Genomic DNA, 57671 nt, shown 5'->3' on the forward strand with positions numbered 1-57671 from the left:
CGCTTCATGTCGACCTCACGGTCACCTGGGATACCGATCGCCAGCAGTTCGGTCTCGCCGTCGGGCCTGCGCAGCTTGACCACGACATTCTTGAGTGTGTCCGCCGCGGTGAAGCCCCGGTCCGGGAACGTCTCCTGCGCCCAGGCGACAAGCGTGTCGATGGTCGGGGTATTGCCTGTGTCGTACACGGTGGCCGCGGGCAGACCCTCGATCGGCAGCGCGGGCGGCGCCGGGGTGACGACGGCCTCCACGTTGGCCGCATAACCCGACTCCGGGCTGCGGACGTAGGTGTCCTCGCCGACTTCACTCTCGGCCAGGAACTCCTCTGATGCCGAACCGCCCATGGCACCGGAGGTGGCGGCAACGATCACGTACTTGACCTGAAGACGGCGGAAGATCTCCTGGTAGGCCTCGCGGTGGGCGTCGTAGGACGCCTTGGCACCGTCCAGACTCAGATCGAACGAGTAGGAGTCCTTCATGATGAACTCGCGTCCACGCAAGATGCCGGCCCGGGGACGCTCTTCGTCGCGGTACTTGGTCTGGATCTGATAGATCGTCAGTGGCAGATCTTTGTAGGACGAGTACTCCCCCTTGACCAACTGGGCGAACAACTCTTCGTGGGTGGGTCCGAGCAACATGTCGGCACCCTTGCGGTCCTTGAGCCGGAACAGCGCGTCGCCGTATTCGGTCCACCGTCCGGTGGTCTCGTAGGGCTCGCGCGGCAGCAGCGCAGGCAGCGAGATCTCCTGCCCGCCGATGTTGTCCATCTCCTCACGGACGACGGCCTCGACCCGGCGCAGCACCTTCAGTCCCAGTGGCAGCCAGCTGTAAACGCCGGGGGCGACACGGCGGACATATCCGGCGCGGACCAGCAGCCGATGGCTGGGCACCTCGGCGTCGGCAGGATCGTCGCGCAGAGTGCGCAGGAAAAGGTTCGACATGCGTGTGATCACGTCAGACACCATATCGCTGCGCCCACATCGGGCTGCATCCTGTGACCGGACCATGCCCCAGTCCGCCGAGTCGACCGGGCCGGGGCGGTGGCCGGGGTGGACCGATACGGTCTATCACTGTGTTGATCGTGCTGCCCCCCTCCGAGACCAAGGCCACCGGTGGCCGTGGCGCTCCCCTCGACCTCGACCTCCTCTCGCTGCCCACCCTGACGCCGCTGCGCCGCAAGATCGCCGACGCGCTGGTCACCACGGCCGGTGACCCGGTGGCCAGTCAGAAGGCGCTGGGGCTGGGCGTATCCCAGCTCGACGAGATCGAGCGCAACGCCCAGTTGTGGTCGAGTCCGACCTGTCCGGCGATCGAGCGGTACACGGGCGTGCTGTTCGACGCCCTCGATTACAAGTCGCTGACGCGGTCCGCGAAAGCCAAGGCCGCAGATCGGCTGGCGATCGGTTCGGCGTTGTTCGGCGTGGTACGCGCCACCGATCCGATTCCCGCATATCGGTTGTCGGCCGGATCGAAGCTGCCCGGATTCGGAACCCTCGCGGCCAACTGGAAGCCGGCGCTCACCGATGCACTCGTCGGGCTGGACGAGGATCTGATCATCGACCTACGGTCAGGTGGCTATCAGCAACTGGGTCCGGTCCCCGACGCCATCACCGTCACCGTGCTGACCGAGTCGTCCAACGGCACCAGGACGGTGGTCAGCCACTTCAACAAGCATCACAAGGGTGTGCTGACGCGATCGTTGCTCGGCTCACGCAAGCAGGTACGCGACGTCGACTCGCTGGCTGCGGTTGCCGTCGCGGGCGGTCAGCGTGCCGAGATCGGCTCGGACCGTGAACTGATCATCCTCACGGACTGAGCGCGTTCGACCTGCGCTCAGGCCGACCACTCGTCGGGATCGACCGAGGTGTTGGCGACCTCTTGGGCCGCCTGCCCCTCGGCCACGTCCTCCGGTGTGAAGCGCATGAACAGGACGACGATTCCGGCGGCCACCGCGATCAGCGCGCAGCAGACGAACGCAAGTCCGTAGCCGCTTGCCAACGCATCGAGTTGGCTCGCATCCATCTCGTCGACCGGCCCTGTGGTCCCACCTTCGGAGAGGGTGCGGCTGGTCACCATCGCGCCGACCGCAACCAACGCGACCGCGCCACCGAGGTTCTGTGCCACCTGCGCCAGAGCGGTCAACGGGCCGATCTCGTTGGGGCCGACTCCGGCCACCACCGACAGGGTGAGCGGGATGACCGCCATGCCGACGCCTGCACCGATCACCACGACCGGCACAAAGATGTGAGGGAAGTACGCCGGGGCCTCGCGCGCGATGCTCGCGGCGTACGCGCAGCCGGCAACCACCACCAGACCACCGAAGAGAACCAGCCAGCGTGGCTGGTATCGGAGCGCGAGTTTGGAGGCGATGGCCGCCGCGGTACCGAGCCCGAAGGCAAACGGCACCACTGCCATACCGCTCTGGATCGGCGAATACTTCAGGATTCCCTGCAGGTACAGCGAGATGAACACCGCCATGCACATGATGATGGCGCCGGCCAGCAGGATCGCCACCAGCGCCGCCACCCGGCTGCTGTTGGCGAACAATGAGAACGGCAGGATCGGATTCTCGGCACGGCGCTCGACGAATACGAACGCGACGAGTGAGGCCAGTCCGACGATCAGAGGGATCACCACGACCGGACGCAGCCAGCCGCCCGGCCCTTCGTTCACCGCCAGCACGACCAGCGTGCAGCCCAGCGTCGCCAGGACCGCACCCTTCACATCGAGGGACATCCGCTCGCCCTGCGATTCGCGCAGACACACAACGGCTCCGAGTACGACCAGCAGGCCGATGGGCACATTGATCAGGAACACCAGGCGCCATGAGAGCTCGGTGAGCACTCCGCCTGCGATCAACCCGGCAACCGATCCGATGCCGGTCATCGCCGCATACACGGCAAATGCCTGGTTACGTGGCTTGCCGGGCGCAAACGTGGTCGCCACCAGCGCCATCGCGGTCGGTGCGGCCACCGCCGCCGACGCACCTTGCAGGGCGCGTCCGATGATCAGGCTGATCGGATCCCAGGCCAGACCACACAGCAATGAGGTGACCGTGAACGCGGCAACACCGGCGACGAACATACGTTTGCGGCCGAAGGTGTCGCCGAGGCGTCCACCGAGCAACATGAGCCCACCGAAGGCCAGCACGTACGCGGTGATGATCCACGCACCGCCGCTGTCGGACAGACCGAGCGCGTTCTGGATCCTGGGGAGCGCCAGCGCCGCGACCGTGCCATCGAGCACGACCAGCAGCTGCATTCCGCCCAGCACGGCGATCTGCGGGCCCCACACACGGGTCTGGCCGACGTCAGAGGCCACAGCTGGTGATGAGGTCATGGGGATCGAGGCTACCGGTGCCGGACTCCCGCTTCACAATCATGGTTGTAACGATCGCACGGTGGATCTACGTGTCACAGCGCCACATCAAAACCGGCAACCGGGCCGATCACCACGATGGCGGGTGGCCGGACCTGTGCGTTCTTGGCGTCCACCGCGGCCTCGCCGAGCGTCGTCCGGACTACCCGCTGGCTGCTCAGGGTGGCGTTTTCGATGATGGCCACCGGGATTGTCGCCTCCCGGCCGCCGTTCATCAGTGCGTCGGCGAAGATGTCGAGACGTTCGACCGCCATCATCAGGACGATGGTGCCCCGCATCTGTGCCAGTGCCGGCCAGTTGACCAGGGAATCGGGGTGATCGGGCGGGATGTGCCCGGAAACGATCACGACCTCGTGGGTCACGCCCCGGTGGGTCACCGGGATGCCTGCCGCCGATGGTCCGGCGATGGCACTGGTGATCCCGGGGACCACGGTGACCGGGACGCCCGCGGCAACGCACGCCTCGAGTTCTTCGAAGCCGCGCCCGTAGACATACGGATCGCCACCCTTGAAACGGACCACGAACTTTCCGGCCTTGGCGCGCTCGATGAGGACGTCGTTGATGGCCTCCTGCTTCATCGCCCGGCCGTAGGGCACCTTCGCGGCATCGATGATCTCGACGTGCGGTCCCAGTTCGGCCAGCAGGGCCGGTGGCGCGAGCCGGTCGGCGACAACAACGTCGGCGGCGGCAAGCAGACGTCGTCCCCGCACGGTGATCAGATCCGGGTCGCCGGGTCCTCCACCGACCAGCGCCACACCGGCCGGCTGCCGTTCCTGAGCGGCTGCTTCGAGCCCGGCCGCGCCGAGCTCTCCGCCACCGAGCGCCTGACCGATGGCAGTCCGCACGGCAGCGGAGCGACGGTGATCACCAGCTGCCAGGACGCCGACCGTCAGATTGTCGTGACGCAGCGAGGCGGGCGTGACGGCGGTGCCGTGGCGGGCGTCGTCGGCGCGGACGCAGAAGATCCGGCGCTGCTCGGCCTCGGCGACCACGGCGGCATTGACGTCCGGGTCGTCGGTACAGGCCAGGGCGTACCACGCGCCGTCGAGGTCACCGGATTCATAAGGACGGGCGTGCAGGGTGATGCCGGGAAACGACTCCACCGTTGGCGTCGCCTCCGGCGTGATCACGTGGATGTCGGCGCCGCTGTCGGCAAGTGTGCCGAGCCTGCGCTGCACCACCGAGCCGCCGCCGATGATCACCACCCGCCTGCCAACAAGATTCAGCCCGACGAGGTAGTGGTCGTGGCCCATCTCGGGTGTCGATTCGGTCATGCGTAGACCGTACTGTGGGCCGCCGGCGGGAATTGAGTGGACACCGACCACGCAGTGTCAGAGAGGCAGTTCCCCGGTCTCCCGGATCCGGGCCCATACGTCGGCGGAGGGTATCCCCTGCCGATGTGCGGCCGATGCGATCATCCGGGCCAGCATGCGCGAGGCAAGGTATTCGGTTTCGGTACTGTCCGCGGAATCCGCACGGATCTGGTTCCACCAGCTGATGTTCCCGCACTGCGCAGCCTCTGCCATCGCGATCACCGCGTCGAACGGCACCTTCCGTTGTCCGACGTCCTCGATCGTCACGACGCTGCCAGTTCATCGCGAGCGAGCATGCGCATACGCGATCGTTCGAATCGATCGACTTTGCCCTGCAGGTCTTCGAGGAATACGGCCAACTCGTCGCGGGTGCGTTCACCTTCGGGACCGAAATCGGTGCGCTCGAAGATGTTCCATTTGCGCAGGACCGGTTCGACAACCTCGTGCAGATGCTGCGGGAGATCGTAGATCCCGGCCTTGGCGATCAGCACGGCGTTACGCCGGAACCCCGGCATCGAGGCGCCCGGCATCTGGAACATGGACAGGACCAGGGCAATCGCCTTGATGGTCTGGTCGGGAGTCAGGTCGAGCGCGCCGGCAACGATGTTGCGATAGAACAGCATGTGCAGGTTCTCGTCCGCGGCAACCCGCGCGAGCATCCGGTCGGCGATCGGGTCGCCACACGCCTTACCGGTGTTGCGGTGCGACACGCGCGTCGCGAGTTCCTGAAAGGTGACGTAAGCCACCGCAAACAGCATGTCCGAGGACCGGTCTCGATTCCCGTCATCGGCGGGCATCGGGTTGAAACCCTGGGTCATGTGGATCATCCGGGCCTCTTCCAGCGCCACCGGGTCGACACCACGGGTGACGACCAGGTAGTCACGCATGACCACACTGTGCTTGTTCTCTTCCGCGGTCCACCGGCCCACCCAATAACCCCAGGCGTCGTCAAGGGTGAAGTTCTGCGCGATCACCCGGTGATAGGACGGCAGGTTGTCCTCGGTCAGCAGGTTGGTGAACATCGCGGCCTTGGCTGTCTCATCCAACTGGGACTGACTCGGATCCCAGTCGATTCCACCGAGTGCGGCAAAGTTCCGCCCCAGATCCCATGGCACGAAGTCGTGCGGGTGCCACTCCTTCGACATCGCCAGATGCCGGTTGACCTCTCCTTCGCAGACGGGCAACAGCTCGCGCAGCAGATCCGACCCGGACATCGTTTTCATGCGTCCGAGTCTGCCTCCGGACAACCTGTCCGCGCGTGGGTCGAAAGTCCCTGTTCGCCGGGGCGATCGCCTCGTTTTGTGGTGCGGTACTTTGAAATCCATGACGGCGAAAATCAGGGCATTTCTGGTCGATGATCACGAACTGGTACGCCGCGGACTCCGGGACCTCCTCGGCACGGCAGAGGACATCGAAGTGGTCGGTGAGGCCTCAAGTGTCAGTGAGGCATTGGTTGCGATCACCGCCGCGGTACCCGACGTGGCCATCCTCGATGTCCGGCTACCCGACGGCAACGGCGTCGAGTTGTGTCGCGAGATCCGCAGTGCCACACCGTCGGTGCAATGCTTGATGCTCACCTCGTACGCCGACGATGAGGCGTTGCTCGCGGCCGTGATGGCCGGCGCCGCCGGGTTCGTTCTCAAGCAGATCCTGGGGCACAACCTGGTGGCCGCGGTGCGCACGGTCGGCACCGGCGGATCACTGCTCGATGCCGGGAGTACCGCGGCGTTGATGGCCAAGCTGCGGGCCGACGGCAACGGCGTCGATCCACTTGCCGAGTTGACCGGTCAGGAACGTGAGGTCTTTGCGCTCGTCGGAGAAGGGATGACCAACCGTCAGATCGCTGCGAAGATGTTTCTCGCCGAAAAGACCATCAAGAACTACGTGTCCCGGATCCTTGCCAAACTCGATCTGCAGCGGCGCACGCAGGTTGCTGTGATGGCCACCAAACTGAAAGAAAAGAACGAGCGCGGCCGTCAGCCCTAGCGGACCTACAGCGGCACGGTCCAGGTGATGGTGGTCCCGCCGCCTGCAGTGTCGGAGATGGCGAACGTGCCATCGTTCTGCTCGGCCCGTCGCGCGAGATTGTTCAATCCGCTGTGCGCCGCGGTCGCACCGATTCCTGTTCCGTTGTCTGTGATCGAAATACTCAACACTTCGTCCGCGGAGACGAGGACGTCGATTCGATCTGCCTTCGAATGCCGAAGCGCATTGGAAATACCTTCGCGTAGAACAGCTTCGATATGCCCGTCGAGCCGCGACGGGACCAGTGTGTCGACGGGTCCGGCAAAGCGCACCGACGGTGAGATCGGCGCATGGGCCGACAACTCGGTGACGATGTCCAGTGCCCGACGTCGCAGGGTGGCCGAATCCTGGGCGCTCTCCCCCGAGGTGTTGAGGTCGAAGATCGACGTACGAATCTGCTCGACGGTCCGGTCCAGATCGACGATCGCCTGACTGAGCTGACCGTCATCACCGATCCGAGACGAGAACGACTGCAACGACATCCCGATCGCAAACAACCGCTGGATCACGTGATCGTGGAGGTCCCTGGCGATCCGGTGACGATCAGTGAGCATGTGCATCTCACGTGTCACCGCCTGCTGCAGCTCGTAAGCCAGCGCCATCGACGCGATGTCGGCGGTGGCGATCAGACCCGACTCCTCCTCCTCTGCCCAGACGGGACGCTCGGTGTGCGTCAGCATCATCACGCCGAATCGCCCGCCGGCGCGCAACAGCGGCACCATGCTCACCCACGCCGCCCCGCCGCGCACCAACGGTGCCGGGACATCGCTTGCCGAGGCGACCTCGATACCCGAGAACTGACCCAGCTCGAAAGCGCCCACTCGCGGTAATTCACCGGTGTGCGCCAGCACATTGGCCCGATTGTCATCGGTTCCGAGGATGAAAACATCTGTGGCCCCGGCCAAGTCCGCGAGGTCCACGGCCAGCGCGGTGAGCGTGTCCTCCAGCGCGGCCCCCACCAGCGGTCCGGATCCCCGGCGCGCGAGCATCCGCATCCAGCGCTCCCGCGTGCGTGCACTCTCGAACAGCCGGGCGTTGTCGATCGCGACACCGGCCGCCGCCGACAGCACGCGTACCGCCACCTCGTCGGCTTCGTTGAAACCCCCGCCGGTTACTTTCTCGGTGAGGTAAATGCTGCCGAACACCGCGCCGCGGACGATGATCGGCGCCCCGAGGAATGTGGCCATCGGCGGATGGTTGGCCGGGAATCCCACCGCGCTCGGGTGCGCACCCAGCTCGTCGATACGCAGCACCTGCGGATGGTTGATCAGCAGGCCCAGCACACCACGGCCCACCGGTAGATGGCCCATCGTCGCCCGCACCCGAGGTTCGATACCCGTGTGAACAAAAGCCGAGAGCTGTCCGTCATCACCGCGCACACCGAGCGCGCCGTACCGGGCATCGAGTGCATCCACGGCAACGTTGATGATCCGCTGCAGGGTGGCGTCGAGATCCAGGCCGCTGCCGACCGCCAGCACCGCTTCGAGCAGCTCCCGCATGACCACCGGACTGTCGCTGAGCTCGGACATGTCGATCCCGGCCAACAGGCCCGCCGTCAGATCCAGCTCCGCTGATCCACCACTCATCGTCGCTCCCCGGTCATCGTCGCTCCCCGGTCATCGTTGCTCGGCAGGGGCTCGGCGCGCGGCAGCCACCAGACGCGACACCGCCTCTGGATTTCCCGCCGGATGTGTGTGCAGGTAGGACGCGTGAACCTGGGCACCCGGCCGCGCCGACGTCCAGCCTTCCCGCTCGGCCACCCCGTCCCGGCGCCAGCCCCAGGCCGTGGGCACCGAATCATCCACTGCTGTAACCGTCGTGCGATGGAACTCGTGCCCCCGAACCCTCGTGCCCGCGGAGAACAACATGGAATCGGTGATGGCCACCGCATCGCGATAGCCCAAGGTAAGTCTCTTGCCGAACGTGCCCCGTAGCGGCAGCACTCCGGCCATCGCGTGGTTGTCCAGACTCTGCGACAGATACAGCAGGCCTGCGCACTCGGCATGGATCGGGACACCCGAACCGGCCGCCGCACGCAGCGCGGTGAGCAGCGGTCTGTTCGACGCCAACGCGGCGGCATGTTCTTCGGGGAATCCACCTCCGATCACCACTGCCGTACACCCGTCCGGGAGGAGGTCGACCACCGGGTCGAAGGTGACCACATCGGCACCAGCGGCCCGGAGCAGTTCGCTGTGTTCGGCATAGCCGAATGTGAAAGCCGCACCGGCGGCAACCGCGATCACCGGCCGCGGGCCCTGCTGTTCCGGTGTTCTGACCTCATCATCGGCAGACCAGATCGGACCGGAGCGACCTGCCGGTCCGATGTCGGCCGCCGCCACCAGCGCCGGCACATCCACTGCGCCGCCGACCAATTCGGTCATCGCATCGATGGCGGCAATTGCTTCGGGACCGCGTTCGGCGGCCGGGATGAGTCCGAGGTGACGCGAGGGCACCGCCATTTCCGGGTTGCGCGGCACCGCGCCGAAAACCTGAAGTCCGGCGCGGTCGCAGGCCTGCCGCAGTACGTATTCGTGTCGCGGTGATCCCACCCGGTTGAGGATCACGCCACGGATGTCTATGCCCGGGTCGAAGCTGACGAACCCGTGCAGGATCGCCGCCAGGGACTGGCTGTGCCCGGATGCGTCCACGACCAGGACCACCGGTGCCCCCAGGAGGTTGGCCACCTGCGCAGTCGATCCGGGAGCGATCGCCGGCATGTGATCTTCGGTGATCCGACCGTCGAACAGGCCCATCACCCCTTCGATCACCGCGATGTCACATCCGGCCGAACCCGATCGGTACAGCGGACCGATCCGTTCCTCCCCGACCAGAACCGGATCGAGGTTGCGCCCCGGCCGACCGGCGGCGATGCCGTGGTAACCGGGATCGATATAGTCCGGCCCCACCTTGAACGGTGCGACCTGATGGCCTGCCCGCGCCAGAGCACCGATCAAACCCGTTGTGATCGTGGTCTTTCCACTCCCCGATGACGGGGCCGCGATGACCATCGCCGGTGGGGACGAGGTCACCATTCGATGCCCTTTTGACCTTTACGGCCGGCGTCCATCGGATGGCGCACCTTCACCATCTCCGTGACCAGATCGGCGGCCTCGATCAGCGCGGCAGGTGCCCGCCGACCGGTGATCACCACATGTTGCTTACCCTCACGGCTGCCGAGCACGTCGAGGACATCGTCGAGGTCGATCCACCCCCAGTTGATGGGATACGTGAACTCGTCGAGGACGTAGAACTGATGCTCCCCCGCGATGATGCGGCGGCGAATCTCGGCCCAGCCCTGCGCAGCTTGCTCGGCATGGTCGGCATCCCCGCCTGCATGGCGTATCCACGACCAGCCCTCGCCCATCTTGTGCCACTGCACCGGACCGCCCTGCCCGGTGGTGCTGTGCAGTTCTCCGAGCGCGGTGAGCGCGCTCTCCTCGCCGACCTTCCACTTCGCGCTCTTCACGAATTGAAAGACGCCGATGTCCAGACCGGCGTTCCAGGCACGCATGGCCATTCCGAAGGCCGCGGTCGACTTACCCTTGCCATCGCCGGTGTGCACAGCCAGCACCGGCTGATTGCGCCGCGCACGTGTGGTCAGTCCGTCGTCCGGAATAACAGATGGAACACCCTGGGGCACAACATTTCCCTTCTACACCGAACTCGCCGACGACTCATCCGAGTCGCTCATGCCGCCGATCTGACAACCGCGGCGACGCCACCGGCGGTCAGGTCTGCAAGCTGCACACAATCGCCACCCAACTGCCCGGCCAGCGCCCGGGCCAGGCCGAGGCGGACCAGACCCTGTTCACAGTCCACCACGATCGCCGACGTGCCGTCACGACGCAGTCGGTCTGCGGCGGCACCGGCGCGAGCCAGGGCGCCGCTCCCCGAGGTGGCCCGGCCGTCGGTCAGCACAACCATCAGTGGTCGCCGGTTCGGTTCTTTATAAGCATTGCGGCGCACCACGTCTCGAGCTACCAACAGCCCTTCGGCCAGCGGCGTCCGGCCACCGGTCGACACGCCGGTCAGCCTGCGCACCGCGGCGTCCACCGACCGCGTGGGCGGCACGGTGACCTCGGCGCCTGCGCCTCGAAGGGTGACCACCGCGACGCGGTCGCGGCGCTGGTAGGAATCGGTGAGCATCGACACGACCGCACCCGACACGGCATCGAGTCGTTTGCGCGCGGTCATCGAACCCGACAGATCGAGAACGAACACCACGAGATTGCCTTCTTTGCCCCGCCGCTCGGCGTACCGGATGTCCTGCGGCAGCACCTGCAGTGCGCCCTGGCCGCGTTCGATGTGCTCGTCGGCGGCCGCGAGGATCGTGCCCATCAGGTGCACTCCATGGCCGCCATCGCGCACCCCACGGACGGCCTGTCCCCGACTGCTCAGTGAGGGTGACCGTCGCCCTGGTTCGCCGTTGCCGACGCCGGTTGCGCGTAGGGCCTTCACCGCGCCACCACGGCGGTCCGGCGAGAAACCCGGACCCGGTGGTGGTGCGCCACCGCCTCCGGGGTTGTCCGGATCGGGATCGGGTTCACCGGATTCTGGTGGTGCCGAATCCTGGGGCGCCGAATCATCCGGGGCACTGTTGTTCTGGGTATCGGGGTCCTGTGGTGACTGCTGATCGGCCTTCTCGAGGGCGTCGTCGATCTGCTGCTCGGTGAGGCCGGGTTCATCGAACGGATCTCGCCGACGTCGGTGCGGCAAGGCCAATTCGACGGCCCGGCGAACGTCGATGTCCTCGACCTCCACGGCTCCGCGCCACGCCGCATGGGCCCGCGCAGTGCGGGTGACCACGAGATCGCCGCGCAGACCGTCGACCTCGAGCTCCACGCAGGTGGCCGCGATCCGGCGCAGCTGCACAGCCGGTAGAACAACCGATTCAAGTGCAGCCCTGGCCTTTTCGATCGCAGCGGCGATCTCGGCATCGGCGTCGGCATACTCCGCCGCAAATCCCGCGGGATCGGACTCGAACGCCATCCGGCGTTCGATCACCGCAACGCGCAGCGACACCTCACGCGGTGCGGTCACGTCGACGGCCAGCCCGAATCGATCCAGCAGTTGCGGTCGCAGCTCACCCTCTTCAGGGTTCATCGTGCCGACCAGAACGAATCGCGCAGATTGGGTGTGCGACACACCATCTCGTTCGATGACTACCCGGCCGGTCGCGGCCGCGTCGAGCAGCACGTCGACAAGATGGTCGGCGAGGAGATTGACCTCGTCGATGTAGAGGACTCCGCCGTCCGCATGGGCCAGCAGTCCGGGGGTGAAAGCCTTTGCCCCTTCGGCGAGGATCTTCTGCAGATCCAGCGAACCGATCACACGGTCCTCGGTGGCGCCGATCGGTAGTTCGACAACCGTGGCCGCAGAATCCCCGCGTCGGGGCAGCAATGGTCCCAGCGCACGAACCACCGTCGTCTTGGCTGTTCCCTTCTCGCCGCGGATCAGCACCCCACCGATCGACGGTGCGATCGCGGACAGGATCAGAGCAAGCTTGAGCTGCTCTGATCCGACCACCGCGCTGAACGGGAACCGGAGATCCGGTTCCGCCATGGTTGTCACACCGTCAGCGATATCCGCCACGCTTCATCGGTGTATGCGGAACACCGTCGAGCAGGTATTCCTCACCATCGACGACAAAACCGTGCTTGGCATACATGTCGACCAGGTAGGACTGTGCGTGAATATTGCACAGGTCCGATCCGACGTCGGCCAAAGCAGTCTGCAGCAGACGACTGGTGTGACCTTGGCCACGACGCGAACGCTCGGTGCAGAGTCGGCCGATCCGGAACGACTTGCCACCGTCGTGCTCTTCGATCAGGCGCAGCGTGCTGATGATCTCGCCGTCTTCTTCCAGCCACAGGTGCCGGGTGTCGGGATCGAGGTCGCGACCGTCGAGTTCGGCGTACGGACAGGCTTGTTCGACGACGAACACCTCCAGCCGCAACTGGAAAATCTTGTACAGCGTCGGCATGTCGATGTCCTGGGCCCAGCTGCGGTGCAGGCTAGCGGTGGCTGTCATATGGGATACCTATCACACGCCGGCAGGTGCTGCCAGGTGAGCAGATGACTCACCGGTGCCCTGACCGTTGTTGTCGACCAAGTTCAATACTTTCGATGACCAATCCCACACCTGACCGAACAGATCCGGGTTGTCGTTCAGCTTGGTGCCGTATGACGGGATCATCTCGGTGAGCAGTGGCTCCCAGGACTGGAAGTGCTTCGGGAAGCAGCGCTGCAGGACGTCGAGCATGGCCGGGACCGCTGTCGAAGCGCCCGGTGAGGCACCCAGCAGACCCGCGATGCTGCCGTCCTCGGCTGCGATCACCGCAGTACCGAACTCAAGCGCACCGCCGCGACCCTTCTTCCGGATGACCTGCACCCGCTGACCGGCGACGATCATCTCCCAGTCCTCGGCGGCAGCGCGCGGCACGAACTCGGACAGTGTCTCGACGCGGTCCGCGGGCCCGGCGGCAAGTTCACTGATCAGGTACTTCAGCAGACCGAATTCCTTGGGAGCGATCGACAGCATCGGGATCGCGTTGCCCGGCTTGATCGACGCGAGCAGGTCGGTGTTCTTGCCCTCTTTGAGGAACTTCGGCGACCAGCCTGCGTAGGGGCCGAACAGCAGGCCTGCGGTGCCGTTGATCACGCGGGTGTCGAGGTGCGGGACCGACATCGGAGGTGCGCCCACCGCTGCCTTGCCGTACACCTTGGCGCTGTGCTCGGCGATCAACTCTTTGTTGGTGCAGCGGAAGAACGCGCCACTGACCGGGAAGCCACCAAATCCCTTGGCCTCCTTGATGCCTGACTTCTGCAGGAGCTGCAGTGCGCCACCACCGGCACCGACGAACACAAAGCCCGCCTTGACGGTGGACTTCTCCTTGGTGCGCAGGTTCTTGACCTTCAGCCGCCAGCTGCCGTCCGATTCCTTGTTCAGGTTCGTGACGGAATGACCGAAGTTGACCGTGGCACCGGAGCGACCGACAAAGCCGAGCAGTTGCTGGGTCAGCGCGCCGAAGTCGACATCCGTGCCGCCGGTGAACCAGTTGAGCGCCACCGGATCCGAGAAGTCGCGACCGGCCGACATCAGCGGCAGGCGCTTGGTGAACTCGGTGGGGTCGGTGATGTATTCCATCCCCTTGAAGAGGGTCTCCCCGGCAAGATTGTCGTAACGCTTGCGGAGGTAGTCGACGTTCGACTCGCCGTGAACGAAGCTCACATGCGGGATCGGGTTGATGAACTCCTCGGGAGAAGAGAGCACACCCGTCTCGACCGAATTGGCCCAGAACTGCCGAGACACCTGGAATTGTTCGTTGATCGTCAGCGCCTTGGTGATGTCGACATCGCCGTCAGCGGTCTGCGGGGTGTAGTTCAACTCACACAACGCGGAGTGACCTGTGCCCGCGTTATTCCACGGATCACTGCTCTCGGCGGCGGCCGCATCGAGTCGCTCGAAAATGCTGATCGACCATTCCGGCTGCAGACGATGCAACAGCGTCGCCAGCGTGGCACTCATGATTCCGGCGCCTACCAGCGCAATGTCGGTTGTGATCACTCCACCGTCGCGCGGGGTTGCAGACTCAGACACTCCAGCTCAACTTCCTGTTCCAGCCTATCTACGTGTGGCGACCATTGTCTCTCATCAGTCGTGGTGCACTGCAACTGGTCCGCCCTTGCCGCACCACGAAGCCACTGCCCGCGGCGCTGGCTACAGTGGACAACCGTGGCACCTTCCTCCTGGCAGCCCGACGCCCTCGGCACGGACTTCTCGACATTGACCTTCGATCTGGGAACCGATCCCGACGGTGAAGGCGAGATCGTCGCAACCCTGATCCGGCATCGGACGCCAGAGGCGACCACGGCCGCGGTCCTCTATGTCCACGGCTTCACCGACTACTTCTTCCAGCGCGAACTGGCAGAGTTCTTCACCTCGCGCGGATATGCATTCTATGCGTTGGACCTGCGTAAATGTGGCCGTTCCCAGCGCCAGGGACAAACTCCACACCAGATCACCGACCTGGCGGCCTACGACACCGAACTCGACCTGGCCATGGCCCAGATCAACTCCGACACCGACGCTGCGCCCGTGATCGTGGTCGCCCACTCCACCGGAGGCCTCGTCACTCCGCTCTGGCTCGACCGGCGCCGCGCCCGTCGCGACACCGCGGTCGGTAGGCCGGCCGGGCTGATCCTCAACTCCCCCTGGTTCGATCTTCAGGGTGCGCCGATCCTGCGCACCGTCGGAACCACGGTGATCAATTCGGTCGCCCGCGTACGGCCGACGACAGCCATCCCACGCAAGCTCGAGGGCGCCTATGGCCGAAGCCTGCACAACTCGATGCACGGCGAATGGGACTACGACCTGAACTACAAACCGCTGGACGGATATCCGGTGACCTTCGGATTCCTCAGCGCGGTCCGCCACGGCCAGGCCCGCTTACACCAAGGCCTCGACGTCGGCGTCCCGTCATTGGTGTTGCGCTCCGACGCCACCACTCTGGCCGGGCCCGGTCCGGACGGCGTGGTTCCGCACATCGATTCGGCCGACGGCGTCCTCGACACCAGACAGATCACCCGCTGGGCCGGATGCCTCGGTGACCGCATCTGCGTGGTCCCGGTGCCCGGCGCCCGACATGACGTCTTCTTGTCGAAAACGGGCGTACGCGAACTCGCGTATGCCGAGATGGACAACTGGTTGCACAGCAACCAAAAACGAATACGAGGTGGACAGAATGCCTGAACCCACAGTGATCCAGGAACCGACCAGGGTCGACCTGGCGATCATCGGATCGGGTACCGGTAATTCGATTCCCGACGAACGGTTCGAAGATCAGCAGATAGCGATCTTCGAGGAAAGCATCTACGGCGGGACCTGCCTGAACGTCGGCTGCATCCCCACCAAGATGTTCGTCTACGCCGCCGAGGTCGCCGAGACCATCCGCGAGGGTGCACGTGTGGGTGTCACCGGTTCGGTCGACAAGGTCGATTGGCCGGGCATCGTGCACCGCGTCTTCGGGCGCATCGACCCGATCTCCGCAGGTGGCAAGCGCTACCGCGTGGAGGACTGCGACAACATCACGGTCTACTCCAGCCATGTGGAGTTCGACGGTGTCGATACCGACGGACGGTACCGTTTGCGCACTGCCGCAGGCGATCTCGTTCTGGCCACCAAGGTCGTCATCGCTTCGGGTTCGCGGCCGGTGATACCCGATGCCATCACGGACAGCGGCGTGAAGATACACACCAACGACGACATCATGCGACTGCCGGAGGTGCCCGAACATCTCATCATCGTGGGCAGTGGTTACATCGCGGCCGAGTTCGCCCACGTCTTCGGGGCACTGGGTTCGAAGGTGTCGATCATCGCCCGCAGCGGTGCACTGCTGCGGGCCCAGGACCACGACATCTCCGCACGGTTCACCGAGATCGCCACCGAGGCTTGGGATGTGCATCTCAACTCCAAGCTGACCACCCTCGAGCCCACGGAGCGTGGTCTTCGGATGGAACTCGCCGACGGCACCGTCCTGGACGCCGATGCATTGCTCGTCGCTGTCGGCCGCACACCGAACTCGGACAAACTCGGGCTCGAGACCATCGGGGTCGGAGTCGACGACGAAGGCCGGATCCGGCGTGACGCGTTCGGCCGCACCGCAGCTCGAAACGTATGGACACTCGGTGACGTGAGTTCCCCGTACCAGCTCAAGCACGTCGCCAATCACGAAGGCCGTGTAGTGCAGGCAAACCTGTTGCGGGACTGGGATGGAACCGATCTCGATTCCTTCGACAACAGGTTTGTCCCGGGTGCGGTCTTCACCCACCCTCAGATCGCATCGGTTGGAATGACCGAACACGAAGCCGCCGCTGCCGGTCTCGACATCACCGTCAAGGTCCAGGCCTATGGCGACGTGGCATACGGCTGGGCGATGGAAGACACCACCGGGCTGTGCAAAGTGGTCGCGGAGAAGGGCACCGGCCGCATCCTCGGCGGTCACATCATCGGCCCGCAGGCGCCGACGGTGATCCAGCCGCTGATCCAGGCGATGTCCTTCGGCACCGACGCGCACACCCTGGCCCGCGGCCAGTACTGGATCCACCCGGCGATGCCCGAGGTTCTCGAGAACGCACTGCTCGGCCTGGAGATCTAGCCGGGTCCTCGTAACAGAAATCAAATGTCAGACCCCTCAGATATCCTCGCATGTATGTTCGAGGGGGAGATCGAAGATGCAGGTGGGGACGATGAAATCGGTCCTGCCCATCTGCTGCGTCCAAACGAACTTTTACGCAACACCGACCTGGCGATGAAGCGGCAGAGCCGGATGGAGTGGGAACGCTATACCGCCGCTGCGGAGTTGCACCGTCAGTTGGTGCAACCGTCCGCAGGCACCGAGGTCGACATGCGGGCGCTCGATCCGTTTGCGCAATGTGCTGCGAGATTGTCGGCAGCCCAGGGGGTCACGCAGCAAGCTGCCGAACGTCAGATCAGCTGCGGGCTCGCATTGCGGGACCGACTCCCCCGGGTCAACACTCTGCTCAAGGCAGGTCGGATCCGTGTTCACCACATCGCAGACATCATTTCCCGGACTGATCTGATCGACGGTTCGGAGCACATGGCCGACATCGATCGTGAGATCGCCGAATTCCTGCGTCGGCGCGGTTCCTGGTCGAAGTCCCGGATGCGGGACATGGTTGATGCCACCATCTTCCGCCGTGACCCTGATCTGGTGCGCAACAACAGGCAGGACGCGAAGAAGAATCGTGGGGTGTGGGGTTCGAACGCCGACCACGGCATGGCCGTGATGGACGCCCACGGTACGGCGGAAGAAATGACGATGATCATGACCCGCCTGGAGAAGCTGGCCATGTCGACCTGCAAAGCTGATCCGCGCCGCAAATCCGACCGGATGGCCGATGCACTGTTCGCCACAGTGATGGGCCGCGAGTTCTACTGCCAGTGCGCCAACGACCCGAAACATCCGTGCACCGCCGAGATCACCACGGTGCCAGCCGATCAGGTGGTCTCGGGTGTTGATGTGAAGATCGTGCTGCACGTCATCACCGATCAGGCCGCGCTCGAGGGCCGCGCCGAGAATCCAGGATTCCTGGACGGGCATGGTGTCATCTCTGCCGATCACGCCCGCGACATCGCAGGCCGTGCCGAAACGGTGCAGCGGCCGATGGGCAACAAACCTGCACCCGCACAGCCGGAACGGCCACAGCCGGCACCCGCACCGGCACAATCCGAACTTGCGCAGCCCGAACCCTTGATGCCGGCCGCGGAGGCCGGGACAGAAACGGACACTCCGCGGCGCACCATATACGTGAGGGCGCCGCAGGATCCGGACGTCGACGAGTTCCCGGATCTGAACGCCGAAAACAAGCCGACCAAAGCGCCGTTCCCGCAGGTGATTCCGCTCCCGGCCACCCAACCAGGAGACCGGTACCGACCGTCGGTGGTCCTCGATAGCTACATCCGAATCCGGGACTGTTACTGCATGTGGCCCGGCTGCAACAAGAAGGCCTGGGGCGCTGATCTCGACCACACCTGCGAGTACAACCACGATGATCCTGATGCCGGTGGCTGTACCCATCCCTCAGAGATGAAGACGCTGTGCCGTTTTCACCACCTGCTCAAGACCTATTTGGATTGGCTCGATGACCAGCACCCCGATTCCCACACGGGGCGACCACGACTGGTTTTCACCACACCCGAAGGCCGCCACTATGACGGGCCCGCCTGGACCGGCGACGACCTGTTCCCCGCATTGAGGCTCATCGTCTTCGACAACCAACGCGGCTCACCCGGCCGGACACCACCAACGTCGTCACCGTCGTCAAAGCCGCCGGAATCCCGGCAGAAGTCACGTACCGCTGCCAAACACGCACGCCGCCAACAGGAACGAATCGCAAACCGCCGACAGCGCGAATTACAAGAACAACGCAACCAGGCACTCCGCGAAGAGCGAGGAACGAACGAACCGCCACCGACGTACTAGATGCTCACCAGACCGATGAACGCAGTGCGACCTCGCTCGCAACGGCGGCAGGGGCGTTCTGCGGGATCCAGTGGTCCATACCCTCGAGCGCGGAGAAGCGGAAGTCGGAGTAGACGAATCGACCGCTGGCCTCGGCCTGCTCACGTCCGAGGGCGGCGTCGCCGTCGCCCCAGAGCACTGTGGTGGGCGCCTCGATCGGCCCGCAGGCGAGATTGGTCTTGATGTCGCCGGTGAAGTTGGCGCGGTACCAGTTCAACGCCGCGGTCAGTGCGGGGCGTTCGGTCAGGGGCAGAACGCTGTCGTCGGGCACGAGATCGCGGAGGACTTTGGCGTTGTCGGCGAGCATCGCGTCCTCGGCTCCGGTCTTCACGAAGTCGAGGATGTACGCCGAGCGGTCGCGCTGGTCACTCGATGCCAGTGACGCCGCGATGGCCGACGGATGGCCGACGCTGATTGCGACGAGTCCGGTCACCCGGTGCGGATGCTTCGATGCCAGATGCCAGGCGACCAGCGACCCGAGGTCATGGCCGACCACCATGGTGTAACCGACACCCAGCGCGTCGAGGATGCCGACCGCGTCGTCGACCAAGTGCGACAACTGGTAATTCTCGGCGCCCTCGGGCCTGGCGCCGGCGCTGTAACCACGCTGGTCAGGGACGATCGTCCGGAGGCCGGAATCGTGCAATCGGCCGACCACATGGTCGAAACAGGCTCCGGTGGTCGGGAATCCGTGCAAGAGGAGTACGGACGGGCCGTTTTCCGGGCCACCGATCCGGACGTCGAATTCCAGGTCGCCCACAGTGATGCTGCGGTGTTCGATGCTCACCTGCGTCAGCCTACGTGCCGAGACCCTCGCCGCGGGTGAACTCCACACCACATCCGCGATGGATCGGAGTCCTCCCGATCAGGTCAACGCGGTCGTGATCACCGGCAATCCGCTCGGCGCCCCATTGGTGATGATTTCGCTCACGCGACCGAAATCGAGATGTGTCTCCACCAGATCGGCGATCAGATCGAGCTGAGCCATACGCTCGGCCTCGAAGGAGACCCGGCCTGCCACGAACCCGGGCAGCCCCGCCTGCTCCGCCACCCGCATCAGGTACTCCCGACGGAACTCGTCGCAGGCGAGAAGTCCGTGCCAGTGCGTGCCGACAACCACCCCGGCGATGCTGCCCTCCGGGCCGAAATCGATGTCGGTCAGCAATGCTGCGTCGCCGTTGCCGACGATCCGTCCGTGATGGATCTCGTAGCCGTGCAACGGCTTTCCGAATGCGGAACCGCGGACCTGTCGAAGAATCTTCTCGGTGTCGAATCGCACCCGCAGATCGAGAAGGCCGAGCCCCGGTACCGATCCCGCTCTGCCTTCGACGTTGTCGATGATCTCCCGTCCGAGCATCTGATAGCCGCCACAGATGCCGAGCACCGGCTTGCCACGACCAACTCGGTTGATCAATGCGGTATCGAGGCCTCGGGATCGCAACCAGGCCAGGTCTGAGACCGTGGCCTTACTGCCGGGCAGCACCGCAAGATCTGCCGCGGCCACCGCGGCGTCGTCGTCGACCCACCGGACATCGACACCCGGCTCGCACGCCAACGCCTCGACGTCGGTCGAGTTCGAGATTCGCGGCAACCTGATCGCGGCCACCGACAGGCGATCGGCGCCCACCGCCGGGGCGGCCCGGCCGACCGTATGACCGACCACCGAGGCCAGGGAATCCTCTGCGTCGAGCCAGAGGCCGTCGGCGAATGGCACCACGCCCAGCGTCGGGCGGCCGGTGAGTTGTTCGAGCTGCACCAGCCCTGGCTGCAGCAGCGAAACAGATCCGCGGAACTTGTTGATCACGAACCCGGCGATGCGGGCCTGATCCGCGGGACTCAGGCACGCCAGTGTGCCGAACAGATGGGCCAGCACTCCCCCGCGATCGATGTCTCCGACCACCAGCACCGGCAAGTCCGCGGCCTGCGCCAGACCCATGTTCGCGATGTCGGAACGCCGCAGGTTGATCTCGGCGGGAGACCCCGCGCCTTCACAGATCACCACGTCGAAATCGCTGCGCAGAGAAGCCAACTCCTCGGTGACGATCTGAGCCAATGCCGTCCGGCGCGTGTGATAGTCGGACGCGCCGACCGTTCCGTCCACACGGCCGCGCACCACCACCTGCGACTGACTGTCACTGCCGGGCTTGAGGAGCACCGGGTTGAACCGGACCGACGGCGCCAGACCACAGGCAGCGGCTTGCATGGCCTGCGCCCGGCCGATCTCACCGCCGTCAAGTGTGACCGCCGAGTTGTTCGACATGTTCTGCGCCTTGAACGGCGCGACCGAGACACCGCGTCGATGCAGCGCCCGGCACAGACCGGCGACGATCAGACTCTTACCGGCGTCGGAACTCGTTCCGGCGACCAGCAATGCGCCTCGGATCGGCTGCAGAGCCGACACGCGATCAGGCGTCCGGCAGAGTCAAGATCTCGGTGCCGGAGTCCGTGACAACCAATGTGTGCTCGAACTGAGCAGTCCACTTCTTGTCAGCGGTCACCACGGTCCAGCCGTCGTCCCAGATGTTGTATTCGAGCCCGCCCAGGTTGATCATCGGCTCGATGGTGAACACCATGCCCGGCTCGATCACCGTGTCGATGTTGGGCTGGTCGTAGTGCAGGATCACCAGTCCGTTGTGGAACGTCTCCCCGATGCCGTGACCGGTGAAATCGCGGACCACGTTGTAGCCGAACCGGTTTGCATAGGATTCGATGACCCGGCCGATCACGTTCAGTTCCCGGCCCGGACGCACGGCCTTGATTGCGCGGGCGGTGGCCTCACGCGTGCGATCGACCAGGTCGACCACCTCCTGCGCCACGTCACCGGCGAGGAACGTCGCGTTGGTGTCTCCGTGCACGCCGTTGATGTAGGCGGTCACGTCGATATTGACGATGTCGCCGTCCTCGATCACCGTCGAGTCCGGGATGCCGTGGCAGATCACCTCGTTGAGCGAGGTGCAACACGATTTGGGAAAGCCCTTGTAGCCCAAGGTCGACGGGTACGCGCCGTGGTCGATCATGTACTCGTGCGCGATCCGGTCGAGCGCATCGGTGGTGACACCCGGCTCAACTGCCTTGCCGGCCTCGGCGAGCGCATTGGCAGCGATCTTGGATGCCAGGCGCATCTTTTCGATGGTCTCCGGGGTCTGCACCCACGGTTCATCGCCTTCTTTGGCAGTGGATTTCCACACATACTCTGGTCGAGCGATGTTGCTGGGGACCGGCAGCGTGGGTGAGATCTTTCCGGGGGCGAGGGCGGCACGAACTGGCATGCGCTCCAGCCTAGCCCGCGAAGGCGACCGCAATGCCCGAGGCCACGAAACCACAAGTAAGGTTATGCTTACATACCTTTGAGATGGAGTGGCGAATGACACACAACCGGAGGCCGGTGCTGCGCGGCCGTAACGCCATCACCGCACTGCTGGTCGTCCTGACATGTGGCATGGCGGGCTGTTCCACGGCTCCGATCACCGATCCGGCCACGAGTTCGGCAGCGCCCGATGAGTTCCTGCGATCGGGAACGCAAACCGCGGTCATCGACGGACCTGTCGTCGAACCGGTCGCCGTCAACCCGAGGCCGGTCCTCCCGGTGACCGTCCCCTCCCTCGGCCATGGCGACGTCACCGTTACCGACGTCAGCCGGATCATCCCGATAGACCGAGGCGGAACAATCGCCAACATCGTCTACTCGCTGGGTCTGGGCCCCAATGTGGTCGCCAAGTCCCGCGCCGCCGGAATACCCGAAGCAGCCAACCTGCCGACGATCACCGACACCGGCCATTCGGTCAACATCGAAGCCGTTCTCCAGCAGAATCCAACCGTGGTGCTCATCGACGAATCGACAACACCGCCGGGGACGATCGATCAGTTGATCGCGGCGGGCCAGACCGTCGTCGTCCTGACCAGTGACCGCAACATCGCCACCACCGGAACCATGATCCGGGATGTCGCCGCTGCGCTCGGGGTGCCCGAGGAAGGCGAACAACTCGCAACCCGCACCGACGACCAGATCAAGGCCGCGCAAGAACAGGTCCCCGGCGACGCCCGCGGCGCCAAGATGGCATTTCTGTACCTCCGCGGACCGCGCCTGCAACTGCTCGCCGGCCCCAATTCCGGCGCCGATGACCTGATCACCGCGCTCGGGGGCGTCGACGCGGGCACCGCTGCGGGACTCAAAGCGGCATTCACCACGGTCAATACCGAAGCCATGATCAACGCGGACCCGGACGTGATCATCGTGATGACACAGGGCGCCGATTCGGTCGGCGGCATCGACAAGGTCGTCACGTTGCCGGGACTGGCCCAAACCGACGCCGGACGCAACAATCGCGTGGTCCAGATGGACGAAGCCGAGGTCCTCACTTTCGGACCCAACACCGGCCGGGTGCTCGCAGCCCTTTCCGAGGCGATCTACCTGTGACATCGCTCAAGGAGCGCGTCGCCGCACCATCCGGTGTGCGGACGACTCTCTTTGCCCGCAACACCGCGATCATCGTCGGAATGCTGGTGCTACTGGTTGTGTTGGTGGGCTGGTCCGCGTCCGTCGGTCAGGTACGGATCCCACCCGCAGAGGTCTTCGGCTCGGTCATGCATCACCTGGGACTCGACATCGGCCCGATGCCCAGCTCACCCAACGGCGAGGAAACCCTGTGGGCAGTCCGCTTTCCGCGGATCGTGATGGGCCTGCTCGTCGGTGCGACTTTGGCCTGCGGAGGCTGCCTGCTGCAGGGCGTACTTGCGAACCCGCTGGCCGAACCCGGTGTCATCGGGGTGTCCGCCGGTGCCGCCGTCGGAGCTTGCCTTGTCATCGTGTCCGGCGGCGTCTGGGCGAGCGTCTGGGGACTGGCCGGGGCTGCATTCATCACCGCGTTGATCACCGCAGCGCTGGTCTACACGCTGTCGATGCGTGATGGCGCCACCTCGCCGGTGATGTTGATTCTCATCGGCATCGCAGTCAATGCCTTCGCCGCCGGCATCATCGCGTTCCTGACCTTTGTCGCCGATACCAATGACCGCGAGCAGATCGTCTTCTGGCAGTTGGGTTCGTTGCAGGGCGTCGGGTGGAAGCCGGTCTGGATCGTCCTGCCGATCGCGATCGTGGGCATCTCGATCAGCATGCTGCTGGTGCGACGCCTCGACCTGCTCTCACTCGGCGAGATCCAGGCCGCGGCGCTGGGGGTTCGGGTGGAACCCGTGCGGCGCATCGCGATCTTTCTCGTCGCACTCTTGACCGCGGCGGCAGTCGCGTTCACCGGCATCGTGATGTTTGTCGGACTGGTGGTGCCACACGTCATGCGGCTCATCGTCGGTCCACGTCATCTCATCCTGCTGCCCACCAGCGTCATCGGTGGTGCCATCGTGGTCTGTGCCGCCGACCTGGGTTCGCGGACCCTGATCGACGGCGCCGATCTTCCCCTCGGTGTCCTCACCTCGCTCGTGGGTGGGCCGGTGTTCTTCCTGCTGCTCCGCCGAAGTCGGCACGCGGGGGTCGGCTGGTGACCGTACCCGCGCTCAATGCGTCCGGTGTCGAGGTGTCGATCCGTGGCCGACGCATCGTCACCGATATCGACCTCGAGTTGAACCACGGTGAGATCGTGGCGCTCGTCGGACCCAACGGGTGCGGCAAATCGACGCTGCTGTCCGGACTGACCGGTTTGCGACCACTGTCGGCAGGCACCGTGACACTCGACGGCACCGATCTCACCAAGATCGGTGCGCTCGAGCTGGCACGCCGACGTGCGCTTGTCACCCAGTCGGGACGGACCGACATCCCGTTTTTGGTCCACGAAGTGGTGGAGATGGGCCGCTTCCCGTGGAGCCGGACGCCGGAGGCCGCCGAGTCCGCGGCCATCATCGCCGAATCGATGGTCGAGTGCGACCTGCTCGAGATTCGGGACCGGCCGTTCAGCCAGCTGTCCGGTGGTCAGCAGGCCCGGGTCTCACTGGCACGCGCCCTGGCGCAGCACGCCAACATCCTGATGCTGGACGAACCGACCGCGGCGCTGGACATCCATCATCAAGAACGTGTGCTGGCCCTGTTGTCCACACGCAGGTCCGCGGGTGCGGCGATTCTCATGGTCGTCCACGATCTGTCGCTTGCGGCGGCGTATGCCGATCGGGTGCTGCTGATGAAGGCCGGGCAGATGGTGGCGGCCGGACCGACGGCATCGGTGATGACCGCCGAACTCTTGTCGAGGATCTACGACCATCCGGTATTGACGTGGACGCATCCCGAAACCGGTCAATTGGTGGTGCTGCCGGACCGGGCGTCGCACACCTCTCGGAGCCACTCGGGCCGGCGAGGCACTCCCCTCTAGTGCCCCGCCGACCCGAGTCATGATCTGACGCCGGTGATCCATCCGCGGTTCCGCTGACAGCGGAATCCGCAAATAGCGACGATCGGGGAAATTATAGGCAGGGCGTCTTTTAGAAAGCCAGTTACCTGACGACCTGCGCTCACTCCGGCAGCGCGGCAAGCATCTCGTGGGTGACGGCCACGGCGTTGTCGGAGCTTCCTCCGAGGACAACCAGCGTCGCAAATGCCAGGTCACCGCGGTATCCGGCGAACCACGCATGCGATCCACCTGCCACCTCGGCCTCTCCGGTTTTGCCGTAGACAACCCCGAGGTCGGCCATCCGCAGCGCAGTTCCGGAGGCGATCACCTCGCGCATCATCGGACGGATCCCGTCGATCGCATCGGCATCGGCCTTCGGATGGGGTCCGGCGATCGTGGTGTCTCGCCCGAGGATGAGCTGCGGAACCGGTGTCGAACCGTGGGCAACCGTCGCGGCGACCATCGCCAATCCGAATGGACTGGTGAGCACCTTGCCCTGACCGAAACCGTCCTCGGTCCGTTGCACGAGCTCCGGCGCAATGGGCACCGACCCCGAATCGAGAGGCAATCCGACCACCGAATACTCCGGCCCGATCCCCATCGACGCCGCGGCCCTGGTCAGATCGGACGGACCCATCTGACTGGCGAGTTCGGCAAATGTGGTGTTGCACGACCGGGCGAAGGCCGTCTGCATCGGCACCACACCCAGTGCGAATCCGTTGTAGTTGGGCACGCTCCGTTCACCGATGGTGATCTCCCCCGGGCACCCGACCATGGTCGATGGCGTGGCCAGGCCGGTCTCCATCGCCGCGACCGATGTCACCACCTTGAAGGTCGACCCCGGCGGGTAGAGGCCGATCGTCGCGATCTGCCCGTCCTTGTCGGCGAGCTCGTTCTGCGCCACCGCCAGAATGCGCCCGGTGGACGGCTGGATGACGACCATCGCCACCTGAAAGTCGTTGCGGGTGTTGACCGCTCGCTGTGCCGCCTCCTGCACCTGACGCGACAGACTGATCTCCACGGAGGGTGCCGGATCAGGTGGGGTCTGGGCCAGGACACCGGCGTCGGCACCGTTGGGGTTCACCGCAACCACCTGCCAACCGGTGTCCCCGTCAAGATCCTTGGACACTTCCTTTTTGACCTGCGCGAGCAACGCCGGAGCGAAATCGGGGTTGGGAGCCACCAGATCCGCCTGCTCGATGGCGTCGACCCCGGGTAGCCCGGCCAGCCGGTCACGCACCAGATCGAAGTCACGTTCGGTCAGGGTGATCACGGAATACGCGCCACTGCGCCCGGTCGCTTGTTCGGCGATCACCTGCGCAGACATACCCGGTTCGAATCTGCCCAACGCGTCGGCGAGCACGCTTGCCGTGGACGCCACCGCATCCGATTCTGCGGCCACGGCTGCGTCGAATTGGATGTTGAGGACCGTTCCGGGCACCAAGACATTGGTTCCATCACTCTCGCGTACCGGGGCGCGGTCCGGCGTGAGGGTCCGCAGCGACATCGTCTGTGTCCCACCGAGCTGAGGATGGATCGCGGAGGGGACCCAACGCACCATCCACCCGGTATCGGTCCGGGACATCTGCAGCGTCGCCGAATACTCCCAGCTCTCCTCGCCGGGAAGCTCCCATGTGTAGTCGGCGTTGACCGTCGCGGTGTCACCGGTGATCTTCACCTGACCCGCGTCGGCTGACATGCCACTTGCCCGAAGACCGTCCCAAGTGGCACTCACCGCGGTCGCCGCCGGGTCAGGATGGTCGGTCGACTGACCTGCGCGCTCGGGATCATTGTCGGCGAAGGCATCCAAGAAACGCTGCGCGGCAGCGCCGGGCCCGGTGTCGTCTGCGGAACAGGCCAGAGCAGTGCCCGACAAGGCGATTGTGGTGACAACAACCACAAGCATCTTGACCGGCCTGCGGCGCGCGATACCTATCATCACCGGTCATGCTATTTGCGCGACGCACCCGAACCCGTTTGCCACGCAGGGAAATCCGTGGTCAGTCGACCAGAACCGTCGCGAACGTCCCGACCTCCTGCATCCCCACGCGGCGATACGCCTCACGCGCGGCGATATTGAAGGAATTGACGTACAGGCTCGCCGTCCTGCCGCCACAGACGATCGCTTCGACAACCGCTGCCGTACCGGCGGTACCGAGCCCGAGCCCACGCTTGTCCGGAGAAACCCAGACACCCTGGATCTGACCGACTCTGCGGGAGAGCGCGCCGACCTCGGCCTTGAACACCACTTCGCCGTTCTCGAACCGCGCATACGCCCGGCCGGCGTTGATCAGTCCGGCGATCCGGCGACGGTACGAACGCCCACCGTCGCCGGCGCAGGGGTCGACACCGACCTCCCCGATGAACATCTCCACCGCAGCAGGCAGATAGGCGTCGATCTCGTCGAGACGGACGCGTCGCACCAACGGGTCACCGGCGATCGACGGTTCAGTCGCCATGGCCAAAAGCGGTTGGCTGCAACGGATTTCACGGGCCGGACCCCAGTACTCGCTGGTGTACTCCCACAGCGGCATCACCAGTTCCGACGGACCCACGATCGACGAGCACGCACGCGGATTGCGAACCGCCCGTTCTGCGAAGATCTGCACGTCGTCCGCGGTGCCGAACAACGGCACCAGGTTGGCACCCGAGAAACACAGCGACGACATCGGCTGGTCGTTGCTCCACAACTCACCGCCGAGGGATCTGGGGTGGATGCCGTGGTCTTCGACCCGGGCGGCCACCATGCAGGAGGCCACCGGATCCTGGGCCAGGGCATGGGTCACCGCGTAGAAATCCCGCTCGCCGAGCGGACGGTCACCCAACAGCTTCAGCACCGCGGCTCCAAGGTCTCTAGCAGACGATTTTGCGTACTCACGCCATTCTGCCAGTCCACCAGGTGCCCGGTCAGCTCACCGTGACAATTCGTTCAGCTCGCTCAGGACAATCCGTTCAACTCGCCCAAAAGTCGGTCAGCTCGCCCAGACAGTCGGTCAGCTCACCGTGACAGTCGGTGCACCCGATTCGGATTCACCGGCGGCTTCGGCGATCCGCATCGCCTCTTCGATTAGCGTCTCGACGATCTGCGCTTCGGGAACGGTCTTGATGACCTCGCCCTTGACGAAGATCTGACCCCGGCCGTTACCCGAGGCAACACCGAGATCGGCCTCGCGGGCCTCCCCTGGTCCGTTGACCACACAACCCATCACGGCCACACGCAGCGGGATCTCCATCCCCTCGAGTCCGGCGCTGACCTCTTCGGCGAGTTTGTAGACATCGACCTGCGCACGACCACACGACGGGCACGACACGATCTCGAGTTTGCGCGGACGCAGGTTCAGGGACTGCAGGATCTGGTTGCCGACCTTGATCTCCTCGATCGGCGGGGCCGACAGGGACACGCGAATGGTGTCGCCGATACCTTCGGCCAGCAACGCACCAAATGCCACGGCCGATTTGATCGTGCCCTGGAACGCCGGTCCGGCCTCGGTGACGCCGAGGTGCAGTGGGTAGTCGCAGGCGGCCGCGAGCTGCCGGTATGCCTCGACCATGATCACCGGGTCGTTGTGTTTGACCGAGATCTTGATGTCGCCGAAACCGTGTTCCTCGAACAGGCTCGCCTCCCACAGCGCCGATTCGACCAACGCCTCCGGTGTGGCCTTGCCGTACTTCTTGAGCAGTCGCGGATCCAGCGAACCGGCATTGACGCCGATCCGGATGGGGATCCCGGCGGCACCGGCGGCCTTGGCGACCTCTTTGACCCGTCCGTCGAATTCCTTGATGTTGCCTGGGTTGACCCGCACGGCAGCGCAACCGGCGTCAATGGCCGCGAAGATGTACTTCGGCTGGAAATGAATGTCGGCGATGACCGGGATCTGCGACTTCTTGGCGATCGCCGGAAGCGCCTCCGCGTCCTCAGGGCGGGGGCACGCCACGCGGACGATGTCACAGCCCGATGCGGTCAGTTCCGCGATCTGCTGCAGCGTCGCGTTGATGTCGTGAGTCTTTGTGGTGGTCATCGACTGGACCGATACCGGGTGGTCGCTGCCCACCGGGACCGAACCGACCTGGAGCTGGCGGGTCTTCCGGCGCGGCGCAAGTACCGGCGGAGGAACCGGTGGCATCCCCAGCCCGATAGCAATTGCGTCTGCACTCATCGTGTGTCACTTCCTGATCTTTGAAAAAAACTTCGCTGTTGCTAGAACGCCTTGATGGGATTCACGATGTCCGCGGTGAGCGTCAGGGCCATGTATCCACCCATGATCACCAGTACGACATACGTGATCGGCATCAACTTCATGTAGTCGACGGGCGCTCCGGCGGCCAGGCCACGGGAACTGCGCAACGCGTTGCGCACCTTCTCGTAGCCGACGATCGCCATGTGCCCACCATCCAAGGGTAGTAGCGGTACCAAATTGAAGAGTGCCAGGAAGAAGTTGATGCTGGCCAACAGGAAGATGAAGAACCACCACACACCGTGATCGGCCGCATCACCACCGATGACAGAGGCACCGACAACGCTGACCGGGGTGTCGGCGGCGCGTTCTCCACCGGTGACGGACGTCCACAGGTCGCCGATCTTCGAGGGCAGCGAGATCAATGATTCCCAGGTCCGCACCATCAGGTCGCCGGTGAATCCGGCTGCTGCCGGGACCGCACCGAGCACCGAGGGGTTCTGCCAGCCACTGTCGTAGCCGATCCCGACCATCCCGATTTCCTTGGTCGTCTGTACGCCTTTTTCATCGGTCACGGTCGAGGTCACCGGTTGCGGGGTGACGATGACCTCACGCTCGGAACCGTCACGCTCGACGGTCAGGGTCACCGGGTCCGTGCCGGCGCGCAGTATCTCGCTCAGCTCGGTGGTGCTGCCGATCTTCTCGCCATTGGCGGCCACCACGGTGTCGCCGACCTGCAGACCGGCCTGCTGGGCCGGACCCTCGCCCGTACACGGCGCCAGTTCGTTGTTCTCGATGGTGGTTCCGACACACGAGAGCGATCCGACCTTCGCAGGCAGCGTTTCGTTGAGGTTGGGCAGCCCCCACGCGAGCGCCATGATGACGATCAGCGCGAACCCGAGGATCAGGTTCATCGCCGGCCCGGCGACGAGAACAACGAGCCGCTTCCACGGCTTCTGCTTGTACATCGCCCTGGACTCGTCTTCCGGCGCGACCTCGTCGTGGGTGGTCATGCCTGCGATATCGCAGAATCCGCCGAGCGGCACCGCCTTGACGCCGTACTCGGTCTCGCCCCTACGCGTCGACCACATCGTCGGACCGAAGCCCACGAAGTAGCGGCGCACCTTCATGCCCGTACGTTGCGCGGCCCACATGTGACCGCACTCGTGCCACGCGATCGAGGCCAGCAAGCCGAAAGCAAAGAGCACCACGCCCAAGACGAACATCATCGGTCGTACTTACCCTTCTGGATCATTTAGCGGCGCGTGCCGGCAACAAGCGCTGAAGCGCGTGTGCGTGCCCAGGCATCGGCCGCAAGAACGTCATCCACCGTACCTGGGTCCGCGGACCACTGATCCGCATCGCCGAGCACCTCACCCACGATCCCGACGATCCGCGGGAACGTGATCTCACCGGCGAAGAAGCCGTCGGCGGCGGCCTCATTGGCTGCGTTGAACACTGCGGTCAGGCAGCCACCCCGGGTTCCCGCCTCCCGGGCCAGGTCGATCGCCGGGAACACGGCGTTGTCGACTGGGGCAAAAGTCCAGGTACTCGCCTGACTGAAGTCGCAGGCCGCGGAGGCACCGGCGATCCGGTCGGGCCAGCCGAGCGCCAACGCGATCGGCAGCTTCATCGAGGGTGGTGAGGCCTTGGCGATGGTGGCCCCGTCGATGAACGTGACCATGGAATGCACGATCGACTGCCGATGGACGGTGACATCGATGTGGTCGTAAGGAACACCGAACAACAGGTGCGCCTCGATCACCTCGAGCGCCTTGTTCACCAGCGTCGCCGAGTTGAGCGTGATCATCGGGCCCATCGACCAGGTCGGATGCTTGCCTGCCTGCTCCGGGGTGACATCGACCAGTTGTGCTGCGTCCCAGCCATAGAACGGTCCACCGGAGGCAGTGAGCACGAGCCGGTCGACCTCGTCGGCGGTGCCACCGCGCAGGCATTGCGCGATCGCCGAGTGTTCGGAATCGACCGCGACGATCTGACCCGGCGCCGCCGCGGCCAACACCAGGGCGCCGCCGGCAACCAGTGATTCCTTGTTGGCCAGAGCCAGCCGCGCGCCGGAGGCCAGCGCGGCCAGTGTCGGTCGCAGGCCGAGTGAACCGACCACCGCGTTGAGGACAACATCGGCCTCGACGTTCTCGATCAGCTCACACATGGCATCCGGTCCGCTGCGAATGCCCTCGACCCCGGCCATCGCGGCGACCTTGTCCACCTTGTTCGGGTCGGCCACGGCAACGGCCGAGCCGGACAATCCGAGGTCCACGATCTGTTTGGCGAGTAGATCCACGTTTCCCCCGCCTGCGCCGAGGCCCACCACCGTGAAGCGGTCACGGTTGGCGGCGATCACTTCCAGCGCCTGGGTGCCGATCGATCCGGTGCTGCCGAGGATGAGAACACGTGTGGTCACCTCTCCAGTGTCCTCGATCGCCGCAACTCCCGGCTATGCACCCGCCGAAGCGGCCATGCCGATTCTGGCCGTACTCAGGTCGGCCGCTGGCACAACACGGATTTCGTGGATGACGGCGGCATCGATGTCGAACAGCATCGCCGCGACGAGGCGTCCGGATGGCGCGATGATCACAGCCGGATGACCGTCGACCAGCGCAACCTCCGCGGTCAGTGCCCGGTCCTGGAAATCCCGCGTCTGATCTGCGACGGCATGGCGGCCCCGGACAACCGCTGCCACGTGTGCCGGTAGCAACGTGCTGTCGGCGATTCTGATCACATCGGGAGCCAGCAACGTCAGCAGTGAGGCGATGTCGCCACTGCGGGAGGCTTCGAGATACGCCTTCACCAGGGCGGTGTCGGCAACCGCCGCGATGCCCTCGTGCGGCGGACGGACGCGGGAACGCGCCCGACTGGCGAGCTTTTTGGCCGCCGCCGGTGATCGTTGCAAAACCAAGGCGATGTCGTCGAACGGCACGGCGAACAGGTCGTGCAGCACAAAGGCAACGCGTTGCGCAGGCGAGAGTCGATCCAAAACGACGAGGAGCGCACGCCCGACGGAATCGACCCAGAGCGCCTCCTCCTCCGGCCCCAGCCCAGCGGTCCAGTGGTCGTCGAGTCGATCGATGTCGACTTCCGCCCGTCGTTGCCTGCGTCGGAGGACATCGAGTGCTTCCCGCGAGGTGATCGAGGTCAGCCAGGCAGCAGGTCGATCGATCGTCTCCGGGGCGGTGGAGCGGGCCGTGATCCATGCCGACTGCAGCGCGTCGTCGGCGTCATGCAGATTGCCGGTGATCCGGTAGGCAACCGCCCGCAGGTGGGCGCGATTCACTTCGAACTGTGTGATCAGCAGGTCCGGGTCCATGGGGTCACCTTTCGGGTGTCGCCTGCGTCGAAGAAGTGCCACCAATCATCGAGCGACGACATCTGAGGAAGTACCCGACGTGACCCTACAAGCGTTTCCGACCGCAACATCGAAGTGGATGTGAAAAGGCCATGCACACAATCTATCTCGCCGTTGCCGGCGCCACCGTCGCCTTGAATACGGCCATCGCCGTCGCCGACTGGTTCCGGGCCCCCTTTGTCCTTGCCAATTCCGCGGAGGTGAACGTGCCCATCGCGTGGCTTCCGTGGCTGGCGACGTGCAAGGCAGCCGGAGCCCTCGGTGTCCTGATCGGAGTTGTCATGGACGCACCGTTACTGGTCGTTGCGGCTTCCGCCGGGCTGGTGATGTTCTTCGTCGGCGCGATGATCTTCCACGGCCGGGCACGCGTGTTCTACAACATTGCGTTTCCCGGCTTTTACCTGCTGACCGCGGTCGCGACATTCTGCCTGGCGCTGACAGAGATCGCGTAGCTGCCTTCGCCCGAGGACTGTCCGGTCGGCACTATCCGGTCGGCGGGTGCGTCGCGATCCAGTGCCGCGCGATGTCGATCCGGCGCGTGATCCAGACCTTGTCGTGGGACTGCACATGATCGAGGAGGCGTTCAAGTGCGGCGGTCCGCGCGGGCCGTCCGGCCAACCGGCAATGCAGACCGATCGAGAGCATCTTGGGCGCCCCGGCCTCGCCTTCGGCGTAGAGAACGTCGAACGCGTCTCTGAGATGGGCATAGAACTGATCCCCCGAGGGAAACCCGGCCGGGGACGCGAACTTCATGTCGTTGGTGTCGAGTGTGTACGGCACCACGAGGTGGTCGACCTGCGCTTCGCCCGAGGGAACCTTCACCCAGTAGGGCAGGTCGTCGGCGTAGCTGTCGGAGTCGTAGAGCAACCCACCGTGTTCGACGACCAGGCGCCGGGTGTTCGGGGAGTCGCGGCCGGTGTACCAGCCCAGCGGTGCGCTGCCGGTGAGTTCGGTGAGGATTTCCATGGCTTCGGCCATGTGCTCACGCTCCACGTCGGGCTCGGTGAGCTGATAATTCAGCCATCGCAGTCCGTGTGAGGCGATCTCGTCGCCGCGTTCGAGAAAAGCCGCGACCGCCTCGGGGTTGCGCGCCATCGCCTGGGCGACGGCGAAGATCGTCAGCGGGAGCCCACGACGTTCGAATACTCGCAACACCCGCCACAGACCGGCCCGCGACCCGTACTCGTACAGCGACTCCATGCTCATGTGCCGGTTCGGAAAGGCCGTGACGCCTGCCATCTCCGAGAGGAACGTCTCGCTCCCCTGATCACCGTCGAGGACGTTGTTCTCCGAGCCCTCTTCGTAATTCAGGACAAATTGAACGGCGATGTTCGCCTGTCCTGGCCATTGCGGGTTCGGGGGCGTGGGGCCGTATCCGATCAGATCTCTCGGATAGTCGGCACGGGTGTGGTTCTCGAGCGGCACCGGATCATTCTGGCACCGGCCCGGCAACGCCGCCGGTCGAGCGCGGCGCCGCGCCGTCTCGTCAGGTCTCACGGGACCGCGACTGCCGGTGCGCATCGGGTCGCGATATGCTCATCGCAGCAAAAGTCGGATCGAAACCAGCAGGAGTAATCGTGGCCAGCACTGAGGTCGAGTACAAGCCCGAACCCGCGGAAGCGCCTTCAGCTCGGTTCGGCTGGCACGGCGAAGGCATCAAGACCTTCAAGATCGCCGCCTGGGTTTCGGTCATCGCGTTGCTCGCCATGCTGATCGGCAATCACGAGGGTCATGTCGAAGACTTCTACCTGCTCGGATTCGTCGCCTTGCTGATCTTCCTCCTCGTTCGCGGCGAAATCGTCAGCCGCGGAAAGTGGAAGAAGCGCAAGTAGCGCTTTCGATCCACCCGACGGGGCCCGCGCGCCTATCCTCGTCCGCATGGACATACGCGTCCTGGGGCCGATACAGGTATTGAGCCCCACCGGTGTGGACGTCACTCCCACCAGCCCGAGCCAGCGAACGGTGATCGCCGTCCTGGCCGCCGAATTCGGGCGATATGTCGACGCTGATTCATTGATCGAATCCCTGTGGGGTTCGACTCCCCCGGAGTCGGCCCACCGGACTCTGCGCAGCTATATGTCGCGGTTGCGGGCAGCGCTCGGTCCGGTGATCAACTCCACCGCCGCGGGCTATTCCCTCGATCGCACCCGCATCCGTCTCGACGCCGACGAGTTCCGGATGGCGACCGAGGTGGCCAGAGATCTGCCGGCCACCACCGCCGCCGAGCATCTGCGCGGCGCGCTCGCACTGTGGCGCGGCAAGGCATTCGGAGAACTCGCCGGGCTACCCCAAATCGCTGCCACCGCACATGGACTCGAATTGATCCGAATCAGTGCGCGCGAACACTTCGCCGATGCACTGCTGCGATCGGGCGATCACGACAACGCGATCGTCGAGGCCGACGCACTTGTCACCGAGCATCCACTCCACGACTCGGCCTGGGCGTTACTGGTACGTTCCTACACCGCTGCCCGTCGACAAGCCGAGGCGATCAACACTTTTCGTCGTGCCCACCGGGCATTGACCGAGGCGGGACTGGAACCCTCCGAGGATCTGCGTCGGGCACAACAGGCGGCGTACGACCTCCCGGCGCCAACGCGCCCCACGCCTGATCCGCGCGATGACGCCGGTCTGGTCGGCCGAAGCCACGACCTCGATGCGATCTCTTCCCTACTGGAACGGACGAATCTGGTCACCATCGTGGGTCCGGGTGGCGTGGGGAAAACCGCGGTGGCCCGGGCCGTCGTCGATCGCTACCGCGGTCACGGCAGCACCGGCGTCCGCGTTGTCGAACTCGCTGCGCTCACGGATCCGAGCGCTGTCTCCGAAGCGGTGATCACCGGCATCGGACTGACCACCGACGCCGGCGACCCCCTCGACGCCTTGCGTCCCGCCCGCGACCTGGATCTCCTTGTGCTCCTCGACAATTGCGAACATGTCTTGGACGCGGTCTGCGCGGTGACGGCGGCATTGCTCGGCGATGGTGACGGTGCGCTTCGCATCATCGCCACCAGTCGCGAACTGCTGGGGATGCCCCGCGAATACGGATGGCCACTGCGACCACTCGGCACCGGTGGACCCGATCCGGCTGCGCAACAGTACTTTTCCATACGTGCTGCGGCAGCCCGTCCCGATGCCCTCGGCCACGGCGACACCGCCGTCGTCAACCGGATCGTCCGGATTCTCGACGGTCTACCGCTTGCCATCGAATTGGCCGCCGCGAGACTGGCAACACTCGGCGTGGCCGATCTGGCCGATCAGATCGAGGCGAACATCGCCGGGTCCACCGACACCACCCCACTGACCCGGCGCGGCGGCGAACCTCGGCATCGAACGCTGAGGGCTGCCATCGACTGGTCGCGCGACCTGCTCCCCGCCGAGGCCCGAGACACCTTGGACCAGTGGACGGTGTTCGCCGGAGCGGTCCGCGCCGACGATGCCGCCGCCATCTTGCGGGTCGACCCGGCGATAATCGACCTGCTGGCAAGGCAGTCGTTGCTGTCCACTGAGATCAGTTCCGGCCGAACCTATTACCGCATGCTCCAGACCGTGCGTTCGGTGGTCGGTCCGCCCGCCGATGAGACATCGCACGCGCATTTGCGCTACTACGGTGCCGTCGCGGCCGAGTGCGCCCGGATCCTGCAGACCTCCGATGAGCACCGAGCGCATGTTCGCCTGACCGAGTTGATCGACGAACTTCGCGTCGCCCACAGCCGGGCCCGGGTCCTCGACATCGATGCGGCAGTGGCACTGTCGGTGGATCTGCACTGGTTCGGCGTGTCTCGTCTGCACACCGAACTGCTCGGCTGGGCAGGCAAGCTGACTCCGCTGGTCCAGGATCGGCCCGAGCTCGCCGCAGCCGTCGATGCGACCACGGCCTACCGTCTGGTGATCGCCGAGCAGCTCGATTCGGCCCGGGTACGAGCCGAGAGCGCCTTAAATGCGAACCCTGACCCCCGGGACCGCATGCACGCGCTCGAAGCACTCGGCGATTGCACCCTGTTCGAGGGCGACCTCGTCGCAGCGCACCGCCATTACGGCGAACTGGTCGACGTCGGCACCGCGATGGGCCACAGGTACTACGAGCTGATCGGCCGGATAGGACAGATCATGACTCTCGCGTACGGAGGCAGACGTGCCGATGCCGCGGCCGGCCTGCGGAGACTCGATGACGACTTCGCAGGCGCAGACCTGAGTCCCACCCAATCGAGCTGGCTGCAGTACATCCACGGGGAAGCCGTCCTCGATGACGAACCCAGAGCTGCCGGCGACGCTTTCGATCGGTCGATCGAGCTCGCGGACTCCGTCGAAAGTCGTTACGTCGCCGGGGTCGCGAGAGTGTCGGCGGTCAGCCTGCAAGCCCGCACCGGTGACCCGGGTGCGGCGTTGAAGCGTTACGCCGAGGTCATCGAACACTGGCTCGGCACCGGATCGTGGTCGCACCTGCTGACCACCATGCGCAATCTGGCATCCACGCTTGAAACCGTGGGTGCCGACCGCGCCGCCACCCAACTCATCGGCGCGGTCTGCCGCCCCGACCAGACCCCGTCGTACGGAACGGAGGCCGCCCGGCTCGCGGATGCCTCCGACGCCCTGCGCGTCGGACTCGGAACCGAAGTGTTCAACGCCGAGTATGCGGCAGGCGCAGCCCGCGATCTGTCGACCGCGGGCCGGATCGCCGTCGCCGAGATCCGGAGCCTGCTCGGGCGCCGGACACCGTCATTGGAGGCGGTAGAACCGGAACAGGTCGTGATCGATGTCGACGACCGTCGCACCATCGAATCCAGCTGAGCGAGCGTAGCTTTCGAGCGTCGAATGGCGCATCACCGTCCCGGTTGCGGCACTGTCCGGGTCGGACATCCCATCGGGTAGACAGCACAGGATAGAGAATCCGTAGAGAAGCTGTTCGACGGGTCCGGCGTCGGCGGAGAAGGTTTCCGCGGTGCGCTCATCCATGATCACCACCGGGGCGGCGGCTGCTGCGATCCGTCGCGCGGTCGCAAGGAATGCCACCGGATCGGACAGGTCGTGGACGCATTCGAATGCGAACACCGCGTCGTACCGACCAGATAGGTCGGATTCCCGCAGGTCGGCGATCTTGAATTGCACCCGGTCCCCCACACCGTGGGCCGCGGCGTTTCGGGTGGCCGCCGCGATGGACGCTGCGTCGACGTCGAAGCCGTCGACCGTGATCTCGGGATAACCCAGGGCCAGGGCGATCGCCGACCAGCCTTCGCCACAACCGATGTCGGCAACCCGGCCGGGCGACTGCAACCGGCTGTGCAGGTCGGGCACCTTCGGAATGAACTCTTGGGCGAGCTGGCCGAGGAACATGGGCCGGTTGGCGTAGGCCTGCGCCTCGCGGGCGTCGGTGCCGAGCTGCTGCCACGACACGCCACCACCGTTGCGGTACGCCTCGATCAGAGCGGGCAAGGCCGCGCCCGTGGCCGCGAAGAAACGCGATATCGACGCCATGTAACTCAGGCTGTCCTGGTTCACCAGAACCTCCGCGTGCGCCGGTGGCAATGCGAAACGGACGGGCTCGTGCTCCGTCAACGCCGTGATGTATCCGGCAACGCTTTGGTGTTCGAGCCACTCGCGGGCGTACCGGGTGACGGTGCCCGTGCGGTGCGCCAGCTCGTCGGCGGTCATCGGCCCCTCGGACGCAAGCGTCCGGTACCAGCCGAGTCGATCGCCGAGATAGAGCGCAGAAACGTTCTGTGCTCCCAGCAGGTCTGCGAACACGGCGTCGGCGAACTGATCGACCGACGATTCGGATGCGGTAGGTGATGTGGTGCTGGTCATGGCACGATTCCTGTCCTCGTATCGAATGATTCGAGTTCAACGATCGCGCCCGGACATTGCAGCCCGGATGCAGCTCGGTTGCATCCGGGCGGGCCGGATGCCCCAGCGACTACTTCTCTTCGGCCGCCAACTGCCCACAGGCTGCGGCGATCTCCTGGCCCCGGGTGTCGCGAACCGTGCACGACACACCCTGGGCGAGGACACGTCTGACGAACTCGCGCTCGGCGGGCTTGGGGCTGGCATCCCACTGCGAACCCGGTGTCGGGTTGAGCGGGATCAGGTTCACGTGCACCAGCGGGCCGAGGGCCTTGCGCAGCTTGTCGCCGAGCATGTCGGCACGCCAGGGCTGGTCGTTGATGTCGCGGATGAGGGCGTATTCGATCGAGACCCGGCGACCGGTGCTGTCCGCGTAGTAGCGCGCGGCGTCGAGCACCTCTTTCACCGACCACCGGTTGTTCACCGGGACCAGGGTGTCGCGCAGTTCGTCGTCCGGGGTGTGCAGGGACACCGCGAGGGTGACGGTGAGGCCTTCATCGGCCATCCGGCGGATCGCCGGGGCCAGGCCCACCGTGGACACCGTCACCGACCGCTGGGAGATACCCAGACCGTCGGGTGCGGGCGAGGTGATCTTCCGGACGGCGTCGATCACACGCTTGTAGTTGGCCAGCGGCTCACCCATGCCCATGAACACCACATTGGACAGGCGGCCGGGCTCGCCCAGCTCCCCATCACGCATCGCACGGGCCGCAGACCGGACCTGATCGACGATCTCGGCGGTCGACAGGTTGCGGTCCAGGCCGCCCTGCCCGGTGGCACAGAACGGGCAGGCCATGCCGCAGCCGGCCTGACTCGAGATGCAGAGCGTGGTGCGGTCGGTGTAACGCATCAGTACCGATTCGAGCAGGGTTCCGTCGTGCAGCCGCCACAGTGTCTTGCGGGTGGTGTTGTCGTCGCAGGCGATGTGCCGGACCACGGTCATCAGCTTCGGAAACAGCGCCTGTCCCACCGGTTCGCGCATCGCCGCAGGTAGATCGGTCATCTCGGCGGGATCGGCGTTGAGCCGCGAGTAGTACTGACGGGCCAGCTGGTCCGCGCGGAACTTCGGGAGGCCGAGTTTGGCGACCGCCGCAACACGTCCTGCGGCGTCCAGATCTGCAAGGTGTTGTGGAGGCATGCCGCGTTTGGGCGCGTCAAACACCAGCGGAATCGGAACTGTCATGGTTAAAGCGTGACGTAGATCCGCCGCAGATGCCAATTTCACGACTGTGATTGTCGTCGGGCGACAGTCAGAGGACTATGGACATATGACGCAGCCGACAGATGGATATCCGCAGGAACCCGCGGGTTATGAGAACCCGGACCAGACGCCACCGGAAACCAACCCGGTCGGAGGCGACGTGCCCGTCGCCGATCACCGGGACGAACTTCGGCGCCAGGCCCTCGACGATGTGAAGCACACCCGTACCCGCGCCGCCTGGGTCGGCCTGATCGTCGGCGCGGTCATCACCCTGATGTTGCTGGTGTTCATCGTGCAGAATCTCGACAAGCAGAGCATCGACTTGTTCTTCTGGACGGTCAACCTGCCCCTCGGGGTCAGCTTGCTGATCGCGGCCATCCTGGGCGCGGTCATCACCGCGATTGTCGGCAGCCTGCGGATGTTGCAGGTCCGCCGGGCCGTCAAGAGGGCGCAACCCTGAGTTCCCGACAGTTCTGAATCCCGGGCGTCCCTGGCTACGACTAGAGCAGGGCGCCCAGGATTGCCCAGACCACAAAAGCGGAAGGCAACAGCGAATCGAGGCGGTCCATGATGCCGCCGTGACCGGGCAACAGTGTTCCCATGTCCTTGATCCCGAGATCGCGCTTGACCTGTGATTCGACAAGGTCGCCGAGCGTGGCGCAGACGACCAGTACCGGTCCGAGGATCAAACCGATCCACCATTGCGCGTCCACGACGAACACGATGGTCAAGATCGACCCGACGATGCCGAAGACCAGGGAACCGACCAAACCCTCCCACGACTTCTTGGGACTGATGGCAGGTGCCATCGGATGCTTGCCCAGCAGCACACCGAACACGTAGCCGCCGACGTCCGAGCAGACCACCACGATCATCAGGGTGAACACCCGGGCGGCGCCGTTGTCCTCGAGGACCATCGACGCACCGAACGAGCCCATCAGCGGGAGCCAACACAGCACCAGCGTGGTGCCGGCAAGATCTTGCAGGTAGTTCTCGGGCGCGGAGTTCAGCCCCTGCGCCAACAACTTCCAGATCATCGACACCAGCACCGTCGCGGCCAGCGCGACGATCGACGCCGTGACACCCCATGGCCAGCTCACCCACATCATGGCCTGACCGCCGACCAGGATCGGGATCAATGCGACGTTGATGCCGTTCTCACGCAGCCGCTTGGTGACTTCCCAGCTCGCGACGCCGATGGCCACGGCGACCACGGGGAACCACACCTCGGGTATGAAGATGAGGATCAGGATCAGCGACACACCGAGTGTGCCGCCCACACCGATGGCAGCCGGTAGGTCACGTCCCGCGCGGGAAGTGGAGCCCTTGGGCTGCGGACCTGGTGTGCCCTGCGGCCGATTCGTATCGGTCACCTGATGCCCTGCTCCTTCAGTCACCGCCAGAGGTACGTCACCAAACGGTGACTCAGACCTCAAGCAGTTCCGCTTCCTTGTGCTTGACCAGCTCATCGATCTGGGTGACGTATGACGAGGTGGTCTTGTCGAGATCTTTCTCGGCCCGCGTCACATCGTCTTCACCGGCTTCGCCGTCTTTTTGGATGCGCTTGAGCTCATCGACGGCCTTGCGGCGCACGTTGCGGATGGAGACCTTGGCGTCCTCACCCTTCGACTTGACCTGTTTGACGAGCTCGCGGCGGCGCTCTTCGGTCAGCTGTGGAATCGAGATCCGAATGATGTTGCCATCATTGGTCGGGTTCACACCCAGGTCGGAATTGCGGATGGAGGTCTCGATGGGCCCCAACGTGCTGGCCTCATACGGCTTGATGACCACCATGCGCGCTTCGGTGGTGTTGATGGAAGCAACCTGCGTGATCGGGGTCGTCGAACCGTAGTAGTCGATGGTGACCCGGTTGAACATCGCCGGATTGGCGCGTCCGGTCCGGACCGAGCCCATGTCGTCGCGCGCGACACCGACAGCTTTTTCCATTTTTTCCTCGGCGTCCAGGAGCGCGTCGTCGATCATGGTGTCCTCCGTTGTCGTGTGCTCGTGCTTTGTGGGTATGGCGACCGGTCAGGTGCTGACCAGTGTTCCGATCTTCTCACCTGCGACCGCTCGGGCAATGTTCCCCTGCTCCAGCAAATTGAACACCAGCATCGGCATCTGGTTGTCCATACACAGGCTGAAGGCTGTCGCGTCTGCAACCTTGAGGCCCTTTTCGATGACCTCGCGGTGCGTGATCTCGCGGTAGAGCGTGGCGTCGGGGTCGACCCGCGGATCGGCGGAGTAGACACCGTCGACGCCCTTGGCCATCAGCACGACCTCGGCCTTGATCTCGAGGGCGCGCTGCGCGGCGGTGGTATCGGTGGAGAAATAGGGCATGCCCATGCCGGCGCCGAAGATGACGACGCGGCCCTTCTCGAGGTGTCGCTCGGCGCGCAACGGAATGTAGGGCTCGGCGACCTGACCCATGGTGATGGCGGTCTGCACACGCGTGACGATGCCGCGCTTCTCCAGGAAGTCTTGCAGCGCAAGGCAATTCATGACCGTACCGAGCATGCCCATGTAATCGGAACGTGAGCGCTCGAGGCCCCGCTGTTGCAGCTCGGCGCCGCGGAAGAAGTTGCCACCACCGATGACAACTGCCACCTGGACACCCGAATTGACCACTTCGGCAATCTGGTCGGCAACGGTCGAGACAACATCGGGATCGAGCCCGACCTTGCCGCCGCCGAACATCTCGCCACCGAGCTTGAGAAGCACGCGCTTGAATCCGGTGCGCTCGGGCGTGATGTCCTCGGTCATGTGGGGTGTCCCTTCGTTGTGCCGGTGTGCGTCAGACTAATTCTGACGCCCGTCACTTTGTGATCTACATCTGGGTGATCTGCGTCGGGCTCGATCGTATCGGGACCATTGCACAAAAGAACCCCGGCGAATCAAAGGATTCGCACGGGGTTCCTTGCACAAAAATCAGGCCTGTCCGACCTCGAAACGGGTGAACGACACTACTTGAGCGCCCGCCTCTTCGAGAACAGCCTTGACGGTCTTCTTCGAATCCGTGACCGAAGCCTGATCGACGAGGACGACGTCCTTGTAGAAACCGTTGACGCGACCTTCGACGATCTTGGAGAGCGCAGCCTCGGGCTTGCCCTCCTCGCGAGCGGTCTGCTCGGCGATGCGACGCTCGGAAGCGACCACATCCTCGGGGACCTCGTCACGGGTTGCGTACTTGGCCTTGAGTGCGGCGACCTGCATCGCAGCGCCGCGAGCGGCCTCTGCAGCAGCATCGGAGTCACCGGTGTACTCGACCAGGACACCAACGGACGGCGGCAGATCCGACGCGCGCTTGTGCAGGTACGAGGCAACCTTGCCACCGTGGTAGGCGACACGGCGCAGGACCAGCTTCTCGCCGATCTTGGCAGCAAGCGCCTGAACGAGCTCGTCGACCGTGCCGTCGCCGACCTTGGCGGCCTTGAGGACCTCCACGTCGGACGTCTTCGCGGCAACCGCAGCGTCGAGAACCTGGGCCGCGAGGGCCTGGAACTCATCGTTCTTCGCAACGAAGTCGGTCTCAGAGTTGATCTCGATCATCGCGCCGTCTTTCGCTGCGATCAGACCTTCGGCCGTGGACCGCTCGGCGCGCTTGCCGACGTCCTTGGCACCCTTGATCCGCAGCTCTTCGACGGCCTTGTCGAGATCGCCATCATTGGCGGCCAGAGCGTTTTTGCAATCGAGCATTCCCGAACCGGTCAGTTCGCGGAGCCGCTTGACGTCAGCGGCGGTGTAGTTCGCCATGGGTGGGCGAGCCTCCTGTTGTCGAATGATTCTGGAAGTTGTTGGACCAGAAGTGGATCAGGCCTGAGCAGGGGTTTCCGCGTCAGCGGCGGGAGCCTCGGCTGCCGGAGCTTCTGCTGCCGGAGCTTCTGCGGCGGGGGCGGTGGCCTCCGTCAGCAGTTCCTGCTCCCACTCGGCGAGGGGCTCGCCGGCTGCGTTCTCAGGCTTGGTGTCGGACGAACCCTGTCCGGCGCGTGACTGCACACCTTCGGCAACCGCAGCAGCGATCACGTGGGTCAGCAGCGCTGCCGAGCGGATTGCGTCGTCGTTACCCGGGATCGGGTAGTCGACCAGGTCGGGGTCGCAGTTGGTGTCCAGGATCGCGATGACCGGGATGTTCAGCTTGCGAGCCTCGGAGACAGCCAGGTGCTCCTTGTTGGTGTCGACGACCCAGATGGCCGACGGAACCTTGGCCATGTCCCGGATACCACCGAGGGTGCGATCCAATTTGGTCATCTCACGCGTGAGCATGAGGATTTCCTTCTTGGTGCGGCCTTCGAAGCCACCGGTCTGCTCCATTGCCTCGAGGTCCTTCAGGCGCAGAAGGCGCTTGTGGACGGTCGAGAAGTTGGTGAGCATGCCGCCGAGCCAGCGCTGGTTCACGTACGGCATGCCGACGCGGGTGGCCTCTGCGGCGATGGATTCCTGAGCCTGCTTCTTGGTACCGACGAAGAGGATGGTGCCACCGTGGGCAACCGTCTCCTTGACGAACTCGTACGCCTTGTCGATGTAGGTCAGCGTCTGCTGCAAGTCGATGATGTAGATGCCGTTGCGATCGGTGAAGATGAATCGCTTCATCTTGGGATTCCAACGACGGGTCTGATGCCCGAAATGAGCGCCGCTGTCCAGCAGCTGCTTCATGGTTACGACAGCCATGTGTTCACTTTCATGTGCAGTTTGACGTCGGCATCCGGTTGGTCGCCGACCCTGGCACCTGTCAGGTGTGGAACCCTCTGTCAAAGAAGGACTGCCCACACCCCGTGTCGGACGGACTGACGTCAGCCGACCGCAGGCGCGCGAAGTCACTCCCACCGAGGCGAGAGCGCCATATGAGTCTACGCGCGCCGGGCCTCTAGGAGAAATCGCCTCTCCACGTCACGTGCCGCTGATTGTCAAGTCCCCCTGCGCAACTGTGGATGATCAACCGCGTACTCCCCAGACACTTCCCTGACCTGGCCCGATCCCCCATCACCGGTCAGCATCTTCAGTATGGCCTTCCGGCGGCGACTGCGTCGAGCATCAACGTCGATGATCGCCGCGCTGGTCATTTTCTCGCTGCTGAACGCGCCCTCGGCGCCGCTTGCGGGCGCAGCTCCGGCCGTCGGCAGCGATCAGGCCTACAGCTGGCCGCTGTCCCCGGTGCCATCGGTACTGCGCCGATTCGAACCACCGCCGCAGCGCTGGCTCCCCGGACATCGGGGTGTGGACCTGGCGGCCTCGCCCGGTGCGGTTGTCAGATCGGCAGGCGCTGGGGTGGTGCACTTCTCGGGTCAGGTCGCGGGCAAACCGGTGGTGTCGATCCGGCATTCCGACGGGTTGTTGACCACCTACGAACCGGTGACCGGCTCGGTGCGGGCCGGGACCGTTGTCGGCCGCGGGTCGCCGATCGGGGTCCTCGAGTCCGGACATGCCGAATGCCTGCGGGGTTGCCTGCACTGGGGCGCACGCCGCGGGGCCGGGGCGTCGGCGGTGTACCTCGATCCCCTGGCCCTGCTCGGACTGGTCCGGGTACGACTCAAGCCGCTGCAGCCGGGTGACGGTTGACCGGTCTCACGCTCTCGGATGTGCCTGGTCGTGCACTTTTCGCAGGCGTTCGACGCTGACGTGCGTATAGAGCTGCGTGGTCGCCAGGCTGGCGTGACCGAGGAGTTCTTGCACGACCCGCAGGTCGGCGCCGCCTTCCAACAGGTGCGTGGCGGCACTGTGCCGCAAGCCGTGCGGACCGAGATCCGGCGCATCGGGCAGAGCCCCCAGCACTTTGTGGACGACGGTCCGGGCCATCCGCTGATCGAGCCGTCCCCCTTTCGACCCGACCAGCAGCGCATGACTGGCTTTGGGTTGGGCCAGCGCCGGGCGGCCCACTCGCAGCCACCGATCGATGGCAGCGGCGGCCGGGGTGCCGAACGGCACCGTTCGTTCTTTGTTGCCCTTACCGATGACACGCAGCACGTTCCGGGAACGATCGACGTCGTCGATGTCGAGGCCACAGAGTTCCCCGACTCGAATTCCGGTGGCGTACAACAATTCCACGATGAGCTGATCGCGTTGCGCGACCGGATCGTCGGGATCGTGGTCGGGCGCCGCCGGGGTGAGTGCGGCCGTCGCCTGATCGGCGCTGAGGACACCGGGCAATGTGCGGTGCGCCTTGGGTGCCTGCAGACGGGTGCCGGGGTCGACTGCCAGGATGCCTTCGCGGGTGGCCCACGCGGTGAATCGCTTGGCCGATGAGGCCTGTCGCGCGATGGTCGTCCGGGCGGCGCCACCTTTGCTGTGGGCCGCGAGCCACGCTCGTAGGGTTGCCAGGTCGATCGCCGAGGGCGCCAGGCCGCGAACACCGGCAAAGCTGATCAGCGAACGGATGTCACCGAGGTAGGCACGCACGGTGTGCTCGCTGTGCCCGCATTCGAGCTGCAGATAGCTCTTGTAGTCCTCGATGATCGATGCGCTCACCCGCTCAGCCAATCGATCTGCGCCGACGGTCGCAAGCCGCCACACCCCCAACCCCGATATTGTGCCCTTTTGGTTATGCCGACCTGGGCAAATGCTCGCCAAAAGCGCACATCATCGGGATCGGGACGGCGCTAGCTTGCGCCTTCGAGCGTTCGCTGGCTCGCTTTCCACTGACGGAAGCCCTCTTCGGTGTGCCCGCGTCGCCAATAACCACTGATCGAGGCGTTGCCGGCAGGCACTCCGCGTTCTTTGCGGATGTATCCGCGCAGATTCTGCATCACGACTTCGGCTTCGCCGTGGATGAACACCTGCACCGAACCGGGCAGCCACTCGGCGTTCCGGACCGCAGCGACGATCGGGGCGTTGGCCCCGCCCAGCTCATCGGTGATCGCATCAGAACCGACGCCGCGGTGCAGCCAGACGATCTCGGCGGTGTCCGGGGCGATCAGGTCGACTTCGTCTTCGGGTCCGGCAACCTCGATGAATGCCTTCACGACGGTTCCGTCGGGCATGACCTCGAGGGCTGCTGCCAGCGCCGGGAGTCCCGCTTCGTCAGCAGCGAGCAAATGCCAGTCGACGTCCGTCTTCGGGCGGTAACCGCTGCCCGGCCCGAAAAACCGGATCTCCTCGCCGGGCTGGGCCGCGGCAGCCCAGGGACCGGCGATGCCCGCCTCGCCGTGGACAACGAAGTCCACCGCGATCTCACGTGCGGCATGGTCGACCCGCCGGACTGTGTAGGTACGCAGGATCGTCGGCTCATCACCGTGAAGCTTGGCTCGAATCCGTTGCAGTCCGCGTGGTTTGGTGGCCTCCGCTTCCTCTGCCGGAAACATGAACTTGATGTACATGTCGGTGTCGTCGTTCGCCTGGAAGTCGTCGAATCCGGCGCCCCCGAGGTACACCCGCACCAGATGGGGTGTGAGTTGCTCGGTTCGCTGAACCGTCATCGTGTTTTCGCGCTTCGCCACGCATACGTCCTCTCGTCAAAGGCGGGTGGGCCGACGGTCTTCGTCAGGCCGGCTCCAGCCACCCGCTCCACCGTACCCGAAAATAGGTAACCCTAAGTAGTGTGGATCACACATGTCCGGCGCTACCACACTCGACGTCACCGATGGTGGACAGATCCACGCGTTGAACGACGTTCTGCCCGACCGTCTCGATGCCGTGGTCGACAACGCCGGAATCGTCGTGGGTGGTCCGGTCGAGACCATTTCACCGGAGCAACTGCGTCATCAGATGGAGGTGAACGTAGTCGGTCAGCATGCGGTGACGCAGGCCGTTATGCCGCGCCTGCGGGCAGCGCGGGGCCGGGTGATTTTCGTGTCGTCGGTCAGCGGACGGATCGCGACGCCGATGACCGGGGCATACAACGCATCCAAGTTCGCTCTCGAAGGGCTGGCAGACGCGCTGCGAATCGAGTTGCGGCCCTGGCATGTTCGGGTTGTCTTGATCGAACCCGGGCAGACCGATACCGATATCTGGCGTGACGCCGAGTCCACGCTGGACAACAGCCTCACCGAACTCTCGGATGCGGACCGAAAGCTGTACACCAAACACATCAACGGATATCGCAAGACGATCTCGTCGGCGCAGAAGGCTGCAGTACCGGCCGAGATGGTGGCGGCATCGATCGAGTCGGCGCTGACGGCCACCCGTCCCCGCGCCCGCTACGTGGTGGGTGCAGCGAACAAGATCTCGGCCCCGTTGGTCGGGTTGCTACCAACAGCGCTGTCCGACTTGATCATCGGCAAGGTCACCGGCGTCCCGAAGACACCGTGAGATCTGCACGTCACCCATCCCGAGCCAACCTCCAGCCCGAACCGTCGGTGTTGAGCATCCCTCGGGCCTCGAGGACCGCCAGCGCCGATCGGACCTGCCGCACATCGAGTCCGCACGCGAACGAGATCTCGCCGATCGTCAGGGATCCGGAAGCCGGAACGGCGTCGTAGACCCGCAACTGGTCGGCATCGAGGTTGTCGGTGCGGCGGCCGAGCGGACCGGCCTCTGGCGCAACGGCATCTGCACCTTCCGGCTGCGCGAGGCGTAGGACGTCACGCGAGTCGGTCACCAGCTGCGCAACACCGTCGGCAATCATCCGGTGGCAACCCACCGACGTCGCCGAGGTGACCGGTCCGGGTACAGCGCCAAGTGGTGTCCCGAGCTTGCGGGCCCAGGCGGCGGTGTTCGCCGCACCGCTGCGGTGACCGGCCTCGACAACTACGACTGCCGACGACAAGGCGGCCACCAGTCGGTTCCGGGTGAGGAACCGATGTTTGGCTGCGGTGGTACCGGGCGCGTACTCACTGATCACCATTCCGGTGCGGGCGATCTCGGACAACAACCGCGCGTGACCCGCCGGATAATCGCGATCGATGCCGCAGGCCAGTACCGCGATGGTGAGACCTCCGGAGGCAAGCACGTTGCGGTGCGCAACGCCGTCGATCCCGTACGCGCCGCCCGACACCACGGTCCAGCTCTCGGCGGCCAGCCCATTCGACATCAACCCGGTGACATGCTCGCCGTATCCCGACGCCGCGCGCGACCCAACGATTGCGATCGATCGGTCGACGGCCCCGTCGAGTTCGACTGGTCCTCGCACCCACAAGGCCAGCGGTTCGCCGCCTTTCGCGGCGGTGTCGGCCTTGCTCAGGGTCAGCAGTTGCCAACCCGGCCATTCGGTGTCGTCCGGTGTCACCAACCGGCCACCGAGTCGCGCCGCCGTCTCGAGGTCTGCAGCGGCGGTGTTGACGCCGAACCGCGCTTCGGTCAGCCGAAGCACCTCAGCGTGTTTCGGCGGGATCACCCTGGTGGCAACGGCCTTTGCCGCCTCGCTCACCCCGACGTCGGCAATCAACGTACGCAGCGCCGCGCTGGGTGGTTCGGCAACGGCGGCCAGATATGCCCAGTCCCGCCGCTGGTGTTCGTCGAGCACTACTCCCCCTCAGTTGTATCCGCGGTCACGGAACATCAGTGCCTGTGCCACATGGTCTTCCGACGGCTCGCCCGCGCCGGCCAGATCGGCGAGCGTCCAAGCAAGTCTCAACGCGCGATCGGCCCCCCGGGCGGTGATGCGACCGTCTCGCAGGAAAAGTTCGATCGGACGGGTCACGTCTGGCGGCAGCCGGAACTCCCCTCGCCGCAGCACCGAACCGGGTACTTCCGAGTTCGTCTGCCAGCCTTGTCCACGCCATCGTTCCCGGGCCGCGCCGCGGGCCGCGATCACCCGCTCACGGACCTCGGCGCTCGTTTCAGCGGCACCGGCGGTCAGCGCGGCGTTGCCGGGCGGATCCATCCGGACCCTGATGTCCACCCGGTCCATCAGCGGACCGGACAACTTCCCCAGATAACGGCGGCGGGCTGTTGGTGAGCACACGCAGTCCACATCGTTGGCGGGCGCGCAGGGACAGGGGTTTGCGGCCAGGACGAGCTGGAACCGAGCCGGGAATCGCGCCACCCCGTCACGGCGGGCGACCCGAACCTCACCGTCTTCCAACGGTGTTCGCAGGGTTTCGAGCACCTTCACCCCGAGTTCGGCACATTCATCCAGAAAGAGAACTCCCCGATGTGCCCGAGACACCGCACCCGGTTTGGCCATCCCCGTCCCGCCACCGATCATCGCCGTCACCGTCGTCGAATGATGTGGCGCAATGAACGGCGCCTCGGTCACCAACGGATGATGCTCCGGCAGACCACCGGCAATCGAATGGATCGCGGTGACCTCCAACGCCTCCGACTCCCCCAACGGCGGCAGAATCCCCGGCAACCGACGCGCCAACATCGTCTTCCCGATCCCCGGCGGACCCGTCAGCAACAGATGATGGGCACCGGCGGCCGCGATTTCCATCGCATACCGCGCCTCATCCTGACCCACCACATCGCACAGATCCGGAGACACCGACGCCGACGCGCGCTGCACCGTTTCACACACCGTGTCCAGCACATTCGCACCCCGCAGCCACCCCAACACCTCCCGCAGGTGTGCCGCCCCACCCACCTCGATCCCCGAGACCAGCGTCGCCTCTGCGACATTCGCCAGCGGCACAACCACATACGCGAACCCCGCCTTACGCGCCGCGACCACCGCCGGTAATACACCCCGCACCGGCCGCACCCGCCCATCAAGGGCCAACTCTCCGATGAACACCGACTTCTCCAACAACGCCGACGGCTTGTCGGAATTCGCGGCCAACACCGCAAGCGCCAGTCCGAGATCAAAGATCGAGCCAGCTTTCGGCAGCGTCGCAGGCGACAACGCCAACGTGATCCGCCCCTCCGGCCATTTCTGCGCCGCACCACCGGACTCATCGGCAGAACCCTTGTTTGCTGCCGCGGTATTGGTGATCGCCGCCCGTACCCGATCCTTGGCCTCCTTCAAGGCCGCATCCCCCAAACCCACCAGATGCACCCCCGGCAACCCCTGCCCGATCGACGCCTCGATCTCGACCACGACCCCCTCGACACCGCTCAGGGCCACCGACCTCACCCGACCGAGCTTCACCTCAGAACACCCCACGCAGATGCGAAAACGTCGGCTGGTCCGCCGAATTCAACTGCACGGCGATCACGTCGAAACGCACCACCGGCCATCCCCGGTCCTGCTCGCGCAACCACAGCGCCGCCAGCCGCCGCATCCGCTTGTACTTCTCGAACGACACCGCTTCGGCGGCATCAGCGAACAACGACCCCGTCCGCGCCTTGACCTCCACCACCACCAACGCGATGCCGTCAACAGCGATCACATCCAACTCGCCGTAGCGACAACGCCAATTGCGAGCCACCACCACCCAGCCCGCATCTTCCAAAAACCGGACGGCCAGATCCTCACCCAACTGCCCGACCTCACGACGCGACAGCCTCGCGCCATCGCGACCCGAATGATCTCCCGACTGATTCATGAACCAACCATGACGACCACCACCGGCACACCACCGAAAAACCGGCCACAGAATCCTCTCCTGTGGACACAGAACCGAACTGTGGAAAGTCGGGGCTACTTGAGCTACGCCTCCGCGATGAGTTCACCCATCACAAAGTCGCGCGATACCAACTGCGATACCCAACCCACCTCCGGCAATCCGGCAGCACTGAACAGCGATGCTGCGGGCCTTCCGATGAACCCAGTTCACCCGTTGCGCCACAGGAGATCTCAGGGCGGACTGTCCGACGCAGTTGTGGCAGGCTGGTGACATGGCCGAACTATTGCTGGTCAGTCGATGGCTGGACGCCGTCCCCGGATTCCTGACGCCCCGGACCAAACCAGGCGCACGCATCGGCTTCGTCCCGACGGCGTCATCGATCTACACCGACCGCGGCTGGGTGGATTTCGACCGCGCAACATTGAGCGGTCAGGGCTGGGAAACGACCGAACTCGACATCGAGACAATGCCGGCGACCGACATCAAGGATGCGCTGACCTCCGTCGACGCCGTTTTCGTCTCCGGCGGCAACGTCTTCCACCTACTCGCGGCGATGCGGCGCACCGGCTTCGCCGACGTGCTCACCGAACACGTCCGTGCAGGTCTTCCGTATATCGGTGTGAGCGCGGGCGCCTGCGTTGTCGGCGCCGACATCGAACCGCTCGGCCTGCTCGACGACCCGACCGAAGCGAGCGGATTGCGCTCGACCGTGGGGCTCGGCTGGATCGATGAGGTCATCGTGCCGCACGCCGAAGGAATCGTGTCGGGTCGCGCGGTCATCGAGGAGGTCGCCCGCCGCTACGGCAAGCAATTCACGCTCCGTCTGCTCGCCGACGATCAGGCGCTGCTCGTCTCAGACGGCTCCCGGTCGGTGATCTCCTCCTGAGTTCATCCTTTGTGCGACAGCATATCCCGCAGACGCCGTGCGAGAAATCCCCCGACTAGTCGCCCAGAACCCCATCCTCGGGCAGCCGCAGATCCTGCTTCTCGAGTTCTTCGATGTTGACGTCCTTGAACGTGATCACCCGCACCTGCTTCACAAAGCGGGCCGGACGGTACATGTCCCACACCCAGGCGTCGCTCATGCGGACTTCGAAGTAGACCTCTCCGTCGGCGTTGCGGGGCACCATATCCACCGCATTGGCGAGATAGAACCGTCGTTCGGTCTCAACCACGTAGGTGAATTGACCGACGATGTCCTTGTATTCGCGGTACAGGGACAGTTCCATCTCGGTTTCATACTTCTCGAGATCCTCGGCGCTCATCCTGTAAGGGTAACGCGCCCGCACCACCTCACTGTGCACCGAGGACAACTATCAGGGCACCGAGGACAACTATCAGGGCACGCGGACGCGCATCCGCACATTGCGATACGACATCCGATGCTGGTCCGACGGCCCCAGGTCATCAAGACAGCTCATGTGCATCTGCGTGCTGTATCCCTTGTGGACCGCAAATCCATACCCGGGAAGCTCACGATCCATGGCGACCATGATCCGGTCCCTGGTGACCTTTGCGATGATGCTGGCGGCGGCAATACAGGCCGCTGCCCCGTCGCCGCCGATCACCGGAAGTGAGGGAGCGGTCAGACCGGGCACCAGAAAGCCATCGGATAGCACGTATCCGGGGCTGACCGGCAGACCTGCCACAGCCCGTCGCATGCCCTCGATATTGGCCACGTGGATCCCGATCCGGTCAATCTCATCGGCATCGACGATCACGGCCGACCACGCCAACGCATGACGGGTCACCGACTTGTACAGCTTTTCCCTGGTCGACTCACTCAATTTCTTCGAATCATCAAGTCCCGCGAGCGAAACCAGCTGAGTCGGCTTGAGAACACAGGCCGCCACGACCAGCGGGCCCGCACAGGCTCCGCGACCGGCCTCATCGACCCCGGCGACCGGCCCGAGTCCACTGCGATTGAGGGCGGCCTCGAAAGTCCGAAGGCCGGCCGCTCGTCGAATCGCCACCCGGGGTGGCCACTTCGTTGCCGCGGACATCGTTACTTCTGCGGGTTGATGGACTCTACGCTGCCGAAGCGGGAGAACGGGTAGATGATCAAGCGGACTTTGCCGCGAATGTCATCAACCGGAACCATGCCGTGCAACTGGTCATCCATGTGGTAACGAGAGTCGGCGGAATTGCCCCGATTGTCGCCCATGACCCAGACCTGTCCCTCAGGTACATCGAGCGGACCGAAATCGGGACCGAAGCACGAGTTGAGTTCGCCATTGGCGTCCAGGAGTTCCGCAGGCCGGAGCTCTGCGTTCTTGCGCTGCAGCTCCAGGTCGATGTACGGCTCGACCAAGGGCTTGCCGTCGACCTTGGCGCCGGTGCCATCGGCATTGTGGCACTCGATGCGCTGGCCGCCGACCGCGATCACACGCTTGACCAGATTGTTCTCGTCGGGCGGCGCGAAGCCGAACCACGACAATGCGTTCTGAGAGCCGCGGACCAAGGTGTTCGATGACCGAGGGGATTTCCATCCCAGATCCCACGACGATGTCGGCGCCTTGAAGACGACAACATCCCCTGGCTCGGGATCACCGAAGCGATAGGACAGCTTGTCGATCACGATGCGATCGTTGGTGCAACCGTCGCATCCGGTGAGAGTTGGCTGCATAGATTCCGAAGGAATCACATACTGCCGCCCGATGAATGTCTGCAGCACCCAGGTGAGCAGCAGCACACAGACGATGATGATGACGGTTTCGCGAAGCAGAGAGCCCTTTTTCTTGGGCTTACGGCCATCACCATCGTCCAGGCTGCGCCAGGGGCGCGGGGAGTCATCCGATTCGGACGGAATGTCGCTGGCGGGTTCGTTTCCGTAAGGATGCGAACCGTCAGGAGTGCGGGGGGTGTCGACCACGCCGCAAGCCTAGTGTGTCAGCGCTTTTCTTTGATCTTCGCGGCCTTGCCACGCAGGTCGCGGAGGTAGTAGAGCTTCGCACGACGAACGTCACCGCGGGTCAGGATCTCGAGCTTGGCCAGGTTCGGGCTGTGAACCGGGAAGGTGCGCTCGACGCCGACACCGAACGACACCTTGCGAACCGTGAAGGTTTCGCGGACGCCACCACCCTGACGACGGATGACAACACCCTTGAAGACCTGAACGCGTTCTTTCGAGCCCTCGATCACCTTGACGTGAACATTGAGGGTGTCACCCGGACGGAAGTCGGGGATGTCGTCGCGCAGGGACTTGTTGTCCAAGAAATCCAGAGTGTTCATATTGTCGGTCCAATCCTGTCGGCGTGAGCAGAGGAACCTAGCGGCCTTGCGGCTCGACTGGTTCGTGCTCTGATTCGTTTGTCTCCGCGACAGATCAGCGAACAGGAGAACCTGGTGGCTGACCGTCGATCGGCAACTGGTCAATTGTGCCAGAAGGACCCCGCCCGTGAGAAATCGCCTTGGTCAGCACCAACTCGCCCGACTCCCCTGGTGCCGGCGCGGCATGGACCACCACATCGAGTTCGGCCTCAGCTCCGGCCTTGGCGTGTGCGACGTCCGGTTTTCCGGCCATCAGGTCCTGCATGAAGATCTTGGCCCGGATCAGCGGGCGCCGAATGCGGCGTTCCCGGCGTACCGCCGCAGCCATCTTCTTCTCGCGCTTGGTGTAACGCCACCGCGCCCACGGAGAAGTCGGACGAGCCAACCGGATCGATCCGATGATCAGCAACGGGAAGATGAACAGCCCGATCAACCCGGTCCAGATCTTGCCCTTGAGCAGAACGATGCCGGTCAGTACCGCGACAACAACCAGGGAGACGCCCAATGCGACCAACGACACGACATCGCCGGTGTCGGCGTCGTCGATCTCGAAGGGGCGAAAACCCATCAGCAAAAGGCCCATGACCGCGAGGGCAACAAATACCGCATCGATCGACGCCCGGCCCTCTTCGGCCCAGTACACATCTCTCAGATAGAAGATGAGCGCGAACTCGTCGAGTACCAGCGCCGCCCCGATTCCGAACAGCCCGGCGAAGATCGACAGCACCACCTGCGAACCGTTGATCGACATCGAGATCAGGCCCAGGCCCGAGATCATCGTGAGCACGGTCCCGAACACGACGTGGTGAATGTGCATCCCGCCCGGAGTCACGTTGTTGAACCACCAGCTGACCTCGGCGCGGATCAGCCGGACACTGATTCGGATCCCGAGAAAGCCCAGGATGAATCCGACATACGCCACGAACAGCGGTAGTCGCCCGTTGTCGACGATGTTCTCCTGGAACCAGTGGGCCATTCGAAGAGGTTATCCCTCGATGTGATCGCGAAGGACATTTGCGACCAAAACGGTCGAACCGGTCGCGGCACACGCCTCGCAGACGAGTTCCCGCAGGCCATCGCGCCCTTTGCCGGCGATTCCGAACTCGAGGGCCGCGACGGCACGTGCCCGGCTGAACTCCGTCCGGTATTCCGACATCCGCCCCGCATGCCCAGCCGACAACGCGGCCCCATCCAGTCGGGCTCGCATCGATCCGACCGACAGTCGGTGGGCCGGCCCGACCGGCCGATTCGCTCGCCAATCGGTCAATACAGCGGTGATCACGCCATCGGTCGGAACCGCCGCGGCATCGAGCGCGGTAACGGTCAGGATCAGGCCGGCCCGACTCACCTGCCGCGGTTCGACACTATCGACCAGAGCCGCGACGCCTGATCCGAGCACATCGATGCGATGCGCGGTCACTGCCCGGAGTCCTCGTCGCTGCCGTCGCCGACGCCGAGATTCTGGGCTCCGCTCTCGGCGATCTCGGCGGCAACGTCAGGAGGCGGTGGCGTGGCGGCACAGACCGCCAACGGCTCGATGTCGCGGTCGGTGAAGTAGCTCATGATCGCGAGTTCGGGTGCGCGCCCATCGCCCACCACGACCTCGTGTGATTCCAGCGACGTACCCGGACGCAGGTATCCACCCAGTTCACTGGTCCCGACCACCACGACGTGGCGGCCGTCGCCTGCCGCACCCAGGCCGACCGCAAGCCGGATCCATGGCGCCACCTCCGGTGGCTGGACAGCGGCCAGGTGAGCTGCCCGGGAGCGCAGCATCGCCAGATCGATGTCGGCGACATCGTGGTCCGATCGATGGCCTGCGCCCGCATGCGCCATCCCGCCGGCCAACGCGCCGGCCATGGCCCCACCCATCGGGGCCATCATCGGGGCTCCCCCGGCGCCGGACTGGTTTTCGCCGCGTTCGGAATCACTCTTCGATGCCAGGTCGTCGGTGATCTCTCGGGTTCGCCAGTCGAGTTGTCCGGCGGCCGCAGTCATCACCCGGGCCGCCGCGTCATGTGCACCCGACAGCCTGGTGGTGTCGCCGGTCGCGGTCGCCACAACCTGACCTGCCAGCAGGTCTCGATCGGCGATCGCCGCGACGACGGTGAGCCGTTCCTGCGTCTCGGCGACCGCATCACCGTAGGCGTGCGTGGTGGTGGCATGGTGGGCCAGACGGTCGATCACGGTGGTCAGGTCGATGTCGACGATGCGGCGGGCCTGCTCCGTCATCGCGATCACCGCATGTCCGTCACCGGTCGCCGCGATCTCACGGGCCGCATCATCGAGGATGACCTGCACTTCTGAGAGGCGCTGCGCCAACGCCGAAAACCGCTCGGCGGCGAGATCAATTCGATCCGGATCTGTTGCCGGCCAAAGCTTTTCCAGCACCGCAGCAACGGGACCACTCAGCATTGCCGGGTTCCGAGCGCGTCGGCAGCCGCGGTGTCCACGTCGCCGAACTCGGCGGAGGCACGGGTGAGGTTGGCACTGAAGGCAAGGACGGATGACCGGACAGCCCGTAGTTCCGCCTCGGTCACACGGGCCAACGCGGACTGGGCCGAGTCGAACGCGGCACCGGTGTGGTGGCCGGAGCAGTCGCGCCGGAGATCACCGACGATCGCATCGACCTCTGCCAGGATCGCCTCGACCTCCCCTACCACCGGGGCGAGCCGGTGTACCGCGGCGGCCAGTGCCGCGTCGTCGACAAGCAGGTCACTGCCGGGTCTCTCGTCCATCACGCCCCCTCCCGCGCGGCGACCTCATCGAGATCCCGATAGTGCGGCCCCGGGTTTTCGACGATCTGCTCGGTCAGCTGGTTCCGTTGGACGGCAAGTTCGCCATCTGCTCTTGCGGCGAGTTCACAGATCAGGGACGACAACTGGTCGGCGCGATAGCGGCGCAGCGCAAGGGGTTCCAGACGCAGGTCGATCAGGGCGCCGCGGGCATTGGTGACCACTGTGACCAGTCGATCCGTCGAGGTCACCTCGACGGTCATCGTGCGCAGTTGTTCTTCGACATCGCGCAGTTGGGCCCGCTGCCGGTCGACTTCATCGAGCAGGGAATCCCATGCCCGTTTGCTCACCGCCACTGTCCTTGCGGATTCCGTACTCATCGCCACCCCCCAATGGTGTGCGGAGATCCTAACCCGCGCCGGACTCCGTCGGGTCGGGTGGCAGCAGATCGGGCGGCAGGAGATCGGGACGACGGGCACGGGTCCGTTCGATGGACTGCTCACGGCGCCAGCGTTCCTGTTTGGCGTGATCGCCACTGAGCAACACCGGCGGTACGTCCAGACCCCGCCACGACGGTGGCCGGGTGTAACTCGGCCCTTCGAGCAAACCGTCAGA

Annotated in this window: 58 protein-coding genes (2 of these 58 running past the window's edge); 15 read left to right on the forward strand and 43 right to left on the reverse strand. The window is 64.9% G+C overall.

The window, feature by feature from the left end:
• Positions 1-953, reverse strand: the 5' portion of a protein-coding gene (locus tag AC1D75_RS18310) for a proline--tRNA ligase (protein ID WP_495516723.1). The gene continues 787 nt to the left of window position 1, outside the view; 953 of the gene's 1740 nt are visible here — the first part of the coding sequence; it begins with the start codon at positions 951-953; its stop codon lies beyond the left edge, outside the window.
• Positions 954-1072: 119 nt separating this feature from the next.
• Between AC1D75_RS18310 and yaaA the strand changes: the two genes are divergently transcribed.
• Positions 1073-1816 carry a peroxide stress protein YaaA gene (yaaA, locus tag AC1D75_RS18315; protein ID WP_495516724.1) on the forward strand — a complete coding sequence of 248 codons (744 nt, stop codon included), beginning with the start codon at positions 1073-1075 and terminating at the stop codon, positions 1814-1816.
• Between the two features lie 17 nt (positions 1817-1833).
• Here the strand turns inward: yaaA and AC1D75_RS18320 are convergent, their stop codons facing one another.
• The 4 genes from AC1D75_RS18320 to AC1D75_RS18335 form a co-directional block, all read right to left on the reverse strand.
• Positions 1834-3339 (reverse strand): MFS transporter, encoded by a 1506-nt coding sequence (locus AC1D75_RS18320; protein WP_495516725.1) that lies wholly within the window; start codon positions 3337-3339, stop codon positions 1834-1836.
• Between the two features lie 74 nt (positions 3340-3413).
• Positions 3414-4652 carry a uroporphyrinogen-III C-methyltransferase gene (cobA, locus tag AC1D75_RS18325; protein ID WP_495516726.1) on the reverse strand — a complete coding sequence of 413 codons (1239 nt, stop codon included), beginning with the start codon at positions 4650-4652 and terminating at the stop codon, positions 3414-3416.
• Positions 4653-4709: 57 nt separating this feature from the next.
• Positions 4710-4958, reverse strand: a complete 249-nt coding sequence (locus AC1D75_RS18330) for a hypothetical protein (protein WP_495516727.1) — start codon at positions 4956-4958, stop codon at positions 4710-4712.
• Positions 4955-5914: an acyl-ACP desaturase gene (locus AC1D75_RS18335; RefSeq protein ID WP_495516728.1), complete on the reverse strand. Its 960-nt coding sequence runs from the start codon at positions 5912-5914 to the stop codon at positions 4955-4957. Before AC1D75_RS18335 ends, AC1D75_RS18330 begins: the two co-directional genes overlap by 4 nt.
• A 100-nt stretch (positions 5915-6014) precedes the next feature.
• Here AC1D75_RS18335 and AC1D75_RS18340 point away from each other — a divergent pair, with 100 nt between their 5' ends.
• Entirely contained in the window at positions 6015-6677 is a 663-nt protein-coding gene (locus AC1D75_RS18340; protein WP_495516729.1) for a response regulator transcription factor, read from the forward strand.
• 5 nt (positions 6678-6682) lie between these two features.
• Here the strand turns inward: AC1D75_RS18340 and AC1D75_RS18345 are convergent, their stop codons facing one another.
• From AC1D75_RS18345 to mqo, 6 genes are read right to left on the reverse strand one after another with little or no spacing between them, the layout of a single operon-like run.
• A complete protein-coding gene (locus tag AC1D75_RS18345) occupies positions 6683-8302 on the reverse strand; it encodes a GAF domain-containing sensor histidine kinase (protein WP_495516730.1) in 1620 nt (539 codons plus the stop codon).
• A 30-nt stretch (positions 8303-8332) separates the two neighbouring features.
• Positions 8333-9748, reverse strand: a complete 1416-nt coding sequence (locus AC1D75_RS18350; protein WP_495516731.1) for a cobyrinic acid a,c-diamide synthase CobB — start codon at positions 9746-9748, stop codon at positions 8333-8335.
• A complete protein-coding gene (gene cobO / locus AC1D75_RS18355) occupies positions 9742-10356 on the reverse strand; it encodes a cob(I)yrinic acid a,c-diamide adenosyltransferase (protein ID WP_495516732.1) in 615 nt (204 codons plus the stop codon). The genes AC1D75_RS18350 and cobO overlap by 7 nt, the downstream gene beginning before the upstream one ends.
• Before the next feature lie 47 nt (positions 10357-10403).
• The gene (locus tag AC1D75_RS18360; RefSeq protein WP_495516733.1) at positions 10404-12278 is read right to left on the reverse strand and encodes a VWA domain-containing protein; all 1875 of its coding nucleotides are present in this window, start codon (positions 12276-12278) and stop codon (positions 10404-10406) included.
• A gap of 13 nt (positions 12279-12291) precedes the next feature.
• A complete protein-coding gene (locus AC1D75_RS18365; protein ID WP_495516734.1) occupies positions 12292-12747 on the reverse strand; it encodes a GNAT family N-acetyltransferase in 456 nt (151 codons plus the stop codon).
• Positions 12748-12759: 12 nt separating this feature from the next.
• Positions 12760-14244 (reverse strand): malate dehydrogenase (quinone), encoded by a 1485-nt coding sequence (gene mqo / locus AC1D75_RS18370; protein WP_495516926.1) that lies wholly within the window; start codon positions 14242-14244, stop codon positions 12760-12762.
• A gap of 207 nt (positions 14245-14451) precedes the next feature.
• Here mqo and AC1D75_RS18375 point away from each other — a divergent pair, with 207 nt between their 5' ends.
• From AC1D75_RS18375 to AC1D75_RS18385, 3 genes are read left to right on the forward strand one after another with little or no spacing between them, the layout of a single operon-like run.
• Positions 14452-15468, forward strand: coding sequence for an alpha/beta hydrolase (locus tag AC1D75_RS18375; protein ID WP_495516735.1), 1017 nt, complete (start codon positions 14452-14454; stop codon positions 15466-15468).
• Positions 15461-16873, forward strand: coding sequence for a mycothione reductase (locus AC1D75_RS18380; protein WP_495516736.1), 1413 nt, complete (start codon positions 15461-15463; stop codon positions 16871-16873). The genes AC1D75_RS18375 and AC1D75_RS18380 overlap by 8 nt, the downstream gene beginning before the upstream one ends.
• Before the next feature lie 54 nt (positions 16874-16927).
• Positions 16928-18721 carry an HNH endonuclease signature motif containing protein gene (locus tag AC1D75_RS18385; RefSeq protein WP_495516737.1) on the forward strand — a complete coding sequence of 598 codons (1794 nt, stop codon included), beginning with the start codon at positions 16928-16930 and terminating at the stop codon, positions 18719-18721.
• Between the two features lie 4 nt (positions 18722-18725).
• Here AC1D75_RS18385 and AC1D75_RS18390 read toward each other — a convergent pair whose 3' ends face one another.
• From AC1D75_RS18390 to map, 3 genes are all read right to left on the reverse strand, one after another.
• Positions 18726-19547, reverse strand: coding sequence for an alpha/beta fold hydrolase (locus AC1D75_RS18390; protein WP_495516738.1), 822 nt, complete (start codon positions 19545-19547; stop codon positions 18726-18728).
• 78 nt (positions 19548-19625) lie between these two features.
• Complete coding sequence (locus AC1D75_RS18395) at positions 19626-21143, reverse strand: cobyric acid synthase (protein WP_495516927.1); 1518 nt, start codon at positions 21141-21143, stop codon at positions 19626-19628.
• Between the two features lie 22 nt (positions 21144-21165).
• A complete protein-coding gene (gene map, locus AC1D75_RS18400) occupies positions 21166-22029 on the reverse strand; it encodes a type I methionyl aminopeptidase (protein WP_495516739.1) in 864 nt (287 codons plus the stop codon).
• A 95-nt stretch (positions 22030-22124) separates the two neighbouring features.
• Between map and AC1D75_RS18405 the strand changes: the two genes are divergently transcribed.
• The 3 genes from AC1D75_RS18405 (at position 22125) to AC1D75_RS18415 (ending at position 25074) form a co-directional block, all read left to right on the forward strand.
• On the forward strand, positions 22125-23177 hold the full coding sequence (locus AC1D75_RS18405; RefSeq protein WP_495516740.1) for a heme/hemin ABC transporter substrate-binding protein: 1053 nt from the start codon (positions 22125-22127) through the stop codon (positions 23175-23177).
• 80 nt (positions 23178-23257) lie between these two features.
• A complete protein-coding gene (locus AC1D75_RS18410; protein WP_495516928.1) occupies positions 23258-24256 on the forward strand; it encodes a FecCD family ABC transporter permease in 999 nt (332 codons plus the stop codon).
• The gene (locus AC1D75_RS18415) at positions 24253-25074 is read left to right on the forward strand and encodes a heme ABC transporter ATP-binding protein (RefSeq protein WP_495516741.1); all 822 of its coding nucleotides are present in this window, start codon (positions 24253-24255) and stop codon (positions 25072-25074) included. Before AC1D75_RS18410 ends, AC1D75_RS18415 begins: the two co-directional genes overlap by 4 nt.
• 139 nt (positions 25075-25213) lie before the next feature.
• On the opposite strand, the gene AC1D75_RS18420 is transcribed toward AC1D75_RS18415, so the two are convergent.
• From AC1D75_RS18420 to AC1D75_RS18445, 6 genes are all read right to left on the reverse strand, one after another.
• Positions 25214-27031, reverse strand: a complete 1818-nt coding sequence (locus AC1D75_RS18420) for a penicillin-binding transpeptidase domain-containing protein (RefSeq protein WP_495516742.1) — start codon at positions 27029-27031, stop codon at positions 25214-25216.
• Positions 27032-27092: 61 nt separating this feature from the next.
• Complete coding sequence (locus AC1D75_RS18425; protein WP_495516743.1) at positions 27093-27929, reverse strand: GNAT family N-acetyltransferase; 837 nt, start codon at positions 27927-27929, stop codon at positions 27093-27095.
• Between the two features lie 156 nt (positions 27930-28085).
• Positions 28086-29249 carry a flavodoxin-dependent (E)-4-hydroxy-3-methylbut-2-enyl-diphosphate synthase gene (ispG, locus tag AC1D75_RS18430; protein WP_495516744.1) on the reverse strand — a complete coding sequence of 388 codons (1164 nt, stop codon included), beginning with the start codon at positions 29247-29249 and terminating at the stop codon, positions 28086-28088.
• Between the two features lie 41 nt (positions 29250-29290).
• Complete coding sequence (locus AC1D75_RS18435) at positions 29291-30496, reverse strand: M50 family metallopeptidase (protein WP_495516745.1); 1206 nt, start codon at positions 30494-30496, stop codon at positions 29291-29293.
• A 26-nt stretch (positions 30497-30522) separates the two neighbouring features.
• Positions 30523-31689, reverse strand: coding sequence for a 1-deoxy-D-xylulose-5-phosphate reductoisomerase (dxr, locus tag AC1D75_RS18440; RefSeq protein ID WP_495516746.1), 1167 nt, complete (start codon positions 31687-31689; stop codon positions 30523-30525).
• Positions 31690-31722: 33 nt separating this feature from the next.
• On the reverse strand, positions 31723-32592 hold the full coding sequence (locus tag AC1D75_RS18445; protein ID WP_495516747.1) for a sigma-70 family RNA polymerase sigma factor: 870 nt from the start codon (positions 32590-32592) through the stop codon (positions 31723-31725).
• A 131-nt stretch (positions 32593-32723) separates the two neighbouring features.
• On the opposite strand from AC1D75_RS18445, the gene AC1D75_RS18450 reads away from it, so the two are divergent.
• The gene (locus AC1D75_RS18450; RefSeq protein WP_495516748.1) at positions 32724-33083 is read left to right on the forward strand and encodes a DoxX family protein; all 360 of its coding nucleotides are present in this window, start codon (positions 32724-32726) and stop codon (positions 33081-33083) included.
• A gap of 31 nt (positions 33084-33114) precedes the next feature.
• On the opposite strand, the gene puuE is transcribed toward AC1D75_RS18450, so the two are convergent.
• Positions 33115-34056, reverse strand: a complete 942-nt coding sequence (puuE, locus tag AC1D75_RS18455; RefSeq protein WP_495516749.1) for an allantoinase PuuE — start codon at positions 34054-34056, stop codon at positions 33115-33117.
• A 152-nt stretch (positions 34057-34208) separates the two neighbouring features.
• On the opposite strand from puuE, the gene AC1D75_RS18460 reads away from it, so the two are divergent.
• Positions 34209-34463 (forward strand): DUF2631 domain-containing protein, encoded by a 255-nt coding sequence (locus AC1D75_RS18460; RefSeq protein ID WP_495516750.1) that lies wholly within the window; start codon positions 34209-34211, stop codon positions 34461-34463.
• Between the two features lie 46 nt (positions 34464-34509).
• Entirely contained in the window at positions 34510-37422 is a 2913-nt protein-coding gene (locus AC1D75_RS18465; RefSeq protein ID WP_495516751.1) for an AfsR/SARP family transcriptional regulator, read from the forward strand.
• Here AC1D75_RS18465 and AC1D75_RS18470 read toward each other — a convergent pair.
• Positions 37351-38436 (reverse strand): class I SAM-dependent methyltransferase, encoded by a 1086-nt coding sequence (locus AC1D75_RS18470; protein ID WP_495516752.1) that lies wholly within the window; start codon positions 38434-38436, stop codon positions 37351-37353. The two genes, AC1D75_RS18465 and AC1D75_RS18470, sit on opposite strands and share 72 nt — an antisense overlap.
• A gap of 109 nt (positions 38437-38545) precedes the next feature.
• Positions 38546-39655: a dual-specificity RNA methyltransferase RlmN gene (gene rlmN / locus AC1D75_RS18475; RefSeq protein WP_495516753.1), complete on the reverse strand. Its 1110-nt coding sequence runs from the start codon at positions 39653-39655 to the stop codon at positions 38546-38548.
• 85 nt (positions 39656-39740) lie between these two features.
• Here rlmN and AC1D75_RS18480 point away from each other — a divergent pair, with 85 nt between their 5' ends.
• Complete coding sequence (locus AC1D75_RS18480; RefSeq protein ID WP_495516754.1) at positions 39741-40133, forward strand: LapA family protein; 393 nt, start codon at positions 39741-39743, stop codon at positions 40131-40133.
• A gap of 40 nt (positions 40134-40173) precedes the next feature.
• On the opposite strand, the gene AC1D75_RS18485 is transcribed toward AC1D75_RS18480, so the two are convergent.
• From AC1D75_RS18485 to rpsB, 5 genes are all read right to left on the reverse strand, one after another.
• The gene (locus AC1D75_RS18485; protein WP_495516755.1) at positions 40174-41142 is read right to left on the reverse strand and encodes a phosphatidate cytidylyltransferase; all 969 of its coding nucleotides are present in this window, start codon (positions 41140-41142) and stop codon (positions 40174-40176) included.
• Positions 41099-41656 carry a ribosome recycling factor gene (gene frr, locus AC1D75_RS18490; RefSeq protein ID WP_495516756.1) on the reverse strand — a complete coding sequence of 186 codons (558 nt, stop codon included), beginning with the start codon at positions 41654-41656 and terminating at the stop codon, positions 41099-41101. Before frr ends, AC1D75_RS18485 begins: the two co-directional genes overlap by 44 nt.
• 48 nt (positions 41657-41704) lie before the next feature.
• Positions 41705-42436: a UMP kinase gene (gene pyrH / locus AC1D75_RS18495; protein WP_495516757.1), complete on the reverse strand. Its 732-nt coding sequence runs from the start codon at positions 42434-42436 to the stop codon at positions 41705-41707.
• Positions 42437-42601: 165 nt separating this feature from the next.
• A complete protein-coding gene (gene tsf / locus AC1D75_RS18500; RefSeq protein WP_495516758.1) occupies positions 42602-43426 on the reverse strand; it encodes a translation elongation factor Ts in 825 nt (274 codons plus the stop codon).
• 57 nt (positions 43427-43483) lie between these two features.
• Complete coding sequence (gene rpsB / locus AC1D75_RS18505; RefSeq protein WP_495516759.1) at positions 43484-44341, reverse strand: 30S ribosomal protein S2; 858 nt, start codon at positions 44339-44341, stop codon at positions 43484-43486.
• 333 nt (positions 44342-44674) lie between these two features.
• On the opposite strand from rpsB, the gene AC1D75_RS18510 reads away from it, so the two are divergent.
• Entirely contained in the window at positions 44675-45229 is a 555-nt protein-coding gene (locus AC1D75_RS18510) for a M23 family metallopeptidase (protein WP_495516760.1), read from the forward strand.
• 6 nt (positions 45230-45235) lie between these two features.
• Here AC1D75_RS18510 and AC1D75_RS18515 read toward each other — a convergent pair whose 3' ends face one another.
• Both AC1D75_RS18515 and AC1D75_RS18520 read right to left on the reverse strand, forming a co-directional pair.
• Positions 45236-46135: a tyrosine recombinase XerC gene (locus tag AC1D75_RS18515; protein WP_495516761.1), complete on the reverse strand. Its 900-nt coding sequence runs from the start codon at positions 46133-46135 to the stop codon at positions 45236-45238.
• A 131-nt stretch (positions 46136-46266) separates the two neighbouring features.
• The gene (locus AC1D75_RS18520) at positions 46267-47103 is read right to left on the reverse strand and encodes a siderophore-interacting protein (RefSeq protein WP_495516762.1); all 837 of its coding nucleotides are present in this window, start codon (positions 47101-47103) and stop codon (positions 46267-46269) included.
• Between the two features lie 112 nt (positions 47104-47215).
• Here AC1D75_RS18520 and AC1D75_RS18525 point away from each other — a divergent pair, with 112 nt between their 5' ends.
• Positions 47216-47914, forward strand: coding sequence for an SDR family NAD(P)-dependent oxidoreductase (locus tag AC1D75_RS18525; protein ID WP_495516763.1), 699 nt, complete (start codon positions 47216-47218; stop codon positions 47912-47914).
• A gap of 10 nt (positions 47915-47924) precedes the next feature.
• On the opposite strand, the gene dprA is transcribed toward AC1D75_RS18525, so the two are convergent.
• Genes dprA through AC1D75_RS18540 form a run of 3 tightly spaced genes read right to left on the reverse strand, consistent with a single transcriptional unit; the run spans position 47925 to position 51030 of the window.
• Positions 47925-49067: a DNA-processing protein DprA gene (dprA, locus tag AC1D75_RS18530; RefSeq protein ID WP_495516764.1), complete on the reverse strand. Its 1143-nt coding sequence runs from the start codon at positions 49065-49067 to the stop codon at positions 47925-47927.
• Positions 49068-49076: 9 nt separating this feature from the next.
• A complete protein-coding gene (locus AC1D75_RS18535) occupies positions 49077-50633 on the reverse strand; it encodes a YifB family Mg chelatase-like AAA ATPase (RefSeq protein WP_495516765.1) in 1557 nt (518 codons plus the stop codon).
• A 1-nt stretch (position 50634) separates the two neighbouring features.
• Positions 50635-51030: a YraN family protein gene (locus AC1D75_RS18540; RefSeq protein WP_495516766.1), complete on the reverse strand. Its 396-nt coding sequence runs from the start codon at positions 51028-51030 to the stop codon at positions 50635-50637.
• A 292-nt stretch (positions 51031-51322) separates the two neighbouring features.
• Here AC1D75_RS18540 and AC1D75_RS18545 point away from each other — a divergent pair, with 292 nt between their 5' ends.
• On the forward strand, positions 51323-51937 hold the full coding sequence (locus AC1D75_RS18545) for a Type 1 glutamine amidotransferase-like domain-containing protein (RefSeq protein ID WP_495516767.1): 615 nt from the start codon (positions 51323-51325) through the stop codon (positions 51935-51937).
• A gap of 55 nt (positions 51938-51992) precedes the next feature.
• Here AC1D75_RS18545 and AC1D75_RS18550 read toward each other — a convergent pair whose 3' ends face one another.
• The 10 genes from AC1D75_RS18550 to trmD all read right to left on the reverse strand — a co-directional run.
• The gene (locus AC1D75_RS18550) at positions 51993-52316 is read right to left on the reverse strand and encodes a DUF2469 domain-containing protein (RefSeq protein WP_020107290.1); all 324 of its coding nucleotides are present in this window, start codon (positions 52314-52316) and stop codon (positions 51993-51995) included.
• A gap of 72 nt (positions 52317-52388) precedes the next feature.
• Complete coding sequence (locus tag AC1D75_RS18555; RefSeq protein WP_495516768.1) at positions 52389-53054, reverse strand: ribonuclease HII; 666 nt, start codon at positions 53052-53054, stop codon at positions 52389-52391.
• Positions 53055-53056: 2 nt separating this feature from the next.
• Complete coding sequence (lepB, locus tag AC1D75_RS18560) at positions 53057-53923, reverse strand: signal peptidase I (protein ID WP_495516769.1); 867 nt, start codon at positions 53921-53923, stop codon at positions 53057-53059.
• Positions 53924-53940: 17 nt separating this feature from the next.
• Positions 53941-54282 (reverse strand): 50S ribosomal protein L19, encoded by a 342-nt coding sequence (rplS, locus tag AC1D75_RS18565; protein ID WP_495516770.1) that lies wholly within the window; start codon positions 54280-54282, stop codon positions 53941-53943.
• Positions 54283-54376: 94 nt separating this feature from the next.
• Positions 54377-55297 carry a hypothetical protein gene (locus AC1D75_RS18570; RefSeq protein ID WP_495516771.1) on the reverse strand — a complete coding sequence of 307 codons (921 nt, stop codon included), beginning with the start codon at positions 55295-55297 and terminating at the stop codon, positions 54377-54379.
• Positions 55298-55306: 9 nt separating this feature from the next.
• On the reverse strand, positions 55307-55741 hold the full coding sequence (locus AC1D75_RS18575; RefSeq protein ID WP_495516772.1) for a hypothetical protein: 435 nt from the start codon (positions 55739-55741) through the stop codon (positions 55307-55309).
• Positions 55738-56736, reverse strand: coding sequence for a hypothetical protein (locus AC1D75_RS18580; RefSeq protein WP_495516773.1), 999 nt, complete (start codon positions 56734-56736; stop codon positions 55738-55740). Before AC1D75_RS18580 ends, AC1D75_RS18575 begins: the two co-directional genes overlap by 4 nt.
• Positions 56730-57059 (reverse strand): hypothetical protein, encoded by a 330-nt coding sequence (locus AC1D75_RS18585; RefSeq protein ID WP_495516774.1) that lies wholly within the window; start codon positions 57057-57059, stop codon positions 56730-56732. Before AC1D75_RS18585 ends, AC1D75_RS18580 begins: the two co-directional genes overlap by 7 nt.
• Positions 57059-57406 carry a YbaB/EbfC family nucleoid-associated protein gene (locus AC1D75_RS18590; RefSeq protein ID WP_495516775.1) on the reverse strand — a complete coding sequence of 116 codons (348 nt, stop codon included), beginning with the start codon at positions 57404-57406 and terminating at the stop codon, positions 57059-57061. Before AC1D75_RS18590 ends, AC1D75_RS18585 begins: the two co-directional genes overlap by 1 nt.
• A 58-nt stretch (positions 57407-57464) precedes the next feature.
• Positions 57465-57671, reverse strand: partial view of a tRNA (guanosine(37)-N1)-methyltransferase TrmD gene (gene trmD, locus AC1D75_RS18595; RefSeq protein WP_495516776.1) — the 3' end only. 555 nt of this gene lie beyond the right edge of the window; only the last 207 of its 762 coding nucleotides appear in the window; its start codon lies off the right edge, out of view; its stop codon occupies positions 57465-57467.

This window comes from Williamsia sp. Y712 (genome assembly GCF_059445525.1).

Bases quoted from the DNA above. Each gene is read 5' to 3' on its own strand.
- rpsB (WP_495516759.1), bottom strand. From the start codon at position 44,341: ATGGCTGTCGTAACCATGAAGCAGCTGCTGGACAGCGGCGCTCATTTC.
- AC1D75_RS18570 (WP_495516771.1), bottom strand. From the start codon at position 55,297: ATGGCCCACTGGTTCCAGGAGAACATCGTCGACAACGGGCGACTACCG.
- AC1D75_RS18380 (WP_495516736.1), top strand. From the start codon at position 15,461: ATGCCTGAACCCACAGTGATCCAGGAACCGACCAGGGTCGACCTGGCG.
- AC1D75_RS18450 (WP_495516748.1), top strand. From the start codon at position 32,724: ATGCACACAATCTATCTCGCCGTTGCCGGCGCCACCGTCGCCTTGAAT.
- cobA (WP_495516726.1), bottom strand. From the start codon at position 4,652: ATGACCGAATCGACACCCGAGATGGGCCACGACCACTACCTCGTCGGG.
- AC1D75_RS18470 (WP_495516752.1), bottom strand. From the start codon at position 38,436: ATGACCAGCACCACATCACCTACCGCATCCGAATCGTCGGTCGATCAG.
- AC1D75_RS18420 (WP_495516742.1), bottom strand. From the start codon at position 27,031: ATGATAGGTATCGCGCGCCGCAGGCCGGTCAAGATGCTTGTGGTTGTT.
- AC1D75_RS18550 (WP_020107290.1), bottom strand. From the start codon at position 52,316: ATGAGCGCCGAGGATCTCGAGAAGTATGAAACCGAGATGGAACTGTCC.
- AC1D75_RS18525 (WP_495516763.1), top strand. From the start codon at position 47,216: ATGTCCGGCGCTACCACACTCGACGTCACCGATGGTGGACAGATCCAC.
- AC1D75_RS18540 (WP_495516766.1), bottom strand. From the start codon at position 51,030: ATGAATCAGTCGGGAGATCATTCGGGTCGCGATGGCGCGAGGCTGTCG.
- rlmN (WP_495516753.1), bottom strand. From the start codon at position 39,655: ATGACAGTTCCGATTCCGCTGGTGTTTGACGCGCCCAAACGCGGCATG.
- AC1D75_RS18335 (WP_495516728.1), bottom strand. From the start codon at position 5,914: ATGAAAACGATGTCCGGGTCGGATCTGCTGCGCGAGCTGTTGCCCGTC.
- AC1D75_RS18385 (WP_495516737.1), top strand. From the start codon at position 16,928: ATGTTCGAGGGGGAGATCGAAGATGCAGGTGGGGACGATGAAATCGGT.
- AC1D75_RS18580 (WP_495516773.1), bottom strand. From the start codon at position 56,736: ATGCTGAGTGGTCCCGTTGCTGCGGTGCTGGAAAAGCTTTGGCCGGCA.
- AC1D75_RS18410 (WP_495516928.1), top strand. From the start codon at position 23,258: ATGCTGGTGCTACTGGTTGTGTTGGTGGGCTGGTCCGCGTCCGTCGGT.
- ispG (WP_495516744.1), bottom strand. From the start codon at position 29,249: ATGAGTGCAGACGCAATTGCTATCGGGCTGGGGATGCCACCGGTTCCT.
- AC1D75_RS18345 (WP_495516730.1), bottom strand. From the start codon at position 8,302: ATGAGTGGTGGATCAGCGGAGCTGGATCTGACGGCGGGCCTGTTGGCC.
- mqo (WP_495516926.1), bottom strand. From the start codon at position 14,244: ATGAGTGCCACGCTGGCGACGCTGTTGCATCGTCTGCAGCCGGAATGG.
- AC1D75_RS18465 (WP_495516751.1), top strand. From the start codon at position 34,510: ATGGACATACGCGTCCTGGGGCCGATACAGGTATTGAGCCCCACCGGT.
- AC1D75_RS18320 (WP_495516725.1), bottom strand. From the start codon at position 3,339: ATGACCTCATCACCAGCTGTGGCCTCTGACGTCGGCCAGACCCGTGTG.
- AC1D75_RS18555 (WP_495516768.1), bottom strand. From the start codon at position 53,054: ATGTCCGCGGCAACGAAGTGGCCACCCCGGGTGGCGATTCGACGAGCG.
- AC1D75_RS18545 (WP_495516767.1), top strand. From the start codon at position 51,323: ATGGCCGAACTATTGCTGGTCAGTCGATGGCTGGACGCCGTCCCCGGA.
- AC1D75_RS18365 (WP_495516734.1), bottom strand. From the start codon at position 12,747: ATGACAGCCACCGCTAGCCTGCACCGCAGCTGGGCCCAGGACATCGAC.
- AC1D75_RS18585 (WP_495516774.1), bottom strand. From the start codon at position 57,059: ATGGACGAGAGACCCGGCAGTGACCTGCTTGTCGACGACGCGGCACTG.
- pyrH (WP_495516757.1), bottom strand. From the start codon at position 42,436: ATGACCGAGGACATCACGCCCGAGCGCACCGGATTCAAGCGCGTGCTT.
- rplS (WP_495516770.1), bottom strand. From the start codon at position 54,282: ATGAACACTCTGGATTTCTTGGACAACAAGTCCCTGCGCGACGACATC.
- frr (WP_495516756.1), bottom strand. From the start codon at position 41,656: ATGATCGACGACGCGCTCCTGGACGCCGAGGAAAAAATGGAAAAAGCT.
- AC1D75_RS18480 (WP_495516754.1), top strand. From the start codon at position 39,741: ATGACGCAGCCGACAGATGGATATCCGCAGGAACCCGCGGGTTATGAG.
- AC1D75_RS18405 (WP_495516740.1), top strand. From the start codon at position 22,125: ATGACACACAACCGGAGGCCGGTGCTGCGCGGCCGTAACGCCATCACC.
- AC1D75_RS18360 (WP_495516733.1), bottom strand. From the start codon at position 12,278: ATGGCGGAACCGGATCTCCGGTTCCCGTTCAGCGCGGTGGTCGGATCA.
- tsf (WP_495516758.1), bottom strand. From the start codon at position 43,426: ATGGCGAACTACACCGCCGCTGACGTCAAGCGGCTCCGCGAACTGACC.
- map (WP_495516739.1), bottom strand. From the start codon at position 22,029: ATGCCAGTTCGTGCCGCCCTCGCCCCCGGAAAGATCTCACCCACGCTG.
- AC1D75_RS18445 (WP_495516747.1), bottom strand. From the start codon at position 32,592: ATGGACCCGGACCTGCTGATCACACAGTTCGAAGTGAATCGCGCCCAC.
- AC1D75_RS18510 (WP_495516760.1), top strand. From the start codon at position 44,675: ATGGCCTTCCGGCGGCGACTGCGTCGAGCATCAACGTCGATGATCGCC.
- AC1D75_RS18435 (WP_495516745.1), bottom strand. From the start codon at position 30,496: ATGATGTTCGTCTTGGGCGTGGTGCTCTTTGCTTTCGGCTTGCTGGCC.
- AC1D75_RS18340 (WP_495516729.1), top strand. From the start codon at position 6,015: ATGACGGCGAAAATCAGGGCATTTCTGGTCGATGATCACGAACTGGTA.
- AC1D75_RS18350 (WP_495516731.1), bottom strand. From the start codon at position 9,748: ATGGTGACCTCGTCCCCACCGGCGATGGTCATCGCGGCCCCGTCATCG.
- AC1D75_RS18485 (WP_495516755.1), bottom strand. From the start codon at position 41,142: ATGAGCTGGTCAAGCACAAGGAAGCGGAACTGCTTGAGGTCTGAGTCA.